General features: G+C 75.1%; 51 protein-coding genes (1 of these 51 only partly in view). 25 read left to right on the top strand and 26 right to left on the bottom strand.

Annotated elements, in window-relative coordinates; translation table 11 throughout:
- Positions 1-151, bottom strand: the 5' portion of a protein-coding gene (locus KMZ30_RS15310; protein ID WP_308279767.1) for a small ribosomal subunit Rsm22 family protein. It extends 842 nt beyond the left edge of the window; 151 of the gene's 993 nt are visible here — the first part of the coding sequence; it begins with the start codon at positions 149-151; its stop codon lies beyond the left edge, outside the window.
- Positions 152-195: 44 nt separating this feature from the next.
- On the opposite strand from KMZ30_RS15310, the gene KMZ30_RS15315 reads away from it, so the two are divergent.
- Both KMZ30_RS15315 and KMZ30_RS15320 read left to right on the top strand, forming a co-directional pair.
- Positions 196-918: a response regulator transcription factor gene (locus KMZ30_RS15315; protein WP_215513185.1), complete on the top strand. Its 723-nt coding sequence runs from the start codon at positions 196-198 to the stop codon at positions 916-918.
- A complete protein-coding gene (locus KMZ30_RS15320) occupies positions 915-2054 on the top strand; it encodes a sensor histidine kinase (RefSeq protein ID WP_215513184.1) in 1140 nt (379 codons plus the stop codon). Before KMZ30_RS15315 ends, KMZ30_RS15320 begins: the two co-directional genes overlap by 4 nt.
- Before the next feature lie 14 nt (positions 2055-2068).
- Here the strand turns inward: KMZ30_RS15320 and KMZ30_RS15325 are convergent, their stop codons facing one another.
- Positions 2069-2773, bottom strand: a complete 705-nt coding sequence (locus tag KMZ30_RS15325; RefSeq protein WP_215513183.1) for a ferritin-like domain-containing protein — start codon at positions 2771-2773, stop codon at positions 2069-2071.
- A gap of 218 nt (positions 2774-2991) precedes the next feature.
- Between KMZ30_RS15325 and trxA the strand changes: the two genes are divergently transcribed.
- The 7 genes from trxA (at position 2992) to KMZ30_RS15360 (ending at position 6787) form a co-directional block, all read left to right on the top strand.
- Positions 2992-3360 carry a thioredoxin gene (trxA, locus tag KMZ30_RS15330; RefSeq protein WP_030526272.1) on the top strand — a complete coding sequence of 123 codons (369 nt, stop codon included), beginning with the start codon at positions 2992-2994 and terminating at the stop codon, positions 3358-3360.
- A 46-nt stretch (positions 3361-3406) separates the two neighbouring features.
- Positions 3407-3727, top strand: a complete 321-nt coding sequence (locus KMZ30_RS15335; protein ID WP_215513182.1) for a rhodanese-like domain-containing protein — start codon at positions 3407-3409, stop codon at positions 3725-3727.
- A 99-nt stretch (positions 3728-3826) separates the two neighbouring features.
- Positions 3827-4087 (top strand): metal-sensitive transcriptional regulator, encoded by a 261-nt coding sequence (locus KMZ30_RS15340; protein ID WP_173027326.1) that lies wholly within the window; start codon positions 3827-3829, stop codon positions 4085-4087.
- A 13-nt stretch (positions 4088-4100) separates the two neighbouring features.
- The gene (locus KMZ30_RS15345) at positions 4101-4724 is read left to right on the top strand and encodes a class I SAM-dependent methyltransferase (protein ID WP_215513181.1); all 624 of its coding nucleotides are present in this window, start codon (positions 4101-4103) and stop codon (positions 4722-4724) included.
- 60 nt (positions 4725-4784) lie between these two features.
- Entirely contained in the window at positions 4785-4946 is a 162-nt protein-coding gene (locus tag KMZ30_RS15350; protein ID WP_173027328.1) for a DUF8730 family Cys-rich protein, read from the top strand.
- A gap of 259 nt (positions 4947-5205) precedes the next feature.
- Entirely contained in the window at positions 5206-6039 is an 834-nt protein-coding gene (locus KMZ30_RS15355) for a hypothetical protein (RefSeq protein WP_215513180.1), read from the top strand.
- A 28-nt stretch (positions 6040-6067) separates the two neighbouring features.
- A complete protein-coding gene (locus tag KMZ30_RS15360; RefSeq protein WP_226902636.1) occupies positions 6068-6787 on the top strand; it encodes a hypothetical protein in 720 nt (239 codons plus the stop codon).
- Here KMZ30_RS15360 and KMZ30_RS15365 read toward each other — a convergent pair.
- Genes KMZ30_RS15365 through KMZ30_RS15375 form a run of 3 tightly spaced genes read right to left on the bottom strand, consistent with a single transcriptional unit; the run spans position 6762 to position 9072 of the window.
- Complete coding sequence (locus tag KMZ30_RS15365) at positions 6762-7394, bottom strand: class I SAM-dependent methyltransferase (protein ID WP_215520056.1); 633 nt, start codon at positions 7392-7394, stop codon at positions 6762-6764. The genes KMZ30_RS15360 and KMZ30_RS15365 overlap by 26 nt on opposite strands.
- A 53-nt stretch (positions 7395-7447) precedes the next feature.
- Positions 7448-7618: a hypothetical protein gene (locus tag KMZ30_RS15370; protein ID WP_215513199.1), complete on the bottom strand. Its 171-nt coding sequence runs from the start codon at positions 7616-7618 to the stop codon at positions 7448-7450.
- Positions 7615-9072, bottom strand: coding sequence for an NAD(P)/FAD-dependent oxidoreductase (locus KMZ30_RS15375; RefSeq protein ID WP_215513178.1), 1458 nt, complete (start codon positions 9070-9072; stop codon positions 7615-7617). Before KMZ30_RS15375 ends, KMZ30_RS15370 begins: the two co-directional genes overlap by 4 nt.
- 224 nt (positions 9073-9296) lie before the next feature.
- On the opposite strand from KMZ30_RS15375, the gene KMZ30_RS15380 reads away from it, so the two are divergent.
- The 3 genes from KMZ30_RS15380 (at position 9297) to KMZ30_RS15390 (ending at position 11233) form a co-directional block, all read left to right on the top strand.
- Positions 9297-9482 (top strand): hypothetical protein, encoded by a 186-nt coding sequence (locus tag KMZ30_RS15380; RefSeq protein WP_215513177.1) that lies wholly within the window; start codon positions 9297-9299, stop codon positions 9480-9482.
- Between the two features lie 70 nt (positions 9483-9552).
- Positions 9553-10560, top strand: a complete 1008-nt coding sequence (locus KMZ30_RS15385) for an SLAC1 anion channel family protein (RefSeq protein ID WP_215513176.1) — start codon at positions 9553-9555, stop codon at positions 10558-10560.
- 10 nt (positions 10561-10570) lie between these two features.
- Positions 10571-11233, top strand: a complete 663-nt coding sequence (locus KMZ30_RS15390; protein WP_226902634.1) for a PIG-L deacetylase family protein — start codon at positions 10571-10573, stop codon at positions 11231-11233.
- 11 nt (positions 11234-11244) lie between these two features.
- Here the strand turns inward: KMZ30_RS15390 and KMZ30_RS15395 are convergent, their stop codons facing one another.
- From KMZ30_RS15395 to KMZ30_RS15405, 3 genes are all read right to left on the bottom strand, one after another.
- Positions 11245-12300, bottom strand: a complete 1056-nt coding sequence (locus KMZ30_RS15395; RefSeq protein WP_215513175.1) for an alcohol dehydrogenase catalytic domain-containing protein — start codon at positions 12298-12300, stop codon at positions 11245-11247.
- 321 nt (positions 12301-12621) lie between these two features.
- Entirely contained in the window at positions 12622-12894 is a 273-nt protein-coding gene (locus KMZ30_RS15400) for a hypothetical protein (protein ID WP_215513174.1), read from the bottom strand.
- 252 nt (positions 12895-13146) lie between these two features.
- Positions 13147-14523 (bottom strand): MBL fold metallo-hydrolase, encoded by a 1377-nt coding sequence (locus KMZ30_RS15405; protein ID WP_215513173.1) that lies wholly within the window; start codon positions 14521-14523, stop codon positions 13147-13149.
- Between the two features lie 269 nt (positions 14524-14792).
- Between KMZ30_RS15405 and KMZ30_RS15410 the strand changes: the two genes are divergently transcribed.
- Genes KMZ30_RS15410 through KMZ30_RS15435 form a run of 6 tightly spaced genes read left to right on the top strand, consistent with a single transcriptional unit; the run spans position 14793 to position 20286 of the window.
- Complete coding sequence (locus KMZ30_RS15410) at positions 14793-16004, top strand: substrate-binding domain-containing protein (RefSeq protein WP_215513172.1); 1212 nt, start codon at positions 14793-14795, stop codon at positions 16002-16004.
- A complete protein-coding gene (locus KMZ30_RS15415) occupies positions 16001-16735 on the top strand; it encodes an ABC transporter ATP-binding protein (protein ID WP_207022180.1) in 735 nt (244 codons plus the stop codon). The genes KMZ30_RS15410 and KMZ30_RS15415 overlap by 4 nt, the downstream gene beginning before the upstream one ends.
- Entirely contained in the window at positions 16732-17445 is a 714-nt protein-coding gene (locus tag KMZ30_RS15420) for an ABC transporter ATP-binding protein (RefSeq protein WP_215513171.1), read from the top strand. Before KMZ30_RS15415 ends, KMZ30_RS15420 begins: the two co-directional genes overlap by 4 nt.
- Positions 17442-18326, top strand: coding sequence for a branched-chain amino acid ABC transporter permease (locus KMZ30_RS15425; RefSeq protein ID WP_215513170.1), 885 nt, complete (start codon positions 17442-17444; stop codon positions 18324-18326). The genes KMZ30_RS15420 and KMZ30_RS15425 overlap by 4 nt, the downstream gene beginning before the upstream one ends.
- On the top strand, positions 18323-19360 hold the full coding sequence (locus KMZ30_RS15430) for a branched-chain amino acid ABC transporter permease (RefSeq protein ID WP_207022183.1): 1038 nt from the start codon (positions 18323-18325) through the stop codon (positions 19358-19360). The genes KMZ30_RS15425 and KMZ30_RS15430 overlap by 4 nt, the downstream gene beginning before the upstream one ends.
- Positions 19357-20286 (top strand): alpha/beta hydrolase, encoded by a 930-nt coding sequence (locus KMZ30_RS15435; RefSeq protein ID WP_215513169.1) that lies wholly within the window; start codon positions 19357-19359, stop codon positions 20284-20286. Before KMZ30_RS15430 ends, KMZ30_RS15435 begins: the two co-directional genes overlap by 4 nt.
- A 114-nt stretch (positions 20287-20400) precedes the next feature.
- On the opposite strand, the gene KMZ30_RS15440 is transcribed toward KMZ30_RS15435, so the two are convergent.
- Both KMZ30_RS15440 and KMZ30_RS15445 read right to left on the bottom strand, forming a co-directional pair.
- Positions 20401-22236: a helix-turn-helix domain-containing protein gene (locus tag KMZ30_RS15440; protein ID WP_215513168.1), complete on the bottom strand. Its 1836-nt coding sequence runs from the start codon at positions 22234-22236 to the stop codon at positions 20401-20403.
- Between the two features lie 38 nt (positions 22237-22274).
- The gene (locus KMZ30_RS15445) at positions 22275-23045 is read right to left on the bottom strand and encodes a 3-hydroxybutyrate dehydrogenase (RefSeq protein ID WP_215513167.1); all 771 of its coding nucleotides are present in this window, start codon (positions 23043-23045) and stop codon (positions 22275-22277) included.
- Positions 23046-23208: 163 nt separating this feature from the next.
- Between KMZ30_RS15445 and KMZ30_RS15450 the strand changes: the two genes are divergently transcribed.
- Entirely contained in the window at positions 23209-23658 is a 450-nt protein-coding gene (locus tag KMZ30_RS15450) for a rhodanese-like domain-containing protein (protein ID WP_215513166.1), read from the top strand.
- Between the two features lie 230 nt (positions 23659-23888).
- A complete protein-coding gene (locus KMZ30_RS15455; RefSeq protein WP_308284332.1) occupies positions 23889-24974 on the top strand; it encodes a LacI family DNA-binding transcriptional regulator in 1086 nt (361 codons plus the stop codon).
- Here KMZ30_RS15455 and KMZ30_RS15460 read toward each other — a convergent pair.
- Together KMZ30_RS15460 and KMZ30_RS15465 are read right to left on the bottom strand one after the other, a co-directional pair.
- Positions 24952-26187 (bottom strand): cupin domain-containing protein, encoded by a 1236-nt coding sequence (locus tag KMZ30_RS15460; RefSeq protein WP_215513165.1) that lies wholly within the window; start codon positions 26185-26187, stop codon positions 24952-24954. The two genes, KMZ30_RS15455 and KMZ30_RS15460, sit on opposite strands and share 23 nt — an antisense overlap.
- Complete coding sequence (locus tag KMZ30_RS15465) at positions 26187-26534, bottom strand: hypothetical protein (RefSeq protein WP_215513164.1); 348 nt, start codon at positions 26532-26534, stop codon at positions 26187-26189. Before KMZ30_RS15465 ends, KMZ30_RS15460 begins: the two co-directional genes overlap by 1 nt.
- A 106-nt stretch (positions 26535-26640) precedes the next feature.
- On the opposite strand from KMZ30_RS15465, the gene KMZ30_RS15470 reads away from it, so the two are divergent.
- Together KMZ30_RS15470 and KMZ30_RS15475 are read left to right on the top strand one after the other, a co-directional pair.
- Positions 26641-28512, top strand: coding sequence for a DUF294 nucleotidyltransferase-like domain-containing protein (locus KMZ30_RS15470; RefSeq protein WP_215520057.1), 1872 nt, complete (start codon positions 26641-26643; stop codon positions 28510-28512).
- Between the two features lie 10 nt (positions 28513-28522).
- Positions 28523-29218, top strand: coding sequence for an exonuclease domain-containing protein (locus KMZ30_RS15475; RefSeq protein ID WP_308279764.1), 696 nt, complete (start codon positions 28523-28525; stop codon positions 29216-29218).
- A 37-nt stretch (positions 29219-29255) separates the two neighbouring features.
- Here KMZ30_RS15475 and KMZ30_RS15480 read toward each other — a convergent pair whose 3' ends face one another.
- Entirely contained in the window at positions 29256-29423 is a 168-nt protein-coding gene (locus tag KMZ30_RS15480) for a hypothetical protein (protein WP_157577255.1), read from the bottom strand.
- Between the two features lie 81 nt (positions 29424-29504).
- Between KMZ30_RS15480 and KMZ30_RS15485 the strand changes: the two genes are divergently transcribed.
- Complete coding sequence (locus KMZ30_RS15485; protein WP_215513162.1) at positions 29505-30419, top strand: LysR family transcriptional regulator; 915 nt, start codon at positions 29505-29507, stop codon at positions 30417-30419.
- Between the two features lie 19 nt (positions 30420-30438).
- On the opposite strand, the gene KMZ30_RS15490 is transcribed toward KMZ30_RS15485, so the two are convergent.
- The 9 genes from KMZ30_RS15490 to KMZ30_RS15530 all read right to left on the bottom strand — a co-directional run bounded on the left by KMZ30_RS15490 (position 30439) and on the right by KMZ30_RS15530 (position 38767).
- Entirely contained in the window at positions 30439-30651 is a 213-nt protein-coding gene (locus KMZ30_RS15490) for a ferredoxin (RefSeq protein WP_215513161.1), read from the bottom strand.
- The gene (locus KMZ30_RS15495) at positions 30635-31732 is read right to left on the bottom strand and encodes an NADH-ubiquinone oxidoreductase-F iron-sulfur binding region domain-containing protein (protein WP_215513160.1); all 1098 of its coding nucleotides are present in this window, start codon (positions 31730-31732) and stop codon (positions 30635-30637) included. Before KMZ30_RS15495 ends, KMZ30_RS15490 begins: the two co-directional genes overlap by 17 nt.
- Positions 31729-32292: a ferric reductase-like transmembrane domain-containing protein gene (locus tag KMZ30_RS15500; RefSeq protein WP_215513159.1), complete on the bottom strand. Its 564-nt coding sequence runs from the start codon at positions 32290-32292 to the stop codon at positions 31729-31731. The genes KMZ30_RS15495 and KMZ30_RS15500 overlap by 4 nt, the downstream gene beginning before the upstream one ends.
- Complete coding sequence (locus KMZ30_RS15505; RefSeq protein ID WP_215513158.1) at positions 32289-33239, bottom strand: FAD:protein FMN transferase; 951 nt, start codon at positions 33237-33239, stop codon at positions 32289-32291. The genes KMZ30_RS15500 and KMZ30_RS15505 overlap by 4 nt, the downstream gene beginning before the upstream one ends.
- Before the next feature lie 10 nt (positions 33240-33249).
- Positions 33250-33567, bottom strand: coding sequence for a hypothetical protein (locus KMZ30_RS15510; RefSeq protein ID WP_215513157.1), 318 nt, complete (start codon positions 33565-33567; stop codon positions 33250-33252).
- 105 nt (positions 33568-33672) lie between these two features.
- A complete protein-coding gene (locus KMZ30_RS15515) occupies positions 33673-36270 on the bottom strand; it encodes an MMPL family transporter (RefSeq protein WP_215520058.1) in 2598 nt (865 codons plus the stop codon).
- Positions 36271-36309: 39 nt separating this feature from the next.
- Complete coding sequence (locus tag KMZ30_RS15520; protein ID WP_215513156.1) at positions 36310-36951, bottom strand: TetR/AcrR family transcriptional regulator; 642 nt, start codon at positions 36949-36951, stop codon at positions 36310-36312.
- Between the two features lie 198 nt (positions 36952-37149).
- Positions 37150-38013, bottom strand: coding sequence for a transposase (locus tag KMZ30_RS15525; RefSeq protein WP_215513155.1), 864 nt, complete (start codon positions 38011-38013; stop codon positions 37150-37152).
- Positions 38014-38053: 40 nt separating this feature from the next.
- Positions 38054-38767: a hypothetical protein gene (locus KMZ30_RS15530; RefSeq protein ID WP_215513154.1), complete on the bottom strand. Its 714-nt coding sequence runs from the start codon at positions 38765-38767 to the stop codon at positions 38054-38056.
- Positions 38768-38878: 111 nt separating this feature from the next.
- Between KMZ30_RS15530 and KMZ30_RS15535 the strand changes: the two genes are divergently transcribed.
- On the top strand, positions 38879-40597 hold the full coding sequence (locus tag KMZ30_RS15535; protein WP_215513153.1) for an aminotransferase class V-fold PLP-dependent enzyme: 1719 nt from the start codon (positions 38879-38881) through the stop codon (positions 40595-40597).
- A 16-nt stretch (positions 40598-40613) separates the two neighbouring features.
- Here KMZ30_RS15535 and KMZ30_RS15540 read toward each other — a convergent pair whose 3' ends face one another.
- Complete coding sequence (locus KMZ30_RS15540) at positions 40614-40931, bottom strand: DUF952 domain-containing protein (protein ID WP_215513152.1); 318 nt, start codon at positions 40929-40931, stop codon at positions 40614-40616.
- A 60-nt stretch (positions 40932-40991) separates the two neighbouring features.
- Between KMZ30_RS15540 and KMZ30_RS15545 the strand changes: the two genes are divergently transcribed.
- Complete coding sequence (locus tag KMZ30_RS15545; protein ID WP_372447516.1) at positions 40992-41477, top strand: GNAT family N-acetyltransferase; 486 nt, start codon at positions 40992-40994, stop codon at positions 41475-41477.
- Between the two features lie 45 nt (positions 41478-41522).
- Here KMZ30_RS15545 and KMZ30_RS15550 read toward each other — a convergent pair whose 3' ends face one another.
- The 3 genes from KMZ30_RS15550 to KMZ30_RS15560 form a co-directional block, all read right to left on the bottom strand.
- Positions 41523-41996, bottom strand: coding sequence for a DUF2690 domain-containing protein (locus KMZ30_RS15550; RefSeq protein WP_215513150.1), 474 nt, complete (start codon positions 41994-41996; stop codon positions 41523-41525).
- A 129-nt stretch (positions 41997-42125) separates the two neighbouring features.
- On the bottom strand, positions 42126-43628 hold the full coding sequence (locus KMZ30_RS15555) for a fused MFS/spermidine synthase (protein WP_215513149.1): 1503 nt from the start codon (positions 43626-43628) through the stop codon (positions 42126-42128).
- Positions 43625-45709: an NAD(+) synthase gene (locus KMZ30_RS15560; RefSeq protein WP_215513148.1), complete on the bottom strand. Its 2085-nt coding sequence runs from the start codon at positions 45707-45709 to the stop codon at positions 43625-43627. The genes KMZ30_RS15555 and KMZ30_RS15560 overlap by 4 nt, the downstream gene beginning before the upstream one ends.
- Positions 45710-45850 lie beyond the last annotated feature (141 nt).

Genomic DNA, 45850 nt, shown 5'->3' on the forward strand with positions numbered 1-45850 from the left:
CGGTGGCCGCCACGCGGTCGGCCAGCACCTGCTCGGCCGGCGGCCTCCCTGACCGGTACACGTCGATGAGCCGGGTCGTCGCCCGGCGCAGGGCCTCGGCGTCGGCGCCGTCGAGGACGGCCTCGAGGGCGCGGTTCAGCGGAGCGGGCACGCCCCATCCTCCTACGCTGGGAACGGTCCCCCGCAGGAGGTCGGATGTCGCGCCGCATCCTCGTCGTCGACGACGAGCCCGAGATCCGCACCGTGCTGCGCGCCTACCTCGAGGCCGAGGGCCACCTCGTCGCCGAGGCGGCCACCGGCGCCGAGGCGCTGCGCCGGGCGCTCGCGACCGACGGCAGCGCCCCCGACCTCGTGCTGCTCGACATCGGCCTGCCGGACCTCGACGGCCTCGACGTGCTGCGGACGCTGCGTCGCTCGTCGGACGTCTACGTCGTCCTCGTCACCGCGCGCGCCGAGGAGGTCGACACGCTCGTCGGGCTCGCGACCGGGGCGGACGACTACGTGACCAAGCCGTTCAGCCCGCGCGAGGTCGTCGCACGGGTCCGGACCGTGCTGCGCCGCAGCCGCGCGGCGGACGGCCCCGGCGCGCCGGCGGACGACGGCGTCCTGCGCCTCGACGGGCTGGAGCTCGACCCGGCCCGCCGCGAGCTGCGCGTCGAGGGGCGCGACGTGCGCCTCTCCGCCCTGGAGTTCGACCTCCTGCACGCGCTCGCCGCCTCTCCCGGACGGGTGTTCAGCCGGGCGCAGCTCCTCGAGGAGGTCTGGGGCTACGACTTCTACGGCGACCCCCGGGTCGTCGACGTGCACGTCCGCAGCATGCGCCGCGCGCTCGGCGACGACGCCGCAGACCCGCGCGTCATCGGCACCGTCCGCGGGGTCGGCTACAAGCTGCTGCTGCGTCCCGAGGGGGAGCCGTGAACCGCGTCGCCGTCCGCCTCGTCCTCAGCCACCTCGTCGTCGCTCTGCTCGGCGGGCTCGCGACCGTGCTCGTCGTGCGGGCGCTGACGCCGGTCATCTTCGACCGGACGGCCGGCATGGGCGGGATGATGATGGGCCGCGGCCCGGGCTCCGGCACGCAGCAGCAGGTGCGCACCCAGGTCGCCGACGCGGTGACGCAGGCGATCGGCGTCGGGCTGCTCGTCGGCGTGGTCGCCGCCGCCGGCTTCGGGGCGCTCGCGGCGACGCGTCTGGTCCGCCCGCTGCGCCGGGTGGGGGAGACGACCCGCCTCATCGCGCAGGGCCGGTACGACGTGCACGTCGAGCCGCCGCGCGAGCGGGAGCTCGCCACGCTCGCCGACGACGTCAACACCCTCGGCCGCGCGCTCTCGGAGACCGAGGCGCGGCGGACGCGTCTGCTCGGCGAGGTCGCCCACGAGATGCGCACGCCGCTCACCGTCGTCGACGGCTACGTCGAGGGGATGATCGACGGCGTCCTGCCGACCGGCCCCGAGCAGCTCGGCAAGGTCGCGGACGAGGTCCGGCGGCTGCGCCGGCTGGCCGAGGACCTCTCCGCGCTCTCGTGGGCCGAGGAGGGCCGGCTCGCGCTGGAGCCCCGCCCGACGGACGTCGCGGCGCTCGTCACCGCGGCGGGCGAGCGGCTGCGGCCCCAGGCGGAGGACGCCGGCCTCGACCTCGTCCTCGTCGTGGGCGGACCGGTGGAGGCGGTCGTCGACCCGGACCGCGTCGCCCAGGTCGTGACCAACCTCGTCGGCAACGCGGTGCGCGCCACGCCCGCCGGCGGTCGCGTCGAGGTGGCCGTCTGGGCCGCGTCCGGGAGCGCCGTCGTCACCGTCGAGGACACCGGGGAGGGCCTGGCCGCCGAGGACCTCGAGCGCGTCTTCGAGCGCTTCTACCGGGTGCCCGGGCGTCGCCGGTCGGGTGCGGACACGGGGTCGGGCATCGGTCTGACGATCGCGCGCGACATCGTCCGCGCCCACGGCGGCGACCTCGTCGCGACCTCGGACGGCCCCGGGCGGGGTGCTCGCTTCGAGGTGACCCTGCCGCAGCAGGGAGGCGGCAGGGTCACGCGCGGTCCGGCCGGGCCCGGGGCCTGATCCGGAGGTGGGCGTCAGCCGGCGTCGAGCATCGGGCAGTCCGTCGTCCGGGAGTTCCCGGCGCCGCCCCCGGCGCCCCGGCCCCCGCGGCCGGACATCATCCCGCCGCGACCCCGGCCGGCCATGCCGTCGGAGGACCCGGGGCCGGACATCGTGCCGGTGACGGTCTGCCCGTCGGCCGCGGCCGTGAAGGCCCGCAGGTGCATCTGCGACCCGCGGACGAGGCGGCCGAGGACGGCGTCGACGTCGCTCGGGAGGTCGGCGGCGATGGTCTTCTCGAGGTCGGCGATGTCCCGCTGCTCGAGCGCGACGCCGACGTCGTACGCGTCGTCGAGCGAGCGCCGTGCCTTGGCCCACCAGGTGTCGTAGAGCTGCTGCACGGCCGGGTCGGCGTAGTGCCCGGCGGCCGAGCCGTCGGCGGGGTCGGTGACCCCGTAGCGGTCGAGCAGGCCCGACACCGCGTCGAGGTGGCGCTGCTCGCTCGTCGTGATGCGGCTGAACGGCAGGGCGCCGTCGTAGCGGTCGGCGATCGCGGCGTAGAGGTCGCGGGCCATCCGCTCCTCGTCGCTCGCGAACCGCAGCGCGTCGGTGAGGGCGGGGGTGGCGGTCGCGGTCCCCGCGGTCGGGGTGGCGGCGGAGGACTGGCCGGCGGCGAGCCCGACGGCGAGCAGGGCTCCGGCCCCGATCGCGGCGAGGGTGGCGGTGCGGGTGCGTCCCATGGTGTGCTCCTGGGGGTCGGTGGGATGGTGACGACCCATGGCACCGCGGGCGTGTGAAGCGCCCCGGACGGCCGGTGCGAAGCCTTCGTGAAGGTGCCCGCGGGGATGAACTCGCGCCTCCGGGGCGTTCTCCCTCTCGACAGCGCGTCCGGGAATATACCCATAGGGGTATCCTGTTGACCGATCCGAACCCGTTCCCCCGACTCCGAGGAGCTGACATGGCCACCGTGGACCTCACGGCCGAGACCTTCGAGAAGACCGTCACCGACGAGGGCATCGTGCTCGTCGACTGGTGGGCGTCCTGGTGCGGCCCGTGCCGCCAGTTCGCGCCGACGTACGAGAAGTCGAGCGAGGCGCACGACGACATCACCTTCGGCAAGGTCGACACCGAGGCCGAGCAGGCGCTCGCCGGCGCCGCGCAGATCACCTCGATCCCGACGCTCATGGGCTTCCGCGACGGCATCCTCGTCTTCCGCCAGGCCGGTGCGCTGCCGCCCGCCGCGCTCGAGCAGGTCGTCGAGGGCATCAAGGGCCTCGACATGGACGAGGTCCGGGCTCAGGTCGCGGCCCAGTCCGACGCGAACTGACGGTCGCGCTTGACGGTCTGAATACCCCTGGGGGTATTCTTCCGTCATGACGCGCACCATCGACATCCCCACCCTCGCCGCCCGCCACGCCGACGGCGCGTTCGTCCTCGACGTCCGCGAGCCGGCCGAGTACGTCCGGGGCCACGTCCCCGGCGCCGTGCTCGCGCCGCTCTCGCGGGTCGCCACCGTCCTCGGGTCCATCCCGAAGGACCGCACCGTCCACGTCGTCTGCGCGAGCGGCAACCGCAGCCGCGCCGGCGCCGACCTGCTGACCGGGCTCGGCTACGACGCGGTGAGCGTCGAGGGCGGCACCTCGGCCTGGGCCGCCTCCGGGCGACCGCTGGTCACCGGCCGCCAGGCCGCCTGAGACAGGAGAACCCCCGTGTCCGCACCCGCTCGCCCCACGTCAGGTACCGCGGGGGGTACGCTCGACGCCTTGTCGTCGATCGCCCCCGGAGGCCCCAGCATGGAGCTCGACCCCACCGAGATGCAGGCCGTCGTCAAGCGGCTCAAGCGGGCGCAGGGCCAGATCGGCGGCATCCTCAAGATGATCGAGGACGGCCGCGACTGCCAGGACATCGTCACGCAGCTCGCCGCCGTCTCGAAGGCCCTCGACCGGGCCGGCTTCGCCGTCATCGCCCTCGGGCTGCGGCAGTGCATCACCAACCCCGAGGCCGGCTCCATGGACGTCGAGTCGATGGAGAAGCTCTTCCTCTCGCTCGCCTGACCGGGAGGTCGTGATGGACTCCGTCGCCTGGGACGCCCGGTACTCGGGCTCCGACCTCGTCTGGTCCGCCGGCCCGAACACGTTCGTCGAGGAGCTCGTCGGGCCGATGGCGCCGGGGTCGGTGCTCGACGTCGCCGCGGGTGAGGGCCGCAACGCCCTCTGGCTCGCCGAGCGCGGATGGGACGCGACGTCGGCCGACTTCTCGCCGGTCGCCGTCGAGCGGGCGCGCGACATCGCCGGCCGGCGGCTCGGTGCCGACGCGGGGCCCTTCCGGGCGCTGGTCGCCGACGCGCTCGAGCCCCTGCCCACGGCGCCCTCCGGCGACGGCTACGACCTCGTGCTCTTCGCGTACCTGCAGCTGCCCGACGCGCAGTGGCGCCGGGCGCTGGCCCGCGGCGTCGAGGCCGTCCGGCCCGGAGGCGCCGTGCTCGTCGTGTGCCACGCCTCCCGCAACCTCGCCGACGGCGTCGGCGGGCCGCAGGACCCGGCCGTGCTCCACGACCCGGACGACGTCCTCGCCGCGGCGGCCGACCTGCCCGTCGAGGTCGTCTCGTCCGACCTGCGCGAGCGGGTCGTCGACGGCGCCGACCGGCCGGCCCTCGACACGGTGGTCCTCCTCCGTCGGGTTGCCGACTAGGTACCCCCGGGGGTATGCTGTCGACGTACCCCGAGACCCCGTCCCCGAGGAGGACCCCCCATGTGCCGAGCCGTCAGCTGCCGCAAGTGCGGGAAGACGACGTGGGCCGGCTGCGGCCAGCACGTCGACCAGGTGATGCGCGGCGTGCCGTCGTCCGACCGCTGCAAGGGCCACGAGGGCGAGCCGAGCACCGGCTTCCTCGGCAAGCTGTTCGGCCGCTGAGCCGCTCCGACCGCCGCGCCGCCCCGTCGGGTGGCGCGGCGTCGTCGTGCCCGGGGTGATGGCGCCCCCGGTGGCGCCGGACGTGGGGTGATCACCCCACCTCCCGCGCCACGGAGCGCGCCGCGACGACCACCACGGTGCGCACCCTGCGGGTCGACCCTGGTTCGTCCCTGACTCCCCGTCGGGGCCCGTGACTTCTCCCGCGCCGTCGAGCAGGCTTCTCCACGCCGCACGATCCCGACGTGGAAGGACCCCCCGAGTGACCGCCTCGCCCGCACCCGTCACCCCGACCGCCGCCGACCGCTTGCGTCGTCACCTCGGCGCGTGGGCGGCCGTGCTCCTCACCGTCGCGGTCTTCGTCGTCCCGGCCGGCGTGGTCGCCCTGCGGGGCTTCGGCGGCGAGCCGGCCCTGCGGTCCGCGGTCGTCTCGGCGTTCGTCGGCGCCGACCTGTCCGCCCCCGTCGCGGGTTCGTCGGACCTCGCGGCGCTGGTCGCCACCTGGCGGGAGTTCCACCTCGTCAAGGCGCTGCTCGCCGGCCTGCTCGTGCTCGTCCTCGTGGGTCTGGTGTCGTCGGTGCGCCGACGGGCCGAGGCCTCCGTGCCCGGCCGCCGGCGTCGGGTGCTGCGGTCGGCCTACGCCGGCGCGCTGGTCTGGCTGCTCGGGGCGCTCACCCTCCTGCTCGCCAACCTCCAGGGCGCGGCGGCGCCGTTCGCGTCCGTGGCCTCCTTCCTCCCGCCCGGCGGCACCGGTGCCGTCGGTGGGGTGCTGGGCGACCTCGGCGGAGCGCTCGAGGCCGGCTCCCCGTCGTCGGTCGGGGGTGTCGTCGGGGAGCTGCTGCGCGACTTCACCTGGTACCACGCGGTGTTCGCGGTCCTGGCCGCCGTGACCGGCACAGCGCTCTGCGTTGAGGCAGTCCGTGCCGTGTGGCGCCGGTGGCGTCTGCGTGGTCCGCGGTCGGTCGGGCAGCCGACGTGGCTCCTGCGGGCGGGTCTCCTCGGCGGCGCCGGCGCGGTCTTCCTGCTGCTCGCGCTCGCCAACGTCAGCACCTGGCTCCGACCCGTCCCCGCCCTCGTGGCCTCTCTCGACGGCTGACGCCGCACGCCCGCACAGGAGAAGCAGCATGAGCACGACCTCCAGCACCGTCCCCGTCCCCGCGCCGGCGCCGACCCGCACGTCCGGCCCGAGCCGGCTGGTCGGGGGCGCAGCGATCGCCGTCGCGGTCGGGATCGTCACCGAGAACGCCGTGCTGGCGGCGGCCGGCGCACCCGGCTACGACGCGCCGATGGGCGAGGTGGTCGCCTACTACGCGGCGCAGCGCGGTCCGGTCGCCGTCGCGACCGGCGTCGTCGCCCTCTACCTGCCGCTGCTGCTCCTCCTCGTGACGGGCCTGCACGGCCTCGTCGAGCGACGCGGAGGGGCGGGCGCTTTCTGGTCGCGCCTCGCCGTCGCCACCGGCGCGTCGGCGGTGGCCGTCCTCGTGCTCGTCAACGTGCTCCAGGTCGGGCTGGCGCTGTCCGCGGACGCCTCCTTCGGGCCGTCGCCCGCCGCCGAGCTCGTCTGGCGAGCGCACGCCGCCGCCTTCGCCCTCGCCCTGCCGATGCTCGGCGTCACGTCCGTCGCCACGGCACTCGCGGCGCACGCGAGCGGGTTGACCGGGTCGTGGCAGCGCGGGCTCGGCCTCGCCGGTGGGGTGCTGATGCTCCTGGCCGGCCTCGCGACCGTCGCGGTCGCCGACGGCTCGCCCCTCCTGTTCGTCGGCCTCCTCGGCCTCGTCCTCTGGCTCGGCTGGCTCCTCGCGACAGGCGTGCGGCTCCTCAGGTGGGGCGGGCGGAGCCGGTGACGAACCAGCCCCAGGCGCGCATCGGGCCGGGGGCGATGTAGCGGGCCCGGTCGAGCGTGACCTCGAACCCCGCCGCCTCGATGACCCGCGGCAGGTCGCGGTCGACGTGGCAGCCGCCGGGCATCCGCCCCCACACCGGCTGGACGAACCGCTGCACCCGGACCGTGCCGGGGTCCGGGGCGAGCGAGTGCTCGACGAAGTGCAGCGCGCCGCCGGGTCGCAGCACCCGCCGGGCCTCGGCCAGGGCGCGCTCGACCTCGGGCACCGTGCAGAGGGCCCACGCGGTGACGACGGTGTCGACCGAGCCGTCGGCGAGCGCGGAGAGGTCGGCGGCGTCGGGGGAGACCCGCTCGACCGGCCGGCCGAACGCGGCGACGCGCGACGACGCGAGCTCCCACGCGAGGTCGGAGGGGTCGGCGACGAGCACGCGGGTCACGGCGGCCGGGTAGTGCTCGAGGTTCGGGCCGGAGCCGAACCCGATGTCGAGTACGACGCCCTGCGCCCGCGCGCAGACCGGTGCCCGCCAGCGGTCGACGTCCGCGCCCTGGCAGGCGCGGTGCGTCAGGCGCGGCAGCACCCGCTCGTCCCACCACCGGCGCGGCCCCATGGGGTCAGTGTGTCCCACGGGGTCGCGCCCGGACGAGCCGGAGGAGGCTCGCGTCAGTGGTGGCCCTTGAGGATCATCCGCATGATCCGCACGTTGAACACGGCGAACCGGACGATCTGGAGCGGCAGGCTGCGGCGCTTGCGCAGCGTGCTCGCGGTGGGCAGCGGCGCCGTCGAGAGGTCGGCGACGGGGTCGGGGGTGTGCGTCTGGTCCATGGTGCTCACTCCGGGATGAGGTGCCAGCCGAGCCGGCCCTTGGCCTTGTGGATGAAGAGGTGGTGGAGCATGAGCTTCACCCAGTGCCCCGAGAGGCCGAGCTCGCCACGGGTGTCCGCGGTGTCGCGACCGGTGGGGTAGCGGGAGTAGTCGGGGACGACGGGCATCATCGTCATCGCCGCGGCCGAGCCGCGTCGCATCCCGGCGCCCGCGGACGCGACGCACGCCGCGCCCATCCGGGCCATCGAGGCCTCGTGGGCGGGCCGGTCGGCGCCGTGCTTGATCCGGTCGACGATGGTGAGCGCCGCCGTCTTGCCCATGACGCCCGAGGGCATGCCGGTGCGCGGCGGTGACGGGGCGATGACCGTGCCGTTCGGGCTCGTGCGCGGGCGCGAGATCTGGTGCGGCGGCGCGAAGGCGATGCCCACGGCGAAGACGTTGTCGTAGCCCGGGGCTAGGTAGGTGAGCGGCCAGTCCTCGCCGCGCCACTCCTCGTAGGGCTTGGCCGTGTAGTCGGCGTCGACGCGCATGAACCCGCTCGGGGCGAACATCCGGTCCGTGATGTCCCCGCCGTCGCGGTCGTAGGCCTTGAGCGGCACGCCACCGAACGGCGGCAGGAGCATCCCGAAGTCGAACGCGAGCTCGTGCATCTCGCCGTCGAGCGTCTCGTAGTGGATGACGCCGGGCTCGATGCGGTGGACGTGCGCGCCGAGGATGGCCTCGACGCCGCGCTCGCGGAACAGGCTGGCGGTCCACATCTCCGAGGTGGTCTCGAAACCCCTCTCCGCGAACGTCATCCCGTCGACGCCGAAGTCGCCGAGGGCGGCCTCGTTGCTCAGGTAGACGACGCGGGCCATGTCCCGGACGCCGGCCTCGCGCAGCTCGTGGTCGACGTTGAAGACGTACTCGAACGCCGCTCCCTCGCAGGTGCACGTGCCGTGGCCCATGCCGACGACGATCGTCCGGTGCTCGCCGGCCTTCATCCGGTCGATGGCGGCGCGCAGCTCGGCGGCCGCGTGCACCGCGTGGTCGGCCGTGCAGACCGACACGGTGTGACCGCCGTCCGGGCCGAGGCCCTCGGTCATGCCGAACTTCAGCTGTGGCCCCGTGGCGTTGACGAGGTAGTCGTAGCGCAGCCGCTGCTCCTCGCCGTCGCGCTCGGGGGAGGTGTGCACGACGTCGACCGCGCCCCGCGCGTCGTCGGCGTCACCGTCGGGGCGGATCGCGACGGCCTTCGCCTGGACGAAGCGGATCCCCTTCTTGCGGTAGACCGGCGCGAGGGGGAAAACGACGTCCTTCTTCGCCATCTTCCCGACCCCGACCCAGATGTTGGACGGGATCCAGTTCCAGCGGGAGTTGGGTGACACGACGGTCACCGTGTGGCCCTTCGGCAGCAGGCGGCTCAGGTGCAGGGCTGCGGTGTGCCCCGCGACGCCCGCGCCGAGGATGACGACATCGGCCATGGCTTCACGTCTCCTTCGACGAGTGGGTGGTCGGCTGCACCATATACCCAGGGGGGTATCCCCTGCCGGTGATTCGGATAACCGGTGACGTATACCTCATGGGGTATATGCTCGAGCCGTCCGGCCGGACGAGCGGCGCCGGGTCGGGTGGTCTACCCGGCGCCGTGCCCGGCCCCCTCCGGACCCCGCGACCACCGTCCCCAGACCATCGCGCGGAGGTGTCCGTGAGCCAGCTCCCGCCGAGCGACCCGGACCGGCCGCGCACCGTCGTCGTCGGCGACCTCGAGGCGACCCGGCGTGGCCGCTCGCCGCTCGCCGCCTGGGCCGGCGAGCACCGGGTGGGCGTGCTGGACGACTCCGGGGCAGGGGACCGCGAGGTGCCGGCGCGGTGCGGATGCTCAGCGAGTTGATACCCATGGGGGTATACAGTCGAGTGATGGCGACCGCGGCGGCCCGCAGGGGCCGGGAAGGACCACGACGATGACCGGAACCACGACCGTGCAGGTCCCCGCGGCGACGGTCCCGTCCCCCGACGGGCGCTCGCTGGCGCACCTGCCCGTCACCCTGTTCTCGTCCGTCATGGGGCTCGGCGGGGTGTCGCTGGCCTGGCGTCGTGCGGCCCACGTCTACGAGCTGCCGGCGTGGCCGGCGCAGGGCTTCCTCGCCCTCGCGGCGCTGACCTTCGTCGTCGTCGGCACCGCCTACGTCGTCAAGTGGGTGCGCTTCCCGGCCGCCGCGCGCGCCGAGCTGCGCCACCCGGTGCGGATGACCTTCGCGCCGACCGTCACCATCGCGCTCCTCGTGCTCGCGACGGCCGGCCAGTCCTTCGCGCCGGGGGTCGCGTCGGTCCTCTGGTGGGCGGGGGCGGGCGGTCACCTCGTGGCGACCGTCGCCGTCGTCAGTGCGTGGTTCGGGCGCGCCGATATCGTCCACGGCTCCGTGACCCCCGCGTGGTTCATCCCGGTCGTCGGCAACGTCATCACGCCGCTGGCGGCGCGCGAGCTCGGGTCGGTCGAGCTCGCCCGGTTCGCCTTCGGTGTCGGAGTGGTGTTCTGGGTCGCCCTGCTGCCCCTCGTGCTGCAGCGGGTGCTCCTGCACGACGCCGCGTTCCCCGAGAAGCTCCTGCCGACGATCGCCATCTTCGTCGCGCCCCCGTCGGTGGCGATGCTCTCGTGGGGCGCGCTGACCGGGTCGGTCGACGACCCCGTCGGCGTCCTGCTGTTCTCCGCCTCGATGTCGTTCGTCGCGATCCTCCTGGCCCAGGCCGGCCGCCTGCGGCGCATCCCGTTCGCCGTACCGTACTGGGCCTACACCTTCCCGCTGGCGGCCGCCTCGGCCGCGGCGGTCGCGATGGCCGGCGCCCGGCCGCAGGTGGTCTATGACGTCGTCGCCGTGCTGCTCCTCGGTGCGACGAGCGTGCTCGTCCTGGTCGTGACAGGGTTGACCGTGCGGGCGGCGGCCCTGGGCCGGATCTGCTTGCCGGAGTGAGGAGTCGATGATGTCCGCCGACGTGCTGCCGGGGTGGCGGAGGGTGCTCGCCGTTGTCGCCCACCCGGACGACGAGTCCTTCGGGCTGGGGGCGCTGCTCGACGCCTTCGGGTCCGCGGGCGCCGAGGTGTCCGTGCTGTGCCTGACCCGGGGTGAGGCGTCGACCCTCGGCGAGGTCGAGGGCGACCTGGCGTCGGTACGTGACGCCGAGCTCCGTTCTGCCGCGACGGCGCTGGGCGTCGCGCACACGTCCTCGCTCGCGCATCCCGACGGAGCGCTGCCCGCGGTCCCTGATGAGGTGCTCCGCGGCGACGTCGCGGCCGAGGTGCGGCGGGTCGCGCCCGACGGACTCCTCGTCTTCGACCTGGTGGCCGGCGTCACGGGGCACGCCGACCACGAGGCCGCGTCGGTCGCCGCCGTGGCCGTCGGCGCCGATCTCGGTGTGCCGGTGCTGGGGTGGGCGCTGCCCTCCGGGGTCGCGGCGACGCTGCGGGACGAGACCGGGGGCGGGTTCGCCGGGCACCCGCTCGACGAGCTCACCGAGGTGGCGGTCGACCGGACCCGGCAGCTGGCCGCGGTCCGGTGCCACGCGACCCAGGCCGTGCCGGGCAGCGTGCTCTGGCGCCGGCTGGAGCTCCTCGGCGACCGCGAGTACGTGCGCCGCCTCGCCTGAGGGCGACCGGGTCAGCGGGTGGGGTCGACGAGGACCATCCCGCGCGAGCCGGCCTCGCCCATCCGCGCGAGGAGGGCGCCGGCCTCGGCGAGCCCGACCGGGTCGCCGGGAGCGAGGAGCGCGCCGAGGTCGAGGCGTCCCGCGGCGACGTCGTCGAGCAGGCCCGCGTAGTCGGCGGCGGCCATCCCGTGGCTGCCGAGCACGTCGAGCTCCCAGCCGATGACGCGCTCCATCGGGACGGTCGCGGACCCGGCGGCGGTCGGCAGCAGGCCGACCTGGACGTGGCGGCCGCGGCGTCCGAGGGCGAGGATCCCGGTGCGGCAGGCGGCCGGTGACCCGACGGCCTCGATGCCGACGCGCGCGCCGCCGTCGGACCAGCCGGCGACGGCCGCGACGAGCTCGGCGGGGTCCAGCGCCGCGTCGAGGGTGAGCTCGGCGCCGAGGGCCTCGGCGCGGGCGCGGGAGGCGGGATCGAGGTCGGTGGCGGCGACACGGGCGCCGGCCGCCACGGCGATCGCGACGGACGCGAGCCCGACGCCGCCGCACCCGCTGACGAGGACCGTGTCCCCGGGCGCGACCCGGCCGCGTGCGACGACGGCCCGGTGGGCGGTGGCGACGCGGCAGCCGAGGCCGGCGGCGACCTGCGGCGGGACGTCGTCAGGGAGGGCGACGAGGTTGGTGCCGGCGGAGTGGACGACGACGCGCTCGGCGAAGCATCCGGGGTCGGTGAAGCCCGGCTGGCGCTGGTGGGGGCAGACCTGGCCGTCACCGGCCGCGCACGTGGGGCACGCCCCGCAGGCCTGGACGAAGGGAGCGGTGACGGGGCGGCCGACCCAGGCGGGGTCGACGCCGTCGCCGACCGACTCGACGACGCCGGCGAGCTCGTGCCCCGGCACGTGGGGGAAGGTGGCGATGTCGTCGTCGTGGCCCATCCAGCCGTGCCAGTCGCTGCGGCAGAGGCCGGCGCTCAGGACCCGGACGACGGCGCCGCCCGCCGGGGCGGTCGGGTCGGGGAGCTCGGTGACCCGCAGGGGCTCGCGGAAGACGTCGTAGACGAGGGCTCGCACGGGGCCAGCCTGCCAGCGGCCGGCGGGTCGAGGTGAAACCCGACCACCAGGGGGTCGGACATCACCTCGACCCGTGTGTGGCTGCCTGCATCGAGGTGAAACCCGACCACCTGAAGGTCGGACATCACCTCGACCCGCGACGGCCAGGGGGTGAGGGGGATGTCGAGCCGCTGCTGGTCGCTCCCCATCTCGGAGCAACTGGGATGAGCGGTTCGCTGCGTCCCACCTCGGAGCAGCCGGGATGAGCGGGGGCTCCGGGCCGCTCGTCGACGCATCCGTCCGCTGATCCCGGTTGCGTCGGAGAGTGACGTAGAAGACCGCTCATCCCGATTGCTCCGAAGTGTGGGGCGAACGACAGCGGCCGCTCGGGTCGAGGTGTCCGGCCACCACCGGCGGCCGGCCGAATACCTCGACCCCGGTGTGGCTGCGGGCATCGAGGTGAAACGGGACCACCAGGGGGCCGGTCATCACCTCGACCCGGGTGGGGCTGCGGGCATCGAGGTGAAACGGGACCGCCAGAGGGTCGGTCATCACCTCGACCCGGGGGTGGCTGCGTGCGTCGAGGTGAAAAGGGACCGCCAGGGGGTCGGGCATCACCTCGACCCGGGGTGGCTGCGTGCATCGAGGTGAGACGCGACCGCGAGAGGGTCGGACGGACGACGGCGGCGGGCAGGACTCGTGTCTCCGCTCCGCCGCCGTCTGTCCGGGGCCCCATGCACCGAGGTGCACACCCGGGACGGTATCGGTCCGAGGATGGACCGCAGGGCCTCGTGCGCGACCTTTCTGCGCGCACGACGAAGCCCCCGGCGGCGAGAGGCGCCCGGGGGCTTCGTCCTGGGACGGCGCTCAGGCGCTGGCGTGGGCCGCGTCCCAGGCGGCGTACCCGCCGAGCACGTCCGACACGTCGGCGAAGCCCCGCGAGCGCAGGAGGCTCGTCGCGACCGAGCTGCGCCACCCGCCCGCGCAGAACGCGACGACCGGACGGGCCGGGTCGAGCTCCTCGCTGCGGCGGCCCAGCTCGGCGAGCGGGATATAACGGGCGCCCGGGATGGTGCCGTTCTCGAGCTCGCCCGCGTTGCGGACGTCGACGAGCTGCACGTCACCGCCCGCCGCGGCCTCGGCCACCTCGGTGACCGTGAGCCGGCTCGCCCGGCGCACGCGGTCGGCGTGAGCGAGGAGGAAGCCCTCGACGTCGGCGACGTACCCGACGACGTGGTCGAACCCGATGCGCGAGAAGCGCGTCGCGACCTCCTGCTCCTGACCCTCCGGGGCCATGACGACGATCTGCTGCTCCGGCTGGAAGACCATCCCGACGGTCTCGGCCATCCGCCCGTCGACCGGCACGTTGACCGCGCCCTCGAGGTGGGCGGCCGCGAACTCCTGCGGGTCGCGGGCGTCGTGGACGACGGCCCCGTCGGCGAGCGCCGCGTCGACCGCGTCCGCGTCGAGGGCCGGCACCGCCACGTCGAGCTCGCGTACGTCACGCTCACGACGGTTGAGGATCGCGTTGTAGACGAAGTACTCCGGCGCGGCGGGCTGGCCGGCGGTGACGACGGCGAGGAACTGCTCCTCCGTCATCGGCTGGCAGGCGTAGTTGAACCGGCGCTGCTCGCCGATCGTCGACTGCTTCTCGGTCGAGAGGTTCTTGCCGCACGCCGAGCCGGCGCCGTGGGCCGGGAAGACTCGCACGGCGTCGTCGAGACCCATGAGCCGGTGCTGGATCGAGTCGTAGAGCATCCGGCCGAGCTCGTCGGCGGTGACGCCGATCGAGGCGAGCAGGTCCGGTCGGCCGACGTCGCCGATGAAGAGGGCGTCGCCGGTGAGGACGCCGTACGCGACCTCGTCGTCGGCGTGCTCGAAGACGAGCACCGAGATCGACTCGGGGGTGTGCCCCGGCGTCGCCATGACCTGCAGCGTCACGTCCCCGAGCGGGATGCGCTCGCCGTCGGCGAGGTGGCGGACCTCGAAGTCGGCCTGCGCGGCCTCGCCGTAGCCGATCCAGGCGCCCGTCTCGCGAGCCAGCTCGAGGTGGCCGGAGACGAAGTCGGCGTGGAAGTGGGTGTTGACGACACCGACGATGGTCAGGCCGCGGGCCCGGGCGTCCTCGACGTACTCGGCGACGTCACGGCGGGGGTCGACGACGACCGCCTGCCCGGTGGTCTCGTCGGCGACGAGGTAGGAGGCCTGCGAGAGGCAGTCGAGGTAGTACTGGGTGAAGATCATCGGTCCTCCGGTCGGGAAGGGGGTGGTCGGGCCGTGGGGTCCCCGGGCGCGATACATACCCTAGGGGGTATTGCTAGGGCATGCAACCGCAGCCCGACATGCCGCATTCCCGCGACCCGGGGTGGGCCCGCCCCACAGGCGAACGGTCGGGTTGTGGGGCGCGCGCCCACGGAGTGCCCGCTGACCGGCGATTACGGTCGCCGAATCGGCAGGGGCGTCAACGGAATTCGTTGCAGCAATGGCGCGAGCGCCCCCCGGAGGAGGAACCCGTGCACCGTCGCCCAGTTCTCGCCGTGGCGAGCGCAGCCCTGATCCTGGCCCTCGCGGCCTGCGGCACCCCCGGGGAGCCCGGTGCCGACACCGGGGCCGGCTCGGGGTCGTCCGCGTCGAGCGGCCCCGTCGAGGTGGGGCTCGTCTATAGCAAGTCCGGCCCGCTCGCCACGTACGGCGAGCAGTACCGGCAGGGCTTCACGGCCGGCCTCGACTACGCCACCAAGGGCACGAACGCCGTGAACGGCCGTCAGGTCGAGGTCACCGAGCAGGACGACGCCGGCGACCCCGCCAAGGCCGTCGCCGCCGCCACCGACCTCATCGGGCAGGGCGTCAAGGTCCTCGCCGGCTCGACCTCGTCCGGCGTCGCCCTCCAGGTCGCGCCGCTGGCCAAGGACAACCAGGTCCTGTTCATCTCCGGCCCCGCGGCCGTCGACGCCGTCACCGGCGCCAACGAGTACACCTTCCGCTCCGGCCGCCAGACCTACCAGGACGTCGCGACCGCCGGGACGATGATCGGCGACGTCGAGGGCAAGAAGGTCACCGTCCTCGCCCAGGACAGCGCGTTCGGCAAGGCCAACGTCGCCGCCGTCACGAGCATCCTCGGCACGAAGGGCGCCACGGTCTCGGCCGTCGAGGTCCCCGCCGCCGCCACGGAGTTCACCCCGTTCGCGAGCAAGATCAAGGGTGAGGAGCCCGACCTGCTCTTCGTCGCGTGGGCCGGCGCCAACGCCACCCAGATGTGGACCTCGCTCTCGCAGCAGGGCGTCTTCGACGTGACGACCGTCGTCACCGGGCTCGACATCAAGCCGACGCACGCCCTGTTCGGCGAGTCCGCCACGAAGATCGACTTCCTCTCGCACTTCTTCGACGGTGCGGCCGACAACCCGGCCTACCAGGCGCTCGACGCCGGGATGAAGGAGCAGGGCGGCTCGGTCGACCTCTTCACGAACGACGGCTTCGTCGCCGCCCAGATGGTCGTCCACGCGCTCGAGAAGAGCACCGACGACACGAACGCGATGGTCACGGCCCTCGAGGGGTGGAGCTTCGAGGGGCCGAAGGGGCAGATGACCATCCGCCCCGAGGACCACGCCCTGCTGCAGCCGATGTTCACCGCGTCCCTCGAGAAGAGCGGCGACGGGTACACCGTCAAGCCCGGCGAGACCCTCGACCCGCAGGCCGTCGCCCCGCCGGTCAGCGCCTTCAAGTGATCGGCGCCGAGGCCGTCGGTTGGCAGGTCGGGGGTGCCCGCATCCTCGAGGACGTCAGCCTGACGGTCGGCGCCGGCGAGCTGGTCGGCATCATCGGCCCCAACGGCGCCGGCAAGTCCTCGCTCGTCAACGTCCTCTCGGGGGTGACCCGGCCCACGACCGGCCGGGTCACCCTCGACGGGGCCGACGTCAGCCGGGCGTCGGCCACCAAGCGCTCGCGGCTCGGGCTGGCCCGCTCGTTCCAGACCTCGGCCCTCTTCGACGGCCTGACCGCCGGCGAGAACGTGCGGCTGGCGGTCCAGGGCTCCGGGCCGTCCCCGGCGTCGCCCTTCCGCCGCGCGGCGTCCGTCGCCGCCGACCGGGTCGAGGCCCTCCTCGAGCGGGTCGGGATGGGCGGCACCGCCGACACGCTCGCCCGCGACCTGTCGCACGGCGGTCGCCGCAAGCTCGAGCTCGCGATGGCCCTCGCGTCCGACCCGCGCGCGCTGCTGCTCGACGAGCCGATGGCCGGCGTCTCCGCCGAGGACGTCGACGGGCTGACCGAGATCATCGGCCAGGTGCGCGACTCCGGCGTGGCCGTCGCGATGGTCGAGCACCACATGCACGTCGTCCTCGGGCTCGCCGACCGCGTCGCGGTGCTCCACCACGGCAGCCTCCTCGCCGTCGGCGCCCCCGACGAGGTGACCGCCGACGAGCGCGTCCAGCAGGCCTACCTGGGAGAAGCACTGTGACCAGCGTCCTCACCCTCGACGACGTGCACGTCCGCTACGGCGGCTCGCACGTCCTCCAGGGCGTCTCGTTCGAGGTGCCCGACACGGGCGTCACCGCGCTGCTCGGCCGCAACGGCGTCGGCAAGACGACGACGCTCAAGGCGGTCCTCGGCCTCGCGCCGCGCACCGGGGGGATCCGGCTGCGGGACCGCGACATCACCGGAGACCCCGTGCACCGCATCGTCGCCGGCGGCATCGGCTACGTCCCCGAGGACCGCGAGGTCTTCGGCGGGCTGACGGTCGACGAGAACCTGCGCCTCGTCGGCGGCAGCGTCGGTGCCGAGGCCCCGATCGTCGAGGAGCTCTTCCCCGACCTCCTCGCGCGCCGCGCGCAGAAGGCCGGCACGCTCTCGGGCGGGCAGCAGCAGATGGTCGCGCTCGCGCGGGTCCTGCTGCGCGAGAACGACCTCCTGCTCGTCGACGAGCCGACCAAGGGCCTCGCGCCGAAGCTCGTCACCGAGGTCGCGGACGTCCTGGCGCGCGTCGCCCGGACGACCCCCGTCCTCCTCGTCGAGCAGAACCTGCCGCTCGTGCGCCGCATCGCCGACACCGTCGTCGTCCTCGACGCCGGCCGCGTCGTGCACCGGGGCGAGGCGCGCGCCCTCGTCGAGGACCCGGAGCTGACGACGGAGCTGCTCGGCGTCTCGATGCGACGGGAGGAGGTGGCGTGAGCGACCTCGTCCTCATCCTCGTCACCGGGCTAGGGCTCGGGGCGCTGTACTTCCTCGCCGCGAGCGGCCTCTCGCTGGTCTACGGGCTCATGGGCGTCCTCAACTTCGCCCACGGCTCCTTCATGACGGCCGGCGCCTACGCCGCCTGGCTGACGATGGACGCGCTGCCCGCCTCGATGGCCGTCGGCCTGCGGCTGCTCGTCGCGGCGGTCGTGGCGGTGCTCGTCGGGGCCGCCGTCGGCGTGCTCGTCGAGGTCGTCCTCATCCGGCCGCTGTACCGGCACCACATCCAGCAGGTGCTCGTCACCGTCGGCCTGTCGCTGGCGAGCGTGGCTGCGGTGCAGGGCATCTGGGGGTCCGATCCCCACCCGGTCGCCAAGCCGCGGCTGCTGACCGGCACCGTCGAGGTGCTCGGGGCCCGGCTGCCGGTCGACCGGTTCCTCTACCTCGCCGTCGCGCTCGCCCTCTACGGCGGCCTGCTCGCGCTCCTCAACCACACCCGACTCGGGCTCGTCATCCGGGCCGGCGTGGAGAACCGCACGATGGTGCAGGCGCTCGGCATCGACGTCCGGCGCACCTTCACCGTGGTCTTCGGGCTCGGCGGCGCGGTCGCGGCCCTCGCGGGGGTCCTGTACTCGCAGTACGCCGGCACGGTGTCGCCGCTCCAGGGCGGGTCGCTCCTCATCTACGCGTTCATCGTCGTCGTCATCGGCGGGATGGGGTCGCTGACCGGCACCGCGGTCGCCGCCGTGGCGGTCGGGCTGGTGCAGCAGCTCGCGAACTACTACGCCGCCAGCGGGATCGGCGACCTCTCGGTCGTCCTGCTGCTGGCGCTCGTCCTCCTCCTGCGCCCGTCCTCGCTGAAAGGGGCCACCGCATGAGCGCCCGCCCGCTCCTCCGGGTCCTCCCGCCGGTCCTGCTCCTCGCGCTGCTCGCGTACCTGCCGTACCTGTCGGTGTCCGTGCCCGGGCTGCTGCCCGGCCGGGTCAACGGGCCCGGCTCGATGCAGCTGCTCGCGACGTGCCTCGTCTTCGCCGGGTTCGCGCTCAGCTACGACGTCGTCTTCGGGCGCACCGGCCTGCTGAGCTTCGGCCACGCCCTGTTCATCGCGGCCGGCAGCTACCTGCTCACCGTCTCGCTCGCCGAGTGGTCGATGCCGCTGCCGCTCGCGGTGCTCGTGGCCCTCGGCGGCACGACGCTGCTGGCCCTCGTCGTGGGGGCGGTCGCGCTCCGGGTCGGCGGCATCGCCTTCGCGATGGTCACCCTCGCCTTCGCGCAGGCGGCGTCCATCATCGTGCTGCGCGACCCGGCCGGCGTGACCGGCGGCGAGGAGGGCAAGGCGCTTGCGCGCGACGCCGTCCCGGACCTCCTCGTCGGGGTCGCCAACGCCCCCTACCGCTACTGGCTGGCGCTCGGGTTCCTCGTCGTCGCGGTCGTCGTCGTCCGGCTGCTCGTGCGCTCGCGCGCCGGGCACGCGATGGCGGCGGTGCGCGAGAACGAGGCCCGCGCCGCGGTGCTCGGCCTGTCGGTCTACCGGGTCAAGCTCCTCGCCCTCGTGGTGGGGTCCTTCCTCGGCGGGCTCGGCGGCGTCGTCCACGCCCTCGTGCTCGGCGGCTCCGGGCCGCACCTGACGACCGCCGAGTTCACGCTCTCGCTCCTCGTCATGGTCGTCCTCGGCGGCGCGGGCAGCACCTGGGGCGCGGTGGTCGGCGGCTTCCTCTACCACTACGCCGACGCCCGGCTCACCGAGGCGAGCGGCTCGGGCATCCTCGACTCGCTGCCCGGAGCGCTGCAGTCGGTGCTGTCGCAGCCGCTGTTCGTCCTCGGCGCGTTCTTCGTCGTCGTCGTCTACTTCGCCCCGAGCGGCCTGACCGGCCTCGGGGGCCGCCTCGTACGGAAGGGTGTGCGGACATGAGCATCGTCGACCCCGCGTTCGTCATCGAGCTGCCCGAGGGGCACCTCGCCGTCCACGACCTGACGACCGGGCCGGTGGCCGAGGACGCCGCCGTCGTCCTCGCGGTGCACGGCATCACGGCCAACGGGCTGTCGTGGCAGCGGGTCGCCGACGAGCTGGGCCGCCGCTGGCCCGGCGCCGTCCGGGTCCTCGCCCCCGACCTGCGCGGTCGCGCCGCGAGCGCCGGCGCCCCCGGTCCGTACGGGCTGGGCGTGCACGCCGACGACCTCGCCGGCATCGCGTCGGCCTTCGCGGCGGCGCCCGTGCTCGTCGGCCACTCGATGGGCGGCTTCGTCTCCGCGCTGGCGGCGGCCCGTCATCCGGAGCGGTTCTCGGGGGTCGTGCTCGTCGACGGCGGTCTCGCCTTCCCCGCCCCGCCGGACCTCGACGTCGACGCCGCGCTCCAGGCGGTCATCGGGCCGGCGATGCAGCGGCTGTCGATGCGCTTCGCGTCCGCCGACGAGTACCTCGCGTTCTGGGACGCCCACCCCGCGCTCGGCCCGGTGCTGCGCGGTCCTGCCGGGGATGCGGCCCGCCGCTACGTGCTCGCCGACCTCGTCGAGGACGGCGACGGCGGATGGCGCAGCTCGTGCGTCCTCGACGCCGTCCGGGCCGACGGGGCCGACGTGCTCGCCGACCCCGAGACGCACGGCGCGGCGCGCCTGGCCGTCGAGCGCGGCCTCCCGGTCGAGCTCGTGTGGGCGCACCGGGGGCTGATGGCCGAGCCGCAGGGCCTCTACGACCCGCAGCGCCTCGCCGCCCTCGACCTGCCGGACGCCCTGCGCACCACCGCCGTCGACGGCGACCACTACTCGGTCGTGCTCGAGCCGGCCGGCGTCACCGCCGTCGCCGACGCCGTCGAGCGGATGCTCCCGCCGTCCCCCTGACGCCCGGCCCCACCCCGCACCCCCACCCGGGCCCCCACCGCGAACGCGTGTGAAATCGCCGGGGACCCCCGGCGATTTCACACACGTTCGCGAGGGAACGGGGGAACGGGGGAGTCAGTCGGCGGCGAGGAGGTCGCGCATCCGCAGCGCGAGCTGGAGCTCGAGCGAGCGCTCCGGCTCCTGCCAGCCCTCGCCGAGCAGCGCGCCGATCCGGTCGAGGCGCTGCGCGACGGTGTTGACGTGGACGTGCAGCCGGGTCGCGGCGTGCCGCGGCGAGCGGCCGGCGGCGAACCACGCGGCCAGCGTGCCGACGAGGTCGGTCCCTCGTCGGGCGTCGTAGTCGAGCAGCGCCCCGAGCTCGTGCGTCACGTAGGCCGACACGTCGGGGTCGGAGCCGACGATGAGCCCGGCGAACCCCAGCTGGGTCGCGGCCGCCCCTTCGCCGCGCCGGCCGAGGGCGACGAGCGCGGCGACGGTGCGCGTCGCCTCCTCGTGCGCGGCCGGGATCGCGTCGACGCCGGTCAGCGGGCCGACGCCGGCGACCGTGACGTCGCCGCGGCGGCCGACGCGGGTGGCCATCGAGCGGGCAAGGGCGCCGGCGTCGCCGCCGGGGACGAGCGCGACGACGTCGCCGTCCTGGACCCCGACGAGGCCGCCCTCGCCGGCGGCGGCGGAGGCCGACAGGGCCAGCGCGCGCGTGGAGGAGGTCGCGTCCCCGCGCAGGACGAGGAGGCAGTTCGGCGCCTCGGGGTCGGCGCCCGTCGTCCGGACCAGCTGGACGCGGTCCTGCGCCGGGCCGCGCGCCGCGAGCAGCTCGGCGACGACGCGGTTGCGCGCGGCCTGCCGCGAGTCCGCGGCCTGGCGCTCGAAGAGCAGGACGAGGGCGGTGACGACGCCGGCCCGCTCGACGGTGCGCCGGTCGGCGTCGGTGAGGTCGCCGGTGCCGCCGACGTAGAGCGTCGCGAGGTGCTCGTCGCCCGTCGCGACGGCCAGGCCGTGCACGCCGTCGCGCGTCACGAGGCGGCCGGCCCGCAGGTCGGGGAAGTCCTCGGGGACGACGGCCCCCGGTGTCGTGCTGCGGACCGTCCCGTCCTCGTCGACGAGCGCCGCCCACCCACCGAGGAGGTCGGCGAGGGCGTGCGTGAGGTCCTCGGTGCCGCCGCCGCCGAGGACGAGGGAGGCGAAGCGGTCGTGGGCCGCTGCGGCCTTCTCGATGCCGTCGGCGTACTGCCGCACCGTCTCGTGCGCCTCCGAGAGCGCGGCGAGCGCCGACTCCGCGTCGGCGAGCGCGCGCGTCTGGACGAGGGTGACGGCCGCGAGCGTCGCGAGGTTGCCGAGCAGCGCGACCTCCTCGCGGGTGAACGGCCGCGGGGTGCGGTTGGCCGCGAACAGGACGCCGACGAAGGTGTTCTCGACGAGCAGGGGGGTCCCGCAGATGGCGATGATGCCCTCCTCCGACACCGCGCCGTCGATGTCGGAGGTGTGCACGAAGCGCTCGTCGTTCCAGTAGTCGGCCGTCCAGTACGGCTTGCGCGTCGACGCGACGAGCCCCCCGAGGCCGGCGCCGAGCTCGAGGCGCACCGACTGGAACGCGGCCGAGACCGAGCCGTCGGTGGCCCGCATGTAGGTGTCGCCGTGCTCGGGGTCGTGGAGGGTCAGGTACGTGAGGTCCGTGCCGAGCAGCGCGCGGGCCCGCCGCACGATGGCGTCGAGCACCTGTGCGGTGTCGCTCTCGCTCGCAAGGGCGCGGGCGGTCTCGAGCAGCGCCGACAGGCCCGCCTCCCGCCGCTGGTGCACCTCGCGGGCGGCGGCCACCCGGACGGCGAGCTCGCGGGCGGCGGCGGGCGCCGGCACGGCCGCGACCTCGGCGACGGTCGCGTCGTCGGCCAGCAGGGCGAGGAGCCGCAGCGCCCCGTCTTGCTCCCCACCGGGCTGCGCTGCGTCCGTCATCCCGTCGATGGTAGGCAACGTCTCGGCGTCCGAGGCGCTCAGTGCGCGGTCCAGCCGCCGTCCATCGTGAACGCGGACCCGTTGACCGAGGCCGACGCCGGGCCGCAGAGGAAGAGGGCGAGCTCGGCGACCTCCGCCGGCTCGACGAGGCGCTTGACGGCGACCGGCTCGAGCATCACGGTCTCGAGCACCTCGTCCTCGGAGATGCCGTGCGAGCGGGCCTGGTCGGCCACCTGCTTCTCGACGAGCGGCGTCCGCACGTAGGCCGGGTTGAGGCAGTTGGACGTGACGCCCTTCGGGCCGCCCTCCAGCGCGACGACCTTCGAGAGCCCCTCGAGCCCGTGCTTGGCGGACACGTACGCGGCCTTGTACGCGCTGGCCCGCAGGCCGTGGACGCTCGAGACGTTGACGACCCGGCCCCAGCCGCGGTCGTACATGTGCGGCAGCGACTGGCGGACCAGCCGGAAGGGGGCGCGCAGCATCAGGTCGAGGATGAGGTCGAAGCGCTCGACGGGGAAGTCCTCGATCGGGCTCACGTGCTGGATGCCGGCGTTGTTGACGAGGACGTCGACGTCGGTAGGCAGGCCACCGAGGGCGTCGAGGTCGCTGAGGTCGACGACGTGCGGCTGCATCCCCGCGACGGCGCCGAGGCGCTCCAGGCCCGCGGCGTCGCGGTCGACGGCGTGCACCTTCGCGCCGGCCCCGGCGAGGGCGAGGGCGACGGCCTCGCCGATGCCGCTCGCGGCGCCGGTGACGAGGGCGGTGCGGCCGTCGAGGTCGACGGCCGGGGTGCTGCTGGCTGCGGTCATGGTGCTCGACAGTAGGGACGAGGACCGCCACGCCCGGTGTGTGCGCGTCACACATTGCCGGCGGGGCGGTGGTGCGCGGCGACCGTCGTCGACGACCGGGCGGCATCGCTACCCCTGGGGGTATACGATGGGCGGGTCCCACACCGTCCATCCGGGAGCCCCGATGCGTCTGCGCCGTCTCGCCACGGTCCTCGTCCTCACCGTCCTCGCCACCGGCGCGCTCGCGGCCTGCGGCTCCGACGGCCCGCAGGTGAGCGCCACCGCCGGCGCGGCGGCCACCGCGGCGCCGAGCGCCGGCGCGCACCTCGACGCGGCGCAGTTCGCGGCCGCGCTCAAGCGCCCCGGGACGACGGTCCTCGACGTGCGCACGCCGGGCGAGTTCGCGCAGGGGCACCTGCCGGGCGCCGTCAACCTCGACATCGAGGGCGCCGACTTCGGCGCGCGGATGGCGCAGCTCGACCCGGCCGGCGCCTACGCCGTGTACTGCCGCTCGGGCAATCGCAGCGGGGTGGCGCTCGAGGCGATGGCGCAGTCGGGCTTCACCGGGGCCTACGACCTCGCCGGCGGCATCGGCGCCTGGCAGCAGGCCGGCGGCGAGGTCGTCACCGGCTGAGCCCGGCCCGCTCTTCGGGGTGACCGCGCGCGCGTCACCCCGGTTCGTCAGCGAGACCCCGGCTCCGAGCCGGGGTCTCGTGGACATTTCGGGGTCACCCCGAAAAGACGAGGCCACGGGCGGTCACGGTTCGGACACGACCGACCCGCATCCGTTGACGGCCCACCGGCGGGCGGGGAGATACTGGCGAGGTGACGGATGGGAGCGCTCCCACGCTGACGGGACCCCCTGTGCCCGGTCAGCGTCCGCACCCGTCCGGCGACCGTGCCGCGACCGACAGGGAACCCGGTCGCGGCACGGGAGCCGGACGGCCTCCCACCCTCGCCGAGGTCGCGGCCCATGCGGGGGTGGGCCGCGGCACCGCCTCCCGGGTGCTCAACGACTCCCCGCACGTCAGCCCCGCCGCCCGGGACGCCGTGCTCGCGGCGGTCGCCGAGCTCGGCTACGTGCCCAACCGCGCGGCCCGCTCGCTCGTCACCCGGCGCACCGACACCGTCGTCCTCGTCGTCTCCGAGCCCGAGGAGCGGGTGTTCGGGGAGCCCTACTTCGCCGGCATCGTCCGCGGCATCGGGGAGCGGCTGGCCGAGGCCGGCCTCCAGCTCGTGCTGACGATGGCCGGCGCCGCCGGCGGGCACGAGCGGGCCGCGGCCTACCTCACCGAGCAGCACGTCGACGGCGTGCTCCTGCTGTCGCTGCACGCCGAGGACCCCCTGCCGTCGCTGCTCGAGGCCCGCGGCGTGCCGACCGTCTGCGGCGGCAGCCCGGCGACGAGCCGGCCGGCGTACCTCGTCGACATCGACAACCTCGCCGGCGGCCGCAGCGCCGTCGACCACCTCGTCGCGACCGGACGGCGCCGCCTCGCCGTGCTCGCCGGCCCGCAGGACATGTCCTCCGGACGCGACCGGCTCGTGGGCGCGCTCGACGCCGCCGAGGCCGCGGGCATCGACCGGGCCGAGGTGGCGGTCGCCGTCGGCGACTACTCCGAGGAGAGCGGCCGGCGCGCGATGGCCGAGGTGCTCGCGGCGGGCCCGCCCCCGGACGGGGTGTTCGCCGCCTCGGACCTCATGGCCGTCGGCGCGCTGCGGGTCCTGCGCGAGGCAGGCCTCGACGTGCCCACCGACGTCGGGCTCGTCGGCTTCGACGACGCCGCGGTCTGCCGCCACACCGACCCCGAGCTGACGAGTGTCCGCCAGCCCGTGGCGCGGATGGGGCGGGTCATGGTCGAGGTGCTGCTCGGGCGCATCGCGGGGCGCGAGGTGCCGCCCGACACCGTGCTGCAGACGCGCCTCGTCGTCAGGGGCTCGACGGCCCGCTGACGAGCAGTCCCGCGAGGGCCAGCCGCCGCCGCAGCCCCGGCGCCAGGGCATCCGGGGCCACCCGGCCGTCGAGCACCGCGGCGACGTCGTCGGCCTCGGTGGCCCCGAACGACGTCCGGCCGACCCGGGTGACGAGCGTCGTGCCCTCCCACCGCTCGGCCAGCCCCGCGCGGACCCGCCAGCGCGGGCCGACCTCGGCGTCGGCGGCGGCGTGCTGAGAGAGGACGCCGAGGGGTTCGGCGCGCTCCGCGGCCCGCGCACGCCGGGCCAGGGCTGCCGCGAGGTCCTCGTCGCTCACGGCATCGAGCGCGGCGACGACGCTGTCGCGCACCGCGGCCCGTGCGGCGGCGGCGGTCGCCGGGTCGAGCACGTCGACGCCCGGCGGCAGTGCCCGGCGCAGCGCGAGGTCGTCGTCGAGGACGCGCCCGGCGGCGGCCAGCAGGTCGTCGGCGAGGATGCGGCCGGTCCAGACGTGGACGCCGAAGGTCAGGTGGATGCTCGTGCCGCCGAGGGCGGTCGCGGAGTGCAGCCAGCCGCGCGGCAGGTAGAGGCAGTCGCCGGGGGCGAGGACGGCGTCGACGACCGGCTCCTGCTCGGCGGCGGCGCGCACCTCGTCGCGGCGGTCGGTCCACGGCTGCCCGCGCAGCGGGGCCTCGAGGACGGGCGGCCGCACGCGCCAGTGCTTCTCGCCGGACACCTGGACGACGAAGACGTCGTGCACGTCGTAGTGGTCGTCGAAGCCGCGGTTCTGCGGCGGCGTGACGTAGGCGTTGACCTGCACCGGGTGGCCCAGCGCCATCGAGAGCCCGCGGGCGGTGTCGGACACCGGGGCCCACGTGCGGTGCAGCCCCTGGAGGACGATCGTCGCGCCGTCGGCGAAGTGCCGCAGGACGCGGTCCTCGCTCACCTGGTCGGTGATGCTCGCGCCGACCCCGCCGCCGAGGGTCAGCTCGCGCGCCTCGAGGGTCGTGCCCTCCTTGGCCATCCGCAGGAACGGCGTGCGCAGCCCGCGCCGGGAGAGCAGCTCGTCGACCGCGTCGGGGCCGAAGCCGTGCGTCGGGGCGGGCAGGTCGGCCGCGCGGGACAGCAGTGGCGCGCGGTCCCAGTGCTCGGCCGCGAAGCGCTCGGGGGGCAGCGCGACGAACGGCCCGAGCCCCCGGTCGGTCCCCGAGGGGAGCGCGGCCGGGGGCCCGGGGTGGTGCGCGTCGGTCATCAGGACCCGTCGGCCCCGCCGTCGGCGCCACCGTCCTGCTCACCGGGCGTGCCCGGCTCGCCGGCACCGCTGTCGGCCGGACCCTCGGCGTCGCCGTCGGCCCCGCCGTCGGCGCCACCGTCCTGCTCACCGGGCGTGCCCGGCTCGCCGGCACCGCTGTCGGCCGGACCCTCGGCGTCGCCGTCGGCCCCGCCGTCCTCCTGGCCGGGGACGGTCTCCTGGCCCGCGCCGCTGTCGGCCGGGCCCTCGGCGCCGGCGCCGCCGTCGGCGCCGCCGTCGTGCTCGCCGGGGAGGCCGGGCTCGCCGGCGTCGCTGTCGGCCGGTCCTTCGGTCGGGTTCTCGCTCATCGTGCCCACCCTTTCGCCGGGGCGCCGGTGCGGCACCCGAGTGACCTCATCCCAGCAGGTCAGCGCCCCGTTGTGTGGCTCGCGTGCACGCTGGGACGATGGCTGCATGACCCTCGACGTCGAGCTGGCCGAGGTGCGCGACTTCCTCGCCGCCCACGAGCCGTTCGCCGGGCTGCCCCCGCAGGTCCTCGAGCGGCTGCCGGCGCGGATGTCGGTCGAGTACGTGCGCCGTGGGCGCGAGCTCATCGGCCGCGGGCACGACAACCACCACCTGCACGTCCTGCGGGCCGGGGCCGCCGACGTCCGCGACGCCCAGGGCACGCTCGTCGACCGCGGCGAGGCCGGCAGCACCTTCGGGTCCATCACCCTGACGCAGGGCAACCCGTCGACCTTCTCGGTCACCGCGATCGAGGACTGCCTCGTCCTCCTGCTGCCCGAGGACGACTTCCACGCCCTCTGCCGCGAGCACCCCGACGTCGACGCGTTCTTCGACGCGCAGCGCCGCAGCCGGATGAGCGGGGCCGTCGCCGGGCTGCGCGTCTCGGGGTCGGGGCACGCCATCCTCACGACCCCCGTGCACGAGCTCGTCGCCCGCGGCGTCGTCTCCGTGCCGGCGAGCGCAAGCATCCGCGAGGCCGCGACGACGATGACCGAGCAGCGCGTCTCCTCCCTCGTCGTCCTCGACGGCGACCGCCTCGTCGGCATCCTCACCGACCGCGACCTGCGCAGCCGGGTGCTCGCGGCCGGAGCGGACCCCGCGGCGGCCGTGACGACGGTCATGACGCCCGACCCCGTGACGGCGCCCGCCGAGTCGCTGGCCTTCGAGGCGCTGCTGACGATGACGAGCCGGCGCATCCACCACCTGCCGCTCGTCGACGCCGCCGGCCGGCCCGCGGGGGTCGTGACGACGACCGACCTCCTGCGCCTCGAGGAGGCCAACCCCGTCTACCTCGCCGGGGACGTCGCCCGGCAGGCCGACGTCGAGGGCGTGGCCCGCGCGGCGTCGAGGCTGCCCCGGGTCGTCGAGGGCCTCGTGGGCCAGGACGCCAGCGCCGACGACATCGGCCGGGTCGTCACCGCCGTGGGGGACGCGGTCGAGCGGCGGCTCATCGCGCTCGTCGAGCAGGACATGGGCCCGGCGCCCGTGCCCTACTGCTGGATGGCCCTGGGGTCGCGCGCGCGGCTGGAGCAGGCGCTCGCGACCGACCAGGACACCGCGCTCGTCATCGACGACGCCGTGGACGACGCCGGGCTCGCGTGGTTCGCGACGTTCGCCGAGCGGGTCACCGAGGCGCTCGTGCGCTGCGGCTACCCCCGGTGCGCCGGCGGTGTCATGGCCTCGACCCCGCAGTGGCGCCGGAGCCTGCGCGCCTGGCGTCGCGAGGTGTCCTCGTGGGTCACCTCCCCGACGCCCGAGGCGGTGCTGCACTCCGCGGTGTTCTTCGACATGCGGCCGGTCCACGGGGACGAGTCGCTCCACGCGCGGCTCCAGCAGCACGCCCTCGCCGCGACCCCGGGGGCGGCGACCTTCCTCGCGCACCTGGCCAAGGACGCCGGGGTGCACGAGCCGCCGCTCGGCTTCTTCCGTGGGCTCGTCCTCGAGAAGGCCGGCGAGCACAAGGACCGGCTCGAGATCAAGCGCGGCGGCATCCTGCCCGTCGTCGAGCTCGCCCGGGTCCACGCCCTCGCGACGGGGTCGCCGGCCGTCAACACCCGCGCCCGGCTCGAGGCCGCCCGGCTCGCCGGGGTGATCGGCGACGAGCTCGCCGACGACCTGCGCGACGCCTTCGAGTTCATCGGCTACGTGCGGCTGCGCCACCAGTCCGCGCAGGTCCGGGACGGGCGCCCGCCCGACAACTTCGTCGACCCCGCGACCCTGTCGAGCTTCGAGAAGCGCCACCTGCGCGAGGCCTTCGCGATCGTCCGGACCGCCCAGCAGTCGCTCGGCCGCCGCCACCTCACGCAGTTCGTCTCGTGAGCGGGGCCCGGTGAGCCTGCTGCGCCGACCGGTCGCCGCGCGTCGCGAGCGCGCCCTGCGCCGGTGCGCCCCGGGGCCGCTCGCCGACCTGCTCGCCTCCTCGACGCCGGCCCGGGACACCCCGCTGCACCGCCTGCCGCTGCTCGCGGTCGACATCGAGACGACCGGGCTCGACCCGGCCCGCGACCGCGTGCTGGCGGTGGGCTGGGTCCCGGTCGACGGCGGCCGGGTCGACCTCGGCGGCGCCGGCGGCCACGTCGTCGCGGATGCCGGCGAGGTGGGCCGCAGTGCCACCGTCCACGGCATCACCGACGACGCGCTGGCCGCCGGGCTCCCGCTGGAGGACGTGCTCGGCGCACTCCTGCGGGCGCTCGCCGGGCGGGTGCTGCTCGCGCACTTCGCGCGGATCGAGACGACCTTCCTCGGCGCGGCCTGCGAGCGGCTGTGGGGGGCGGGCCTCCCGGTCGAGGTCGTCGACACCTTCGAGCTGGAGCGCCGCGCGCTCGGCGGGGGATGGGACGCCGCGTCCGACCCCGGGGCGCTGCGGCTGTGGACCGCCCGCGCCCGCTACGGGCTGCCGGTCTACCGGGCCCACGAGGCGCTGACCGACGCCCTCGCCTGCGCCGAGCTCTACCTCGCCCAGCGGGCGCACCTCGACGAGGGGGCCCCGGAGACGACGACGACCCTCCGCCACGTCGTGGCGTGAGGGTCGGTCTGCGTGCTGCTGGGCCCCCGGTGGGTGCTCAGATGTGACGCGGGGTGGCGGACTGCGCGAGGAGGTAGATCTCGTGCGTCTCGCGGACGAGGTCGCGGTCGACCTGCCCGTCCCAGCCGCGCCCGGAGAGGCGGTTGGTGCGGAGGGTCTGCGCGAGGTGACGGGCCTTCTGGACGGAGAGCGATGCGGCGTTCATGGGTCCTATGTTCCGCCTTCCGACCGTGCAGCACAACGCGACTTTGCTTCAGGATTCCGCAGTATCGCTTAACATTGATGGATGCTCGACCCGCACCGTCTCACCATCTTCCGCTCGGTCGTCGCCAGCGGCTCGGTCCAGGCCGCCGCCGACAACCTCGGGCTGACCTCCTCGGCGGTCAGCCAGCACCTCGCGGCGCTCCAGCGCGAGACCGGGCTGACCCTCTTCCAACGCTCGGGCCGGGGCATCGTGCCCACCGAGGCCGCCCTCGTCCTCGACGCCCAGAGCGACGAGGCGATGAGCCAGTGGAGCCGCCTCGAGCACGTCGTCTCGGACCTGCGCGACGGCCGGTCGGGGCGGCTGTCCATCGGCTACTTCGCGAGTGCCGGGTCGGCATGGATGCCGAGCCTCGTGCGGCGGCTGACGACCGAGTTCCCCGACCTCGTCCTCGAGCTGCGGCTCAACGAGGTCGAGCAGCGCGGGCCCCGCCCGGACCTCGACCTGGCGATCGACCCGCCCGACACCCCGCTGCCCGCCGGCCTGCGCCGGGTCGACCTCACCGACGACCCGTTCGTCGCCGTGCTCCCGCGCGACCACCCACTCGCCGGCGAGGCGCAGATCGCGCTGACCGACCTGCGCGGCGAGACGTGGGTGAGCAGCGACTACCCCCACGCCGTCGGCCACCGGCTGCTCGTGGCCGCGTGCGCGGCGGTCGGCCTGCGGCCCCGGTTCACCGTGCAGGCCCAGGACCACCACACGGCGATCGGCTTCGTGGCGGCCGGGGTCGGTGTCTCGGTGATGCCCGGCCTCGCCGCGCGGGGGCTGCCCCCGTCGGTCGTGCGCGTCGACCTCGCCCCGCCGGCGCCGGTGCGCCACCTCTCGGCGGTCGTCCGGCAGCTGGGGGCCTCCAGCGCCCCGGCCGAGCGCGCGGTGCAGCTCCTCGAGGAGCTCATCTCGCACCCGGCCTGGTCGCCGCGGCGCCGCTCGGCCCGCTGAGCGAGGACCGGCCGCGCGGTCAGGGCCGGTCGGACCAGTAGAGGGCGCGGGCGGGACAGAAGGTGAGGGCGCGGTCGCCCTCGGGGCGGGGGACCTGCGGGTCGTCGACGACGGGGTAGCCCCACTCGTCGAGGCGGACCCGCCCGGCGAGGAGGGTGGCGCACACCCCGTGGCCGGTGCAGGCGACCCGGTCGACCCGCAGGGCCGGTGCGCGGTCAGGCGTGGTGGACACGGGCGGTGCTCCCTTCGGTGGGGCAGGTCCCGACGGCGTGCGCGTCGAGGTGGGGGCCGAGCACCCGCAGCGCCGACGCGGCGAAGCGCGAGACGCCGTCGGGGAAGCGGCAGGCGCCGCGGTCGGGGAGGAGGCCGGCGTGGCGGCGCACCTCGTGGGCGGTGGCCGGGCCGGGGTCGGCGAGGAGCCGGTCCCAGGCGGCGGCCAGGGCCGGCACGCCGAACATGCACGGTCCGCACTGCCCCGCGGTCTCGCCGGCCGCGTACCGCAGGTACCCGGCGACGGTGCGGACGGGGCAGCGGTGCGGGTCGAGGACGTCGAGGATGCCCGGCCCGAGGCTCGCGCCGACCCCGGCCAGGTCGTCGCTGGACCAGCGCAGGGCACGCAGCCGGTGCAGCGGCACGAGGGCGCCCCCGAGGCCACCGACGACGACGTGCTCGGCGCCGCGCGCGGGCTCGGCCGCCGCGAGGAGCTCGGCGAGGGGGGTGCCGGCCTGCGTCTCGAGGACGCCCGGCCACGAGACCGCGCCGGTCAGGGTGACCAGGCGGGGGCCCGGCTCGGCCTCGGTGCCGAACGACCGGAACCAGGCCGGGCCGTGCTCGGCGACCTGGGCGATGCGCCACACGGTCTCGGCGTTGAGGACGACCGTCGGCGGCACGCGGCGGCCGTCGGCGTCCCGGCCGCCGGTGACGAACGGGCGGCGCTTGGTCATCGGCCGGGCCAGGCCACCCTGCGCGGCCGAGACGAGGGCGCTCTCCTCCGAGGAGACGTAGCGGCCGGGGACGTCGAGGACGTCGAGCCCGGCGGCGCTGAGGAGCGCGGCCGTCCGCGACCCGCGGTGGGCGGCGAAGCGGATGCCGCGGCGCCGGCCGGGCGCCACGAGGTGGGCGCCGTGCACGAGCTCCTCGAGGTGGTGCTCGACGACGAACGCGTCCTTGGCGGCGCCGATCTCGCCGTCACAGGCGTTGACGACGAGGTGCGCGCCGTGGTCGTGGGCGGCGTCGACCTTGACGCCGGTGCTGAAGGCGGCCCCGCCCCGTCCCGTCAGGCCGGCGGCGTGGAGGTCGTCGACGAGGCTCACGACCACTCACCCCCGAGGACGACGTCGCGGCGGGCGCGGTCGGCGTGGGTGGCGAGCAGTCGCCACAGGACGGCTCCGACGCCGATGCCACCGCACGCCACGGTGACGGCCCGCAGGCCGGGCTGGTCCGAGGTGCCGAGGGCGAGCCCGTGGAACAGGGCCGAGGGCCACAGGGCGTAGGTGGCGCGGTGCACCCAGCGCCACACCCGCTCGGGCAGGCGCGGCCGCAGCCAGGACGTGGCGGCGACGACGGCGAGGAGGTCGACCGCGAGGGTGCCGAGGCCGACCCAGAACGGCTCGTACCCGCTCGTGAAGGGCAGCACCGCCGACACCGCGTCGATGCTCACGTAGGTCTCGGCGACCGCCGTGGCGACGTGGACCGTGACGAAGGTGATCATCCCGAGCGAGAGCCAGCGGTGGACGGCCATGACGACGGTCGCGGTGCCGCCGTGGGGCCGGCGCCGGCCGGCCGTGACGACGCCGAGGACGACGACGGCCGTCAGCAGGGCGATGCTCGCGACGCCGGTCGCGCGCGAGAGGTACCAGAGCGCCTCGTTCACGAGGTCACCTCCGTCGGGTCGGGCCAGCCGGGGGTCGTGACGACGGCGTGGCCGGTGTCGAGCCGGGCGGGCAGGCCGATGCCGGCCAGCCAAGCGGGGGCGTCGTCGCCGAGCACGACGGCGGCGGTGGAGGCCGCGTTGGCCTCGAGGGCGCTCGCGGCGACGACGGTGACCTGGGCCCACGTCGCCGGGGCGGTGGCGCCGGTGCGGGGGTCGAGGACGTGGTGGCGGGTGCTGCCGTCGGCGACCGCCCAGGTGCGCCGGCGGGTCGAGCTCGTCGCGACCGCTTGGCCGCGCCGGAGGGCCAGGACCTGGACGACGTGGCCGTCGACGTCCTCGACGCCGACCCGCCAGCCGCCCTCCGGGGCCGGGCCGCCGACCGCGAGGTCGCCGCCCAGGTCGACGAGGAAGCCACCGGGCAGCCGGGTCGCCAGCCGGTCGGCGAGGACGTCGGCGGCGTGCGCCTTCGCGGTGGCCCCGAGGTCGAGCAGGCACCCGGCGGGGACCTCGACGCGGTCGGTCACCGGGTCGAGGTGGACGCTGCGCCAGCCGGGCACGGCCGCCGCCGGCCGCAGGGGCGCGGTGCGACCGCGGACGACGGCGAGGTCGGCGTCGTAGCCCGAGGCGGCGACCGCCCGGCCGACGGTCGGGTCGACGAGCCCGTCGGTGAGGCGGGCCGCGCGCAGGGCCGCCCGCAGGCTGCTCGCGAGGACGGGGGAGGCGACGAGGCCGGCCGGGCCGTGGGCGGCGGCCGCGGCGAGCCGGCTCACCTCCGAGTCGGGGCGGAAGCGCGAGGCCGCGCGGTCCAGCGCCGCGAGGTGGTCGCGCACGACCGCCTCGGCCTCGGCGAGGACGACCGGCTCGGTCACGAGGAGACGGACGGTCGTCCCGATCGCCTCGAGCTCGGTCACCGCCGGCGAGGCGAGGGTCGACGGGGCGGGAGGCACGGCCGGCGCCTCAGGACCCGTGGGTCGTCGACTGCGACGACCCGCTGCTGCCGGACACCCCGCCGGGGGAGGAGAACCCGGAGGACCCCGAGCTCCCGGAGGAGCTGCTGCTCGAGCCGGAGCTGCTGCTCGATCCCGACGAGGCGCTCGACCCGGACGAGCCCGACGAGCCGTCGTCGGAGGAACCGGTCGTCGCCGCGCTCGCGGTGGTGGTCGTCGTCGCGGTCGCCAGGTGGTAGCCGGCGACCCCGGTCGTCAGGGCCGCCGCGGCGACGGCGCCGGCCGTCCAGGCCTTGGCCTGCTGCAGGGCACGAGGGGTGGTGCGCATGGTGGTCGCCTCCGGGGTCGGGACGTGCTGACCCCTCGACGGTCCGCCCCGGCGCTGTGGCGGACCTGTGCGACCTCGATGCCTCCTCTGTGCCCTGCCGCCGGGTCAGCCGCGGGGCGCGACCGGCTCGCGCTCCGCGGCGTCGGTGGTGCCGGTCGGCGCGTGCCGCGCGTCCTCCTGCGCGAGGTGGTCGGCCAGCTTGACGCCCTCGACGTCGAGGTCGGGCAGCAGCCGGTCGAGCCAGCGCGGCATCCACCAGGCGCGCTCGCCGAGGAGGTGCATGACGGCGGGCGTCAGCGTCATCCGGACGACGAACGCGTCGACGAGGACGCCGACGGCCAGGCCGAAGCCGATCGGCCGGACCATCACGAGGTGGCTGTAGGCGAAGCCGAGGAAGACCGACGTCATGATGACCGCCGCCGCCGTGACGACCTTGACGCCGTGCACGAAGCCGGAGCGCACCGCGGTGCGGGCGTCCTCGCCGTGGGCGCGTGCCTCGTGCATGCCCGAGACGAGGAACATCTGGTAGTCCATCGCGAGGCCGAAGAGCACGCCGATGAGGATGATCGGCATGAACGACAGGATCGGGCCGGGCTGTGTCACACCGAACCACGATCCGAGCCAGCCCCACTGGTGGACGGCGACGGTGGCCCCGAAGGCGGCCGCGACCGAGAGCAGGAACCCGCCGGTGGCGACGAGCGGGACGACGACCGAGCGGAAGACGACCATGAGGATGAGCAGGGAGAGGCCGACGACGACGGTCAGGTAGAAGGGCAGCGCTCCCTGGAGCCGGTCGGAGATCTCGATGTTGGCGACCGTCTGGCCGGTGAGGCCGATCTCGATGCCGTCGTGGCGCTCGAGGAGCGAGGCGGTGCGGCGGACGCCGTCGATGGTGGCCGGCGTGGCCTCGTAGGCCGGGCCGGTGCTCGGGACGACCTGGAACGCGAGCGTCTCCTTGTTCTCGCTCACGCCGAAGGGCACGACGCTGACGACGCCGTCGACCCCGCGCAGCGCCGAGGCGATGGTCGCCTGCGCGTCGAGGACCTGCGCGTCGGTGCGCGTCGTGTCGGTGCTCGGCAGCTCGGCGACGGCGACGACGGGGCCGTTCATCCCGGGGCCGAGCTCGTCGGCGACCGCGGTGTAGGCCGTGTACGCGCTGGAGCCGGTCGGCTCGCTGCCGCCGTCGGGGAGGCCGAGGCGCATGTCGAGGGCCGGCACGGCCATGACGCCGACGAGCGCGACGACCCCGAGGACCGTGAGCCACGGGTGACGCGTCACCGCCGAGACGTACCAGGCGCCGTGCTCCTCCGGCCGGTCCGCCGAGGTGTCCGGACGGCTCGTGGCATCACCCGGGGTCGCGAACCCGGCCTTGCGCCAGGCCCGTCGGGAGACGACGCGGGTGCCCATGAGGCTCATGACGGCCGGCGCGACGGTGACCGCGACGAGCACCGAGACCGCGACCGTGGCGGCCGCGACGAGGCCCATCTCGGCGAGGATCGGGATGCCCGAGAGCACGAGGGCGGCGAGCGCGATGACGACGGTGGCGCCGGCGAAGGTGACGGCCGAGCCGGCGGTCGCGACCGAGCGGGCCACCGACTCGCGCAGCGGCGTGCCGTGGAGGATGTTCGCGCGGTGCCGGTTGACGATGAAGAGCGCGTAGTCGATGCCCACCGCGAGACCGAGCATGAGCGCGAGCGCCGGTGTCGTCGTGTTGAGCTCGACGAAGGCCGTCATCGCCATCGCGCCGCCGAGGCCGACGCCGACACCGAGGAGCGCGACGAGCAGGGGCAGGCCGGCCGCGACGAGGCTGCCGAGCACGAGCACGAGGACGAGGAGCGCGACGGCGAGGCCGAGGATCTCGCCGGGGCCGATGAACTCCAGCGCCTGGGTGATCTCGACGCTGTAGCTCGGGGTGATGCCGGCGGCCTCGAGGATGGGGTCGCCCTTCTCGGGGATGAGCGCGCGGTCCTCCGGCGGGATCGACTGGGCGTTGTCGTCGAACTGCACCTGGATGACGGCGTAGCGGCCGTCCTCGCTGACCAGCCGGGTCCCGGCCGAGGCGTCGGCGACGGTCTTGCCGTCGGCGTACTGCGCCTCGCCGGCGAGGAGCTGCTCGCGGGCGTCGGCGAGCTTCTTCTCGCCCTCGGCGACCTGCCGCCGGCCGTCCTCGACCTGCGCGCGCAGGTCCGCCGTGGCCTGACTCTCGGGGTCGGTCTTCTCGAGCTGCGCGAGGAACGACTCGCCGCCCGCGAGCTGCCCCTTGGCGTCGGCGAGCTGCTGCGTGCCGCTCTCGAGCTGCGCGCGGCCCTCGTCGAGCTGCTTCTTGCTGTCGGCGAGCTTCTGCGCCGACTCGTCGAGCTGCTGCTGCGAGGCGAAGGGGTCGACGACGCGCTCGACGTGGGGGACCGTCTTCCAGGCGTCCATCGCCTCCGTCACGGCCTGCTTCTGCGCGTCGGTGAAGGAGCCGGAGTCGCTCTCGAGCACGACCCGTCCGAACCCGCCTGCGGCCGAGGGGATCTCGGTGCCGAGGCGCTGCACCACGCGCTCGAACTCGGTGCCAGGGATGGACACCTGGCTCGTCAGCGGCGTGCCGACGGTGCCGGCGAGGGTGCCCGCGACGGCGAGGACGGCGACCCAGGCGGCGAGCACGCGCCAGGCGTGCGCGGCGCACCAGCGGCCGAGGCGGTACAGGGCGGTGGACATGCGGGCCTCCGGGGCGGGAGAAGGTCGGGCGGCGGTGGGTCAGGAGGGCCGGACGGCAGTGTCCGGGAGGGCGGGACGGGAGAGGCTGTGCAGCGCATCGGCGAACATCGCGAGGAAGCCGGGGGCATCGGCGTCGGTGGGCTCGGTGACGGCGTGGCGGGCCCAGACCCGCAGGGCCGCCTCGCCGGCGCCGACGACGGTGCTCGCGAGGGTGGCGACCTCGAGCTCGGTCGGGCCCGGCCCGAGGCGCTCGCGCAGCCAGGCCTCGAACCAGTCGAGCCAGGCGTGGAGCTCGGCGAGGATGAGGCCCTTGGCGTGCGGGGATGCCTCGCCGGCGGCGGCGAGGGCGCCGATGCGCTGGACGAGCTCGAGGTCGGAGGGGTCGTCGACGACCGAGAGGAGGGAGTCGCGGACCGGCTCGCCGGCCGGCCTGGCCTCGAGGCGGCGGCTCAGCGAGGCGAAGAACTCCGCGACGCTCGCGGTGAGCACCGACTCGACGGACGGGAAGTAGTTGAAGAACGTGCGGCGCGAGACCCCCGCGCGGTCGGCGACGGCCTCGGCGGTCACCGCGTCGACGCCCTCGTCCCGGACGATCTGGTACGCCGCGAGGGCGAGGTCGTGGCGGGTCCGCTCGCGCTTGCGGTCGCGCAGCGAGGTCGTCACGCAGGTCGGTCGGGTCACCGGACCAGCGTAGGCATCCGTTGCACGCCGGTGCAAATCTGCACCCCCATGCATTCGACAGCCCCTCCCGCCCCCGGCGCCTCACCTTTTCGGGGTCACCCCGAAAAGTCCGCGAGACCCCGGTTCCGAGCCGGGGTCTCGTGGACGAACCGGGGTGACGCACTCCGAGGTCGACGAGGTGGGGGCGGCGAGGCGGGGTCAGGTCGTGCCGGTCAGGCGGTCGAGGGTCCGGCGGGCGGCGGTGGCGGCGTCGTGCGCGGTGCGCTCGTCGCGGGTGTTCGCGAGCTGCGCCCGGCGGGCGTCGTGCTCGGCCTCGGTGGATGCCGCCAGCTCGTCCTCGAGGGCGGCCACGGCGGCGCGGGCCTGCGCCAGGCGCGCCGCGACCTCCTCGCGGCGGCGTGCGGCCGAGGTCGCCCGCCGGCGGGCGTCCTCCGCCGCCTCGCGGGCCTGCTCCAGGGCGCCCTCCGCCTGCGCGGCCGCCGTGCGCGCCGCCACGAGAGCCGCCTCGTCGCGCGCCTCTCGGTCGGCCGACGCCGCCCGCCGGGTGGGCGGGGCGTCGGCTCCGAGCGCGACGACGCGCGAGAGGTCGACGGGCTCGAGGCCGCTCGCACTGACGGTGTCGACCATCCGTCCGGTCGCGAGGGCCGCCCCGACCCCCGCGTCGACCATCGCCGAGCGCAGCGTCTCCTCGACCGCCCCGGCCACCGCGGCGGACACCGGCTTCCCCGCGCCACGCACCGCGTCGACCGCCTGCCGGGCCACCGCGCGGGTCAGCTCCCTGCGCTGCGCGTCGAGGGCGCGCAGCTCGGCGGCCGCGAGCGTCCCCTGCGCCGCCCGCAGCCGGGCGCCGAGCTCGAGCACGCCGTGCACCTGCTCCGGGTCGTCGCGGACCAGCCGGTTGAGCACCCACGCCCCGGCCGTCGGCTTCCGGAGCGTGCGCAGGCGCGCCGCGAGGTCGGCGTCGCCGGACGACCTCGCCTCCGCCGCAGCCGCGTTGCGGGCCGCGGTGAACTCCTCCGGCAGCAGGCCGTAGAGCTCGTCGGCGACGTCCTCGATGCTCACCCGCCCATCGTCGCAGCCGGGGCGCTGGCCGGCACGCCGCTCAGCCGCCGAGCGACCCGACGGCGCGTGCCACGACGATCAGCGACACGAGGAGCGCCGCGGTCGCCTGGCTGGCCATGAGCAGCTTGGCCCGGGTGCTCAGCGGCATCGTGTCGGTCGGGCTGAAGGCGCTCGAGTTCGTCACCGACACGTAGAGGTAGTCGACGAACAGCGGCACCCATCCGCTCGTGCGGCTCGACGACGCCGCGACCTCCGCGACCGTGTCGTGGTCCTCGTCCTGCGAGAAGCGCCAGTCGGCGGGCGGCAGACGGTCGCGGCGCTCGCGGTGCCGGGCGACCGGGCCTCCGCGGTCGAGCTCCCAGTAGAGCAGCGCGTACCCGACGACGCCGGTGAGCCACACCTGCATCCCGCCGAGCAGCAGGCCCCCGGGGTCGGCCGACGAGTCCGAGAGGGTCGCGACGAGCATCCCGAGCGCGACGAGGTTGCTGAGGATGACGACGCCCGCCAGCCCGACCGACACCCACCGCGACCACCGCGTCCGCCGGACCAGGCGCACCGGGTTGACGAGGACGAGCGACAGGAGCAGCAGCACCTCCACCGCGGGGATGGCCAGGCGCGGCCCGACGAGCAGCGGCTGCGGCAGCAGCGCGTAGGTGACGATGGCGACGAGGACGGCCAGCGCCGGCGGCAGGCGGTGCTCACCCTCGCCGGCGCGGCGGTGCCCGAGCTCGGCGTCCAGGTCGTCGTGCGCCATCCCCGGACCGTATCGCCGCACGACGGTGCAGGACGGGGTGCAACCACACCGACCGCGCGAGGCCGGCCGACCGCCGGAGCCGGACGGGCCGGGCGTGGGACGCTGGGGGGCATGGCCGACAGCCCCAGCACCGACCGCCGCGCCGACGCCCTCCTCCGCCGGATCCGCGAGTCCGTCATCGGCGAGGACCACGTGATGCAGACCCCGTACGGCCCGCGCCGCGTGACGTACGCCGACTACACCGCGAGCGGTCGCGCGCTGTCCTTCATCGAGGACTTCCTGCGCGACGAGGTCCTGCCCGCCTACGCCAACACGCACACCGAGTCCAGCGGCACGGGCCTGCAGACCACCCGGCTGCGCGAGGACGCCCGCCGGATCATCCACGACGCCGTCCACGGGGACGACGACACGGTCGTGGTCTTCGCCGGGTCGGGCTGCACCGGCGCGATCGACAAGCTCGTCGGGGTCCTCGGTCTGCGCGTCCCGAGCGTCCTCGAGGACCGCTGGCACCTGACCGACGCGATCCCCGCCGAGGCGCGGCCGGTCGTGTTCATCGGGCCGTACGAGCACCACAGCAACGAGATCCCGTGGCGCGAGACGATCGCCGACGTCGTGACCATCCGCGAGGACGCCGACGGACGCATCGACGCGGCCGACCTCGAGGCGCGCCTCACCGAGCACGCCGACCGGCCGCTGCTCGTCGGGTCGTTCAGCGCGGCGAGCAACGTCACCGGCATCGTCAGCGACACCCACGGCATCTCCGCGCTGCTGCACCGCCACGGCGCGCTCGCGTTCTGGGACTTCGCCGCCGCCGGCCCGTACGTCGACATCGAGATGACCGCGCCGGCCGACGGCGACCCGCTGGCGTACAAGGACGCGATCTTCCTCTCGCCGCACAAGTTCATCGGCGGCCCGTCGACCCCCGGCGTGCTCGTCGCCCGCCGCGAGCTCTTCGCCAACCGCGTGCCGGTGACCCCCGGCGGAGGCACGGTCGCGTACGTCAACCCCGAGGACCACGCCTACCTGCCCGACCCCGCGCACCGCGAGGAGGGCGGCACGCCGGCGATCATCGAGTCGATCCGCGCCGGGCTGGTCTTCCAGCTCAAGCAGGCCGTCGGCGTCGACACCATCCGCGCCCGGGAGGAGCGCTTCCTCGAGCGGGCCGTCACCGCCTGGCGCGACGAGCCGGGTCTGGAGATCCTCGGCAACCTCGACCTTCCGCGGCTCTCGATCGTCTCGTTCGTCGTCCGCTCACCCTCGGGCAGCCACCTGCACCACAACTACGTCGTCGCGCTGCTCAACGACCTCTTCGGCATCCAGTCCCGCGGGGGATGCTCCTGCGCCGGTCCCTACGGCCACCGGCTGCTCGGCATCGACCTCGAGCGCAGCCACGAGTTCGAGCGCGAGATCACCGGCGGCTGCGAGGGCATCAAGCCCGGCTGGGTCCGGGTGAACTTCAACTACTTCCTGTCCGACGCGGTCGCCGACTACGTCGTCGAGGCGGTCCGGATGGTCGCCCGCGACGGCTGGCGCCTGCTCGGCGACTACACGTTCTGCCCGGAGACCGGGATGTGGCGCCACCGCCGCGGGGTCGTCGAGCCGCCGGTGCGCCTGGCCGACGTCGTCTACGGCGACGACGGCTCGGTGACGATGCCGGCCTCGGACGCGCGCGGCGGCGAGGAGATGCTCGCCGAGCACCTGCGCAAGGCCGCCGCGGTGCTGGCCGCGGCCGACGCGCCGGACCTCGGCCGGCCGGACCACCACGTCTCGGCCGACTTCGAGCACCTGCGCTGGTTCGACCTGCCCGACGGCGTCGTCGTCCGGGCCTGAGCCCGCCTCGTCCTCGTCAGAGGGTGCGGGTGGCGGTGACGGCGCCGGCGTCGAGCGGGCCGTAGAGGTGCGGGAACTCCTCGTCGGTGCCCTCGGGCGCCTCCCACCGCACCGGTGAGCTGAGCCGCTGCGGGTCGATGGTCAGCAGGACGAGCTCGTCGTCGACGTCGGCGTAGAACCGTTGCAGGACACCGGGCCACTGCTCGCTGGTCGAGAGGTGGATGAAGCCCACCTCGCCGAGGGAGAGGCCGTGCGTCGACTGCTCGTAGCGTCCGATCGCGCGGGCCTTCTCCCACTGCTCGGCGTGGGCGATGTGGAAGAGGTCGTCGGTCACGGCAGCAGGGTGTCACGAGTCGGCGGCGCCGGCCCGTCGGGGAGGCGTAGGGTCCGGCGGGTGAGCCAGCGCACGCGCCCCGCGACCCGTGACGACGTCCCCGCCATCCAGCGGATGGTCCACGCCCTCGCCGAGTACGAGCGCGAGCCGGACGCCGTCGAGTCGACCGAGCGGCACGTCCTCGAGGCGCTCTTCCCCGACGACGGCGCGACCTCGACCTTCGCGCACGTCGCCGAGGTCGACGGCGAGGTCGTCGGGATGGCCGTGTGGTTCCTCAGCTACTCGACGTGGACCGGCCGCCACGGCATCTGGCTCGAGGACCTCTGGGTCGATCCGGCGCACCGCGGCTCGGGGCTCGGCAAGGAGCTGCTCGCCGCGCTGGCGCAGGTGTGCGTCGAGCGCGACTACCGGCGCCTGGAGTGGTGGGTCCTCAACTGGAACACCCCGAGCATCGGCTTCTACGAGTCCATCGGCGCCGTGGCGCAGGGCGAGTGGACGACCTACCGGCTCGACGGCGCCGCGCTGGCCGCCCTCGCCGCCGGCTGACCGGCCGGGGTCGGTCGGCCCGACCCCGGCCGGTCACTCACGGGCTCAGTACCAGGGCGTCCACGCGGCGTAGACCGTGTTGGTCGCACCGTTGGGGTCGATGATCCCCCGCGCGCGCGCCTTGAGCGGGTCCTTGTCCCAGAGCATCGTCGTGTAGCAGTCCTGACCGCCCTCGGGGGTGTAGCAGGTGGGCGAGTGCCTGCCGTCGCTGCGCGCGACGTATCCCTGGGGGACGTACGTCTGGTTCGCGACCGGCTTGACCCCGTGGACGTGAGCCCACGCCGCGTGGCAGTGCACGGAGTACATGAGGTCGACGTACCCCCTGGCGTTGCCGGAGCCGTCGCGGATGATCGTGTGGTAGATGACCTGCTGGTCGGCGCGGCAGCCGACGTCGCGCGGGTGCTTGCCGTTGACGTCGCCGGGGCCGATGGCGGCGAAGGCCGGGGCGGCGGCTCCGACGGCGGTGCCGACGGCGAGCAGTGCGGCGGCCGCGAGGCGGCCGGTCCTGGTGCGGGACATGGGTGTGTGATCCCCCTTGGTGGGGCCGGGGCCCCTCGACGGTGCCACCCGGGACCGGGCGGCGCCGGGGACGCTACTCGCGCAACCCTGCTGCGGCGACCGGAGCAGGGGAAGGCCTTCAGGAAGGGCTCAGCCGACGGTCGCGGGGGCCCGCGGCGGGTAGGGGGTGAGCAGCTGGTCGACGGGTGCGTGGTCGTCGGTGAGGACCGGTGAGTCGCCCACCCACGCCTCCAGGGCGGCGCCGTCGATGACCTCCCAGTCGAGGTCCCGGGCGGCGATGGCGGCGCGCCATCCGGCGACGTCGATCGGTGCGGCGGAGGCGAGCACGACGAGGTTCCCGCCCCCCTCGCCCCGGGTGGCCGCCGGCGTCGCGGCGAGTGCCACGTGGTCGAACACCGTGCCGAGCGTGCGGACCTCGGCCCGGGCGAAGCCCAGCGGCTCGTGGTCGATGAGGTTGGCGGCGTAGAGCCCGTCGTCGGTCAGCACGCGGCGGACGTCGGTCAGCGCCTCGCGCGTCGTCAGGTGCCACGGCACGCTGACGCCCCCGAAGGCGTCGCCGACGACGAGGTCGAGCGTGCCGGACCCCACGGCGCGCAGACCGACCCGGGCGTCCTCGACGCGCACCCGCAGGTCGGGCCCGGTCCGCAGGCCGAGGCGCTCGGTGTCGAGGGTGACGACCCCGGGGTCGATCTCGGAGACCGTGCTCACCGTCCCCGGGCGCTCGGCGGCGAGGAACCGCGGCAGGGTCAGGCCGCCCCCGCCGAGGTGGTGGGCGCGGACGGCGCCCTCGGGCAGCTGGCTCCCGGTCGCGGCGGCCAGGGCCTTGACGTAGGCGAACTCGAGCTTCGTGGGGTCGGCGAGGTCGACGGTCGAGTGGCGCAGGTCGTCGAGGACGAGCACCCGCTCGGTCGGCCGCTCGGGGTCGCTCGTGACGACCGCGCAGTGGTACTTCGTCTCGACGTCGCAGCCGCTCGGCGCGAGCGCGGCGCCCAGCCCGCCGACGACCGTGACGACGGCGGCCGTGCCGGCGAGCCCGCGGCGCGACCCGACCTCCACGGCGACTCCGCCGACGACGAGCAGCACGCCGAGCCCGACCATGATCCAGGTGACCGGCACCCGCGAGACGAGGACGAAGCCGGTGAGGACCGTGCCGAGGATGGCGCCCGCCGTGCCGAGCCCGGACAGCCGGCCGACGACCGAGCCCGTCTCCTCGAGCGTCGACAGGCGCAGCGCGGTGACGACGGGGTGGACCGCCGACAGCAGCGCCCCCGGCACGATGATCGACGCGCCCGCGGCCACGAGGAGGAACGCGCCCCCGGCCAGCCCGGCGGCGCCACGCACGAGGAACGGCGTCGCCGCGACGACCGCCCCCGACACGACGAGCAGCAGCCCGAGCACCGCCCGGCCGTCGTGCTCGTCGGCCCACCGCCCGCCGAGCCACGAGCCCGCCGCGATGGCGGCCAGCGCGAGGCCGATGACCAGCGTGCTCGTCTCCAGCGTCAGCCCGAGATGCGGCGCGAGGAGCCGCAGCGACACGATCTCGACGACGAGCACCGCTGCGGAGCAGCCGAACACGAGCGCGACGGCCGTGCGCGCACCGATCCGCGGCTCCCGCCGGTCGGACTTCCTCACGCCGACGGGACGTTCGCGTCGAGCTCGGCCAGCCACGCGGCGGCCACGGCGTCCGACGGCATCCGCCAGTCACCGCGCGGCGAGAGCGACCCGCCGGCGACGACCTTCGGCCCGTTGGGGATCGCCGAGCGCTTGAACTGGTTCTGGAAGAACCGGCGCAGGAAGACGCCCATCCACTGCCGGATGGCCGGCAGCTCGTGCGCGACGCGGTCCCGCTCGGGGTAGCCGGCCGGCCAGGCCCCGGCGGAGGCGTCGCGCCACGCGTGCTCGGCGAGGAAGGCGATCTTGCTCGGTCGGTACCCCCAGCGCAGGACGTGGAAGAGCGTGAAGTCGTGGAGGCCGTAGGGGCCGATCGTGTCCTGGGTCGACTGGATCTTCTCGCCCTCGCGCGCCGGCACGAGCTCGGGGCTGATCTCGGTGTCGAGGATGGCCAGCAGCGTCTCGTCCGCCCCGGCGTCCCCGAGCTCGCCGTGCGAGACGACCCAGCGGATGAGGTGCTGGATCAACGTCTTCGGGACGCCGGCGTTGACGCCGTAGTGCGACATCTGGTCGCCGACGCCGTACGTGCACCAGCCCAGCGCGAGCTCGCTGAGGTCGCCGGTGCCGAGCACGATGCCGCCGCGCTGGTTGGCCGCGCGGAAGAGGACGTCGGTGCGCAGCCCGGCCTGGACGTTCTCGAACGTCACGTCGTACACGGGCTCGCCGTCGCCGGCGGGGTGGCCGAGGGCCTTGAGCATCTGCGTGGCGAGCGGCCGGATGTCGACCTCCTCCCACTCGATGCCGAGCGCCTCCATGAGCGCGACCGCGTTGCTCTTCGTGCCGGCGCTCGTCGCGAAGCCGGGCATCGTCATCCCGAGGACGTGGGTGCGCGGCAGGCCGAGGCGGTCGCAGGCCTTGACCGCGACGATGAGCGCGTGCGTCGAGTCCAGGCCGCCCGAGACGCCGATGACGATGCGCGGCAACCGGGCCGGGTTTCCGCCGCCGATCGAGCGCATCCGCTGCTCGAGCCCGGAGACCTGGATGTTGTACGCCTCGTAGCAGTCCTGGGCCAGGCGCGACTCGTCGTCGGGCACGAACGGGAACCGGTCGACGACGCGGCGCAGCCCGAGGTCGCCGGCGGGCGGCCGCAGCCGGAACGGGACGACGCGGAAGCCGGACTCCTCCGCGGCGTACGCGGAGGCGTTGTCGTCGAAGGAGCCGACGCGCATCCGCTCCTGGCGCAGCCGGTCGAGGTCGACGTCGACGACGGTGCGGCGCGGGCCGTCCGGGAAGCGCTCGCTCGCGCCGAGCAGCTCGCCGAGCTCGTAGGCCATCGTCATGCCGTCCCACGAGAGGTCCGTGCTCGACTCGCCCGCGCTCGCGGCCGCGTAGAGGTAGGCGGCGTCGCAGCGGGCGCTGGCGCTGCGGGCCAGGAGGTGGCGGTCCTCGGCGCGGCCGACGGTGATGGGGGAGGCCGACAGGTTGAGCAGCACGGTGGCCCCGGCGAGGGCGGCCTCGTGGCTGGGCGGCACCGGGACCCACAGGTCCTCGCAGACCTCGGCGTGGACGACGAGGCCCGGCACGTCGTCGGCGGTGAAGAGCAGGTCCGGCCCGAAGGGGACCTCGCCGTCGACGTCGGAGCCGGGCCACTGCGGCCGGACGAGGTTCTGGCCCTCCTGCCCGGTGCCCGCGGCGAACCAGCGCTTCTCGTAGAACTCGCGGTACGTCGGGAGGTACGACTTGGGGGCGACGCCGAGCACCTCGCCGCGGTGGATGACGACCGCGCAGTTGTAGAGCCGGTTCGCGTGCCGCAGCGGCGCGCCCACGACGACGACGGGGGTGAGGCCGACGGTGGCCTCGGCGAGCGAGACGACCGCGCGGTCGACGGCGTCGAGGAGGACGTCCTGGAGGAACAGGTCGTCGACGGCGTACCCGGACAGGGAGAGCTCGGGGAAGAGCGCCACCGCCACGCCGTCGTCGTGGCAGGCCCGCACCTGCTCCGCGATGCGCCGCGCGTTCTCCGCGGGGTCGGCGAGGGCGACGGGCAGGGTGCACGCCGCGACCCGGGCGAACCCCTGGGCGTAGACGTTCCGGAACTCCATGACCCGAGGCTAGTTGTACTCGGCCGGGACGTTGGTGACGCGTAGGCGTTGACGACGAGGAGAACCTCCGGGTGAGGTGTGGATTGTCTAGGTCCTACACCGCCCGGAGGTTCTCGTGGCCCACGCTAACGCTCGTCTGAA

The organism is Phycicoccus mangrovi (genome assembly GCF_018729305.1).
GTDB classification, from domain to species: Bacteria; Actinomycetota; Actinomycetes; order Actinomycetales; family Dermatophilaceae; genus Phycicoccus; species Phycicoccus jejuensis.

What these genes read in the sequence shown, in the direction of transcription:
- KMZ30_RS15400 (WP_215513174.1), bottom strand. Translation starts at nt 12,894, where the DNA reads ATGCCCGACCCCCTGGCGGTCCCTTTTCACCTCGACGCACGCAGCCAC.
- KMZ30_RS15350 (WP_173027328.1), top strand. Translation starts at nt 4,785, where the DNA reads ATGTGCCGAGCCGTCAGCTGCCGCAAGTGCGGGAAGACGACGTGGGCC.
- KMZ30_RS15430 (WP_207022183.1), top strand. Translation starts at nt 18,323, where the DNA reads ATGAGCGCCCGCCCGCTCCTCCGGGTCCTCCCGCCGGTCCTGCTCCTC.
- KMZ30_RS15465 (WP_215513164.1), bottom strand. Translation starts at nt 26,534, where the DNA reads ATGAGCGAGAACCCGACCGAAGGACCGGCCGACAGCGACGCCGGCGAG.
- KMZ30_RS15440 (WP_215513168.1), bottom strand. Translation starts at nt 22,236, where the DNA reads ATGACGGACGCAGCGCAGCCCGGTGGGGAGCAAGACGGGGCGCTGCGG.
- KMZ30_RS15315 (WP_215513185.1), top strand. Translation starts at nt 196, where the DNA reads ATGTCGCGCCGCATCCTCGTCGTCGACGACGAGCCCGAGATCCGCACC.
- KMZ30_RS15405 (WP_215513173.1), bottom strand. Translation starts at nt 14,523, where the DNA reads ATGATCTTCACCCAGTACTACCTCGACTGCCTCTCGCAGGCCTCCTAC.
- KMZ30_RS15345 (WP_215513181.1), top strand. Translation starts at nt 4,101, where the DNA reads ATGGACTCCGTCGCCTGGGACGCCCGGTACTCGGGCTCCGACCTCGTC.
- trxA (WP_030526272.1), top strand. Translation starts at nt 2,992, where the DNA reads ATGGCCACCGTGGACCTCACGGCCGAGACCTTCGAGAAGACCGTCACC.
- KMZ30_RS15340 (WP_173027326.1), top strand. Translation starts at nt 3,827, where the DNA reads ATGGAGCTCGACCCCACCGAGATGCAGGCCGTCGTCAAGCGGCTCAAG.
- KMZ30_RS15435 (WP_215513169.1), top strand. Translation starts at nt 19,357, where the DNA reads ATGAGCATCGTCGACCCCGCGTTCGTCATCGAGCTGCCCGAGGGGCAC.
- KMZ30_RS15510 (WP_215513157.1), bottom strand. Translation starts at nt 33,567, where the DNA reads ATGCGCACCACCCCTCGTGCCCTGCAGCAGGCCAAGGCCTGGACGGCC.
- KMZ30_RS15480 (WP_157577255.1), bottom strand. Translation starts at nt 29,423, where the DNA reads ATGAACGCCGCATCGCTCTCCGTCCAGAAGGCCCGTCACCTCGCGCAG.
- KMZ30_RS15325 (WP_215513183.1), bottom strand. Translation starts at nt 2,773, where the DNA reads ATGGGACGCACCCGCACCGCCACCCTCGCCGCGATCGGGGCCGGAGCC.
- KMZ30_RS15560 (WP_215513148.1), bottom strand. Translation starts at nt 45,709, where the DNA reads ATGGAGTTCCGGAACGTCTACGCCCAGGGGTTCGCCCGGGTCGCGGCG.
- KMZ30_RS15515 (WP_215520058.1), bottom strand. Translation starts at nt 36,270, where the DNA reads ATGTCCACCGCCCTGTACCGCCTCGGCCGCTGGTGCGCCGCGCACGCC.
- KMZ30_RS15360 (WP_226902636.1), top strand. Translation starts at nt 6,068, where the DNA reads ATGAGCACGACCTCCAGCACCGTCCCCGTCCCCGCGCCGGCGCCGACC.
- KMZ30_RS15485 (WP_215513162.1), top strand. Translation starts at nt 29,505, where the DNA reads ATGCTCGACCCGCACCGTCTCACCATCTTCCGCTCGGTCGTCGCCAGC.
- KMZ30_RS15460 (WP_215513165.1), bottom strand. Translation starts at nt 26,187, where the DNA reads ATGACCGACGCGCACCACCCCGGGCCCCCGGCCGCGCTCCCCTCGGGG.
- KMZ30_RS15390 (WP_226902634.1), top strand. Translation starts at nt 10,571, where the DNA reads ATGTCCGCCGACGTGCTGCCGGGGTGGCGGAGGGTGCTCGCCGTTGTC.
- KMZ30_RS15535 (WP_215513153.1), top strand. Translation starts at nt 38,879, where the DNA reads ATGGCCGACAGCCCCAGCACCGACCGCCGCGCCGACGCCCTCCTCCGC.
- KMZ30_RS15530 (WP_215513154.1), bottom strand. Translation starts at nt 38,767, where the DNA reads ATGGCGCACGACGACCTGGACGCCGAGCTCGGGCACCGCCGCGCCGGC.
- KMZ30_RS15385 (WP_215513176.1), top strand. Translation starts at nt 9,553, where the DNA reads ATGACCGGAACCACGACCGTGCAGGTCCCCGCGGCGACGGTCCCGTCC.
- KMZ30_RS15445 (WP_215513167.1), bottom strand. Translation starts at nt 23,045, where the DNA reads ATGACCGCAGCCAGCAGCACCCCGGCCGTCGACCTCGACGGCCGCACC.
- KMZ30_RS15375 (WP_215513178.1), bottom strand. Translation starts at nt 9,072, where the DNA reads ATGGCCGATGTCGTCATCCTCGGCGCGGGCGTCGCGGGGCACACCGCA.
- KMZ30_RS15365 (WP_215520056.1), bottom strand. Translation starts at nt 7,394, where the DNA reads ATGGGGCCGCGCCGGTGGTGGGACGAGCGGGTGCTGCCGCGCCTGACG.
- KMZ30_RS15450 (WP_215513166.1), top strand. Translation starts at nt 23,209, where the DNA reads ATGCGTCTGCGCCGTCTCGCCACGGTCCTCGTCCTCACCGTCCTCGCC.
- KMZ30_RS15335 (WP_215513182.1), top strand. Translation starts at nt 3,407, where the DNA reads ATGACGCGCACCATCGACATCCCCACCCTCGCCGCCCGCCACGCCGAC.
- KMZ30_RS15550 (WP_215513150.1), bottom strand. Translation starts at nt 41,996, where the DNA reads ATGTCCCGCACCAGGACCGGCCGCCTCGCGGCCGCCGCACTGCTCGCC.
- KMZ30_RS15470 (WP_215520057.1), top strand. Translation starts at nt 26,641, where the DNA reads ATGACCCTCGACGTCGAGCTGGCCGAGGTGCGCGACTTCCTCGCCGCC.